The 57,449-nt window shown below is 54.5% G+C and carries 50 protein-coding genes and 8 pseudogenes; 16 read left to right on the plus strand and 42 right to left on the minus strand.

The annotated features are described in order from the left end of the window. Positions 1–364 precede the first annotated feature (364 nt). The 4 genes from PVZ80_RS31995 to PVZ80_RS32010 form a co-directional block, all read right to left on the minus strand. Entirely contained in the window at positions 365–1,717 is a 1,353-nt protein-coding gene (locus PVZ80_RS31995; protein ID WP_202338795.1) for a site-specific integrase, read from the minus strand. Beyond that, on the minus strand, positions 1,714–3,594 hold the full coding sequence (gene mobH, locus PVZ80_RS32000) for a MobH family relaxase (protein ID WP_273865012.1): 1,881 nt from the start codon (positions 3,592–3,594) through the stop codon (positions 1,714–1,716). Before mobH ends, PVZ80_RS31995 begins: the two co-directional genes overlap by 4 nt. Before the next feature lie 506 nt (positions 3,595–4,100). Next, positions 4,101–4,457 carry a type II toxin-antitoxin system RelE/ParE family toxin gene (locus PVZ80_RS32005; protein ID WP_124374139.1) on the minus strand — a complete coding sequence of 119 codons (357 nt, stop codon included), beginning with the start codon at positions 4,455–4,457 and terminating at the stop codon, positions 4,101–4,103. 2 nt (positions 4,458–4,459) lie between these two features. Beyond that, positions 4,460–4,753: a type II toxin-antitoxin system ParD family antitoxin gene (locus PVZ80_RS32010; RefSeq protein ID WP_124374138.1), complete on the minus strand. Its 294-nt coding sequence runs from the start codon at positions 4,751–4,753 to the stop codon at positions 4,460–4,462. Between the two features lie 134 nt (positions 4,754–4,887). Here PVZ80_RS32010 and PVZ80_RS32015 point away from each other — a divergent pair, with 134 nt between their 5' ends. After that, the gene (locus PVZ80_RS32015) at positions 4,888–5,238 is read left to right on the plus strand and encodes a hypothetical protein (protein WP_124374137.1); all 351 of its coding nucleotides are present in this window, start codon (positions 4,888–4,890) and stop codon (positions 5,236–5,238) included. Between the two features lie 54 nt (positions 5,239–5,292). On the opposite strand, the gene PVZ80_RS32020 is transcribed toward PVZ80_RS32015, so the two are convergent. The 25 genes from PVZ80_RS32020 to PVZ80_RS32140 all read right to left on the minus strand — a co-directional run bounded on the left by PVZ80_RS32020 (position 5,293) and on the right by PVZ80_RS32140 (position 26,880). Continuing rightward, positions 5,293–6,813, minus strand: a complete 1,521-nt coding sequence (locus PVZ80_RS32020; RefSeq protein ID WP_273865013.1) for a conjugal transfer protein TraG N-terminal domain-containing protein — start codon at positions 6,811–6,813, stop codon at positions 5,293–5,295. Beyond that, complete coding sequence (locus PVZ80_RS32025; protein WP_124374134.1) at positions 6,810–7,190, minus strand: DUF4153 domain-containing protein; 381 nt, start codon at positions 7,188–7,190, stop codon at positions 6,810–6,812. The genes PVZ80_RS32020 and PVZ80_RS32025 overlap by 4 nt, the downstream gene beginning before the upstream one ends. A gap of 10 nt (positions 7,191–7,200) precedes the next feature. After that, positions 7,201–8,559, minus strand: coding sequence for an integrating conjugative element protein (locus PVZ80_RS32030; RefSeq protein WP_124374133.1), 1,359 nt, complete (start codon positions 8,557–8,559; stop codon positions 7,201–7,203). A 22-nt stretch (positions 8,560–8,581) separates the two neighbouring features. Continuing rightward, on the minus strand, positions 8,582–9,523 hold the full coding sequence (locus PVZ80_RS32035) for a TIGR03756 family integrating conjugative element protein (protein WP_273865014.1): 942 nt from the start codon (positions 9,521–9,523) through the stop codon (positions 8,582–8,584). After that, positions 9,520–9,951 carry a TIGR03757 family integrating conjugative element protein gene (locus PVZ80_RS32040; protein ID WP_124374131.1) on the minus strand — a complete coding sequence of 144 codons (432 nt, stop codon included), beginning with the start codon at positions 9,949–9,951 and terminating at the stop codon, positions 9,520–9,522. The genes PVZ80_RS32035 and PVZ80_RS32040 overlap by 4 nt, the downstream gene beginning before the upstream one ends. Positions 9,952–10,043: 92 nt before the next feature. Further along, complete coding sequence (locus tag PVZ80_RS32045) at positions 10,044–10,268, minus strand: hypothetical protein (protein ID WP_273865015.1); 225 nt, start codon at positions 10,266–10,268, stop codon at positions 10,044–10,046. A gap of 88 nt (positions 10,269–10,356) precedes the next feature. Next, positions 10,357–11,010 (minus strand): DsbA family protein, encoded by a 654-nt coding sequence (locus PVZ80_RS32050; RefSeq protein ID WP_273865016.1) that lies wholly within the window; start codon positions 11,008–11,010, stop codon positions 10,357–10,359. Continuing rightward, positions 11,007–11,303, minus strand: coding sequence for a hypothetical protein (locus tag PVZ80_RS32055; RefSeq protein WP_124302063.1), 297 nt, complete (start codon positions 11,301–11,303; stop codon positions 11,007–11,009). Before PVZ80_RS32055 ends, PVZ80_RS32050 begins: the two co-directional genes overlap by 4 nt. Continuing rightward, positions 11,300–14,287, minus strand: a complete 2,988-nt coding sequence (locus tag PVZ80_RS32060; protein ID WP_435307274.1) for a conjugative transfer ATPase — start codon at positions 14,285–14,287, stop codon at positions 11,300–11,302. Before PVZ80_RS32060 ends, PVZ80_RS32055 begins: the two co-directional genes overlap by 4 nt. Next, positions 14,287–14,739 (minus strand): TIGR03751 family conjugal transfer lipoprotein, encoded by a 453-nt coding sequence (locus PVZ80_RS32065; protein WP_273865017.1) that lies wholly within the window; start codon positions 14,737–14,739, stop codon positions 14,287–14,289. Before PVZ80_RS32065 ends, PVZ80_RS32060 begins: the two co-directional genes overlap by 1 nt. After that, positions 14,717–16,201, minus strand: coding sequence for a TIGR03752 family integrating conjugative element protein (locus PVZ80_RS32070; RefSeq protein WP_273865018.1), 1,485 nt, complete (start codon positions 16,199–16,201; stop codon positions 14,717–14,719). Before PVZ80_RS32070 ends, PVZ80_RS32065 begins: the two co-directional genes overlap by 23 nt. Continuing rightward, entirely contained in the window at positions 16,191–17,054 is an 864-nt protein-coding gene (locus tag PVZ80_RS32075; RefSeq protein WP_273865019.1) for a TIGR03749 family integrating conjugative element protein, read from the minus strand. The genes PVZ80_RS32070 and PVZ80_RS32075 overlap by 11 nt, the downstream gene beginning before the upstream one ends. 32 nt (positions 17,055–17,086) lie before the next feature. Beyond that, entirely contained in the window at positions 17,087–17,740 is a 654-nt protein-coding gene (locus tag PVZ80_RS32080) for a PFL_4703 family integrating conjugative element protein (RefSeq protein ID WP_124303503.1), read from the minus strand. Continuing rightward, positions 17,737–18,117 carry a TIGR03750 family conjugal transfer protein gene (locus tag PVZ80_RS32085; protein WP_273865020.1) on the minus strand — a complete coding sequence of 127 codons (381 nt, stop codon included), beginning with the start codon at positions 18,115–18,117 and terminating at the stop codon, positions 17,737–17,739. Before PVZ80_RS32085 ends, PVZ80_RS32080 begins: the two co-directional genes overlap by 4 nt. Before the next feature lie 12 nt (positions 18,118–18,129). Next, the gene (locus PVZ80_RS32090; protein ID WP_435307302.1) at positions 18,130–18,453 is read right to left on the minus strand and encodes a TIGR03745 family integrating conjugative element membrane protein; all 324 of its coding nucleotides are present in this window, start codon (positions 18,451–18,453) and stop codon (positions 18,130–18,132) included. Positions 18,454–18,491: 38 nt separating this feature from the next. Next, a complete protein-coding gene (locus PVZ80_RS32095) occupies positions 18,492–18,731 on the minus strand; it encodes a TIGR03758 family integrating conjugative element protein (RefSeq protein WP_273865022.1) in 240 nt (79 codons plus the stop codon). Continuing rightward, positions 18,728–19,030 carry an integrative conjugative element protein, RAQPRD family gene (locus PVZ80_RS32100; protein ID WP_273865047.1) on the minus strand — a complete coding sequence of 101 codons (303 nt, stop codon included), beginning with the start codon at positions 19,028–19,030 and terminating at the stop codon, positions 18,728–18,730. Before PVZ80_RS32100 ends, PVZ80_RS32095 begins: the two co-directional genes overlap by 4 nt. Positions 19,031–19,198: 168 nt before the next feature. Continuing rightward, on the minus strand, positions 19,199–19,510 hold the full coding sequence (locus PVZ80_RS32105) for a hypothetical protein (protein WP_273865023.1): 312 nt from the start codon (positions 19,508–19,510) through the stop codon (positions 19,199–19,201). 74 nt (positions 19,511–19,584) lie between these two features. After that, on the minus strand, positions 19,585–21,060 hold the full coding sequence (locus tag PVZ80_RS32110; RefSeq protein ID WP_273865024.1) for a UvrD-helicase domain-containing protein: 1,476 nt from the start codon (positions 21,058–21,060) through the stop codon (positions 19,585–19,587). 9 nt (positions 21,061–21,069) lie between these two features. Continuing rightward, positions 21,070–21,822 carry a TIGR03747 family integrating conjugative element membrane protein gene (locus PVZ80_RS32115; RefSeq protein ID WP_202338776.1) on the minus strand — a complete coding sequence of 251 codons (753 nt, stop codon included), beginning with the start codon at positions 21,820–21,822 and terminating at the stop codon, positions 21,070–21,072. Positions 21,823–21,846: 24 nt separating this feature from the next. Continuing rightward, complete coding sequence (gene traD / locus PVZ80_RS32120; RefSeq protein WP_124374117.1) at positions 21,847–24,075, minus strand: type IV conjugative transfer system coupling protein TraD; 2,229 nt, start codon at positions 24,073–24,075, stop codon at positions 21,847–21,849. 260 nt (positions 24,076–24,335) lie between these two features. Beyond that, positions 24,336–24,839, minus strand: a complete 504-nt coding sequence (locus tag PVZ80_RS32125) for an integrating conjugative element protein (protein WP_202338774.1) — start codon at positions 24,837–24,839, stop codon at positions 24,336–24,338. After that, positions 24,836–25,393 (minus strand): transglycosylase SLT domain-containing protein, encoded by a 558-nt coding sequence (locus PVZ80_RS32130; protein ID WP_202338773.1) that lies wholly within the window; start codon positions 25,391–25,393, stop codon positions 24,836–24,838. The genes PVZ80_RS32125 and PVZ80_RS32130 overlap by 4 nt, the downstream gene beginning before the upstream one ends. After that, positions 25,378–26,163 (minus strand): TIGR03759 family integrating conjugative element protein, encoded by a 786-nt coding sequence (locus PVZ80_RS32135; protein WP_273865025.1) that lies wholly within the window; start codon positions 26,161–26,163, stop codon positions 25,378–25,380. Before PVZ80_RS32135 ends, PVZ80_RS32130 begins: the two co-directional genes overlap by 16 nt. 9 nt (positions 26,164–26,172) lie before the next feature. Continuing rightward, a complete protein-coding gene (locus PVZ80_RS32140; RefSeq protein WP_273865026.1) occupies positions 26,173–26,880 on the minus strand; it encodes a methyl-accepting chemotaxis protein in 708 nt (235 codons plus the stop codon). 662 nt (positions 26,881–27,542) lie between these two features. Here PVZ80_RS32140 and PVZ80_RS32145 point away from each other — a divergent pair. Beyond that, a complete protein-coding gene (locus tag PVZ80_RS32145) occupies positions 27,543–28,814 on the plus strand; it encodes a PAAR domain-containing protein (protein WP_202338770.1) in 1,272 nt (423 codons plus the stop codon). After that, positions 28,795–29,373 (plus strand): hypothetical protein, encoded by a 579-nt coding sequence (locus PVZ80_RS32150; RefSeq protein WP_273865027.1) that lies wholly within the window; start codon positions 28,795–28,797, stop codon positions 29,371–29,373. Before PVZ80_RS32145 ends, PVZ80_RS32150 begins: the two co-directional genes overlap by 20 nt. Positions 29,374–29,395: 22 nt before the next feature. Here PVZ80_RS32150 and PVZ80_RS32155 read toward each other — a convergent pair. Further along, positions 29,396–29,914 (minus strand): annotated as a pseudogene (locus PVZ80_RS32155) (DUF4113 domain-containing protein); the annotation flags it as partial. Between PVZ80_RS32155 and PVZ80_RS32160 the strand changes: the two are divergent. Next, positions 29,915–30,061, plus strand: a pseudogene (locus PVZ80_RS32160) (NADP oxidoreductase); the annotation flags it as partial. 298 nt (positions 30,062–30,359) lie between these two features. On the opposite strand, the gene PVZ80_RS32165 reads toward PVZ80_RS32160, so the two are convergent. From PVZ80_RS32165 to PVZ80_RS32175, 3 genes and pseudogenes are all read right to left on the minus strand, one after another. Then, positions 30,360–31,391, minus strand: coding sequence for an IS110 family transposase (locus PVZ80_RS32165; RefSeq protein WP_273865028.1), 1,032 nt, complete (start codon positions 31,389–31,391; stop codon positions 30,360–30,362). Between the two features lie 217 nt (positions 31,392–31,608). Next, positions 31,609–31,776 (minus strand): annotated as a pseudogene (locus PVZ80_RS32170) (IS5/IS1182 family transposase); the annotation flags it as partial. 62 nt (positions 31,777–31,838) lie between these two features. Next, positions 31,839–33,917: a putative bifunctional diguanylate cyclase/phosphodiesterase gene (locus PVZ80_RS32175; protein ID WP_273865029.1), complete on the minus strand. Its 2,079-nt coding sequence runs from the start codon at positions 33,915–33,917 to the stop codon at positions 31,839–31,841. A 516-nt stretch (positions 33,918–34,433) separates the two neighbouring features. Here PVZ80_RS32175 and PVZ80_RS32180 point away from each other — a divergent pair. Together PVZ80_RS32180 and PVZ80_RS32185 are read left to right on the plus strand one after the other, a co-directional pair. Next, positions 34,434–35,692, plus strand: a pseudogene (locus PVZ80_RS32180) (IS256 family transposase). 340 nt (positions 35,693–36,032) lie between these two features. Continuing rightward, positions 36,033–36,212, plus strand: a pseudogene (locus PVZ80_RS32185) (integrating conjugative element protein); the annotation flags it as partial. Between the two features lie 216 nt (positions 36,213–36,428). Here the strand turns inward: PVZ80_RS32185 and PVZ80_RS32190 are convergent. The 3 genes from PVZ80_RS32190 to PVZ80_RS32200 form a co-directional block, all read right to left on the minus strand. Next, on the minus strand, positions 36,429–37,628 hold the full coding sequence (locus PVZ80_RS32190) for an amino acid aminotransferase (RefSeq protein ID WP_273865030.1): 1,200 nt from the start codon (positions 37,626–37,628) through the stop codon (positions 36,429–36,431). 26 nt (positions 37,629–37,654) lie between these two features. Next, positions 37,655–38,263, minus strand: coding sequence for a YitT family protein (locus PVZ80_RS32195; RefSeq protein ID WP_273865031.1), 609 nt, complete (start codon positions 38,261–38,263; stop codon positions 37,655–37,657). Positions 38,264–38,455: 192 nt separating this feature from the next. Next, positions 38,456–38,929, minus strand: a complete 474-nt coding sequence (locus PVZ80_RS32200; protein WP_273865032.1) for an Lrp/AsnC family transcriptional regulator — start codon at positions 38,927–38,929, stop codon at positions 38,456–38,458. Between the two features lie 144 nt (positions 38,930–39,073). Here PVZ80_RS32200 and PVZ80_RS32205 point away from each other — a divergent pair, with 144 nt between their 5' ends. Continuing rightward, entirely contained in the window at positions 39,074–40,471 is a 1,398-nt protein-coding gene (locus PVZ80_RS32205) for an amino acid permease (protein ID WP_273865033.1), read from the plus strand. A gap of 277 nt (positions 40,472–40,748) precedes the next feature. Here PVZ80_RS32205 and PVZ80_RS32210 read toward each other — a convergent pair whose 3' ends face one another. After that, the gene (locus PVZ80_RS32210) at positions 40,749–41,222 is read right to left on the minus strand and encodes a helix-turn-helix transcriptional regulator (protein ID WP_273865034.1); all 474 of its coding nucleotides are present in this window, start codon (positions 41,220–41,222) and stop codon (positions 40,749–40,751) included. A gap of 742 nt (positions 41,223–41,964) precedes the next feature. On the opposite strand from PVZ80_RS32210, the gene PVZ80_RS32215 reads away from it, so the two are divergent. The 6 genes from PVZ80_RS32215 to PVZ80_RS32240 all read left to right on the plus strand — a co-directional run bounded on the left by PVZ80_RS32215 (position 41,965) and on the right by PVZ80_RS32240 (position 48,841). Further along, positions 41,965–42,426 (plus strand): hypothetical protein, encoded by a 462-nt coding sequence (locus PVZ80_RS32215; RefSeq protein WP_273865035.1) that lies wholly within the window; start codon positions 41,965–41,967, stop codon positions 42,424–42,426. 286 nt (positions 42,427–42,712) lie between these two features. Next, positions 42,713–44,140 (plus strand): fimbrial protein, encoded by a 1,428-nt coding sequence (locus PVZ80_RS32220; RefSeq protein ID WP_273865036.1) that lies wholly within the window; start codon positions 42,713–42,715, stop codon positions 44,138–44,140. 71 nt (positions 44,141–44,211) lie between these two features. Continuing rightward, on the plus strand, positions 44,212–44,745 hold the full coding sequence (locus PVZ80_RS32225) for a fimbrial protein (protein ID WP_273865037.1): 534 nt from the start codon (positions 44,212–44,214) through the stop codon (positions 44,743–44,745). A gap of 21 nt (positions 44,746–44,766) precedes the next feature. Beyond that, entirely contained in the window at positions 44,767–45,540 is a 774-nt protein-coding gene (locus PVZ80_RS32230) for a fimbrial biogenesis chaperone (protein WP_273865038.1), read from the plus strand. Positions 45,541–45,581: 41 nt separating this feature from the next. Continuing rightward, on the plus strand, positions 45,582–48,101 hold the full coding sequence (locus PVZ80_RS32235; RefSeq protein WP_273865039.1) for a fimbria/pilus outer membrane usher protein: 2,520 nt from the start codon (positions 45,582–45,584) through the stop codon (positions 48,099–48,101). Further along, complete coding sequence (locus tag PVZ80_RS32240) at positions 48,098–48,841, plus strand: fimbrial biogenesis chaperone (protein WP_273865040.1); 744 nt, start codon at positions 48,098–48,100, stop codon at positions 48,839–48,841. Before PVZ80_RS32235 ends, PVZ80_RS32240 begins: the two co-directional genes overlap by 4 nt. Positions 48,842–48,996: 155 nt before the next feature. On the opposite strand, the gene PVZ80_RS34145 is transcribed toward PVZ80_RS32240, so the two are convergent. From PVZ80_RS34145 to PVZ80_RS32250, 3 genes and pseudogenes are all read right to left on the minus strand, one after another. Continuing rightward, positions 48,997–49,869 carry a methyl-accepting chemotaxis protein gene (locus PVZ80_RS34145; RefSeq protein WP_435307303.1) on the minus strand — a complete coding sequence of 291 codons (873 nt, stop codon included), beginning with the start codon at positions 49,867–49,869 and terminating at the stop codon, positions 48,997–48,999. Further along, positions 49,861–50,586, minus strand: a pseudogene (locus PVZ80_RS34150) (HAMP domain-containing protein); the annotation flags it as partial. The pseudogene PVZ80_RS34150 and the gene PVZ80_RS34145, both read right to left, overlap by 9 nt. A 111-nt stretch (positions 50,587–50,697) precedes the next feature. Further along, a complete protein-coding gene (locus PVZ80_RS32250) occupies positions 50,698–52,311 on the minus strand; it encodes a carbohydrate porin (RefSeq protein ID WP_273865042.1) in 1,614 nt (537 codons plus the stop codon). Positions 52,312–52,473: 162 nt separating this feature from the next. Here PVZ80_RS32250 and PVZ80_RS32255 point away from each other — a divergent pair, with 162 nt between their 5' ends. From PVZ80_RS32255 to PVZ80_RS32265, 3 genes are all read left to right on the plus strand, one after another. After that, entirely contained in the window at positions 52,474–53,775 is a 1,302-nt protein-coding gene (locus PVZ80_RS32255; protein ID WP_273865043.1) for an MFS transporter, read from the plus strand. Between the two features lie 3 nt (positions 53,776–53,778). Then, positions 53,779–55,254, plus strand: a complete 1,476-nt coding sequence (locus PVZ80_RS32260) for a glycoside hydrolase family 32 protein (RefSeq protein WP_273865044.1) — start codon at positions 53,779–53,781, stop codon at positions 55,252–55,254. An 85-nt stretch (positions 55,255–55,339) separates the two neighbouring features. Next, the gene (locus PVZ80_RS32265) at positions 55,340–56,338 is read left to right on the plus strand and encodes a LacI family DNA-binding transcriptional regulator (RefSeq protein WP_273865045.1); all 999 of its coding nucleotides are present in this window, start codon (positions 55,340–55,342) and stop codon (positions 56,336–56,338) included. 81 nt (positions 56,339–56,419) lie between these two features. Here PVZ80_RS32265 and PVZ80_RS32270 read toward each other — a convergent pair. Together PVZ80_RS32270 and PVZ80_RS32275 are read right to left on the minus strand one after the other, a co-directional pair. After that, positions 56,420–56,804, minus strand: a pseudogene (locus tag PVZ80_RS32270) (MFS transporter); the annotation flags it as partial. Between the two features lie 409 nt (positions 56,805–57,213). Beyond that, a pseudogene (locus PVZ80_RS32275) lies at positions 57,214–57,330 on the minus strand (integrase core domain-containing protein); the annotation flags it as partial. Positions 57,331–57,449 lie beyond the last annotated feature (119 nt).

The following is a 57,449-nucleotide window of genomic DNA, read 5'->3' on the forward strand; positions in this document are numbered from 1 at the left end:
TTTAAAATCCGAAAGGCCCACGAAAGTGAGGATTTTCGGGTTTTTTTTTGCCTGCAGAAACGTGTGGGTGCTGAGCTGGAAGGTGTTTAAGGCACAAAACATACTTACAGACATGCAGCCGTCTGTGGCGAACCATAGTTTCGAGCAGACGTGATGTCAATATGGAATATTGCATGGCTCAGGAGCGAGCCTGGGCGATTTTGTCAACGGGGGCCTGCTTAGAATGCGTGAACCTGTAGGCATCTAGCGGAATTTAGGTTGAGAGAACCCCTCCAGATCTGGGTCTGTAAATCCCAATCCAGATAGTGTTTTGCTCTGCGCATTCGGTGACCTGTCTCAGCGCCAAGGTCTTAGTAGAACTGGTTCAGCTCCAGTTATACGACTTGATGCCGACCCTATTGATCATCAGTGTGAACAGGACTGAGGTCTCGGATACCTCGTCCAACATTGACGCTGGTGGAATTCCTAACTCTTCCCACCAGGTTCCTGGTCCATCCCATGTCAGTTCGTGGCTTAAGCCGGTCCCCACTGGAAGTATTGCCTGTTCCAGAGTGAAGCGTTCAGAGCTGATGCTAGCGACATGAGTCAGCAGCTTTGATGCCCCAGAATCAATATCTGGTGGAGGCAGTAGCGGCATGGTTTCTGAATCAGCTGGGCAGGCCGGGGCTGCCGCAACCTCTGGTTCTTCAAGGGCGGGGAGAGGTTCAGGCAGAGCTGGAGGCATATGAGCCACCGGAGTCGGCACATGTTCATCCACCCGCCTTTCAAACGCGATTGCACCCTGCGACAGGCTTCGTTCGTGCAGCACTGCCCGCATGTGATCGTAGTCGACCTCGATGTAGCTGAGCGTCGTCGCAATGTTTGAATGGTTCAGCAAGCTTTTTGTGAGGTGGATATTTCGCTCCGGCTGCCTCATGAGATCCGTTGCCAAGGTATGCCGGAAGCGGTGCGGTGTCATACGTGTTCCAATCTCACGGGTCAATTTGCGGTACATCCCCTCCACCTGGTCGATATTCATCTCCCTCGAGCGGTAGTACCTGGAAAACCGATTTACGTTGAACAACTGATCATCTGGCCGGAAGCCAATCTCGTCCGCTGCCTCCAGAAGGCCCAATATGTGAGGCTCCAGACCCGGCATGATCGGGATTGAGAACTCACGATGGGTCTTCTCTGTGTCAGCTTGAACCCTGATCAGCCTATTTTCCCAATCGACGTCTTGGTGCCGTAAAGTCAACAGAGCATTCAATCGAATGCCTGTGTAGTAGAACATTTCGAATACGGTAAGCCAGAACCATGCTGGCGTTATCTGGCTGCGTTTTTTTGTGTAGCGCTCCTCGGCCACAAGGGATTTGAGCCACTCACGAGCTTGCTTGATGGCATCACGGGCTACGGTCTTACTTGCACGTTTTGGTGGGATGACCGTGGTCTTCCTGAACGGGTTTACGCTGGTATGAAGCAGTGTTCCCTGCTCAAGAGCGTAACCCCATACAGTCCGGAGATGGTTTGAGTAGGTGTTCCAGCTTTGTTTGGACAATCCTCGGTCAAGCTCTTTACGTCGCCATCCCAGAATTGAGCGATGGTCGATCGCATCGAGTGAGCTGTCTTCCCCAAAGTGCCGTATCAATGCTCTGGTGGCTGCAAGATAAATCTTTGCGCTGGCGTGTCTCAGGTCGTGGGTGAAAATGTAGTCTTGTGTTAGCTCAAGGGGCGTGTTCATTCCGCTCCCTCCGCTTTTCCCGTCATCAAGCTTATGCTCGCGTTGTCGAAGGGAACCTCAGTAAAAACCGTCAGGGGTTCTTTCAGCAGATATCCCCTCAGCTGTTTGGTGGTTCTAGGGCCAGTGACGTTGAAGGTCCAGATGTTCAGGCTCTTCGCAGTTTTCTGGTGCAACTTCTGTTTCTCGAAGCTTCTCTGGACAAGTTGCCAGGCACTCACATTCTGAGCTTTTGCCTGCGCCTCAATCTCAGGAAACTCCTGCACGTAACGCTTGAAAATTCCAGGTGTGACAAGCATCGCGGTCCCCGATACGGTATGCACCAGTGCTTTGGTGTCATTGATAATGATTCGGCGGGAGACGAGGCCTTTCCTAAGCCATTCAACAAATCCTTTACCCAGCTCGCTGTTGTTGCCCGGTATTGGTGCAACGCCATCGGCAATAGCTACCGCTTCACTTTCAGTCTCGGAAGGTATTACTGGCTGGACGTCTTCCAGGCCAGAAGGCACGGTCTTTGCCGCAGAGGAGTGTTCTAAGTCACTTTCTGGCTGTAGTGGCGAAGTGATGTTATCAAGCAGATTCAGCAAAGCGGCAATCTCGGTTGCATCGCTTTGAGTTTTCTGTGGAAGTGAGCCTTTCAATGGCGCTGGACTGGTTACATGGTGAGGCGTGGTTACCGGTTGCTGGCGAGGCTCGATAGTTGATTGATCGTCCTCTGGAATGTCGATATTTCCGGTCTCAACTTCTACGGTGCCGGCATACACGGGAGGTCGATCGTTTGGGTCATTCCAGATCAGCGCAGGAGATAACTTGAGAAGAGTGAATGTCTTTCTCCAGCCTCGCCCATTGTCGATCGTAGCTTTCCAGATTGCTCTGTCCTGGGCGTTCGTTTGGATCACGCCTTGATCTTGCAGCATATTGAAAAATGGGGCGTTCGAACTGGGGATACCTTCAATGCCTTGACTCAGGAGATAGGCCCTCAGTTCATCAGCTGTCGGTTTGCTCACCAGCCATAGCGCACCCTGATCCAACCATCCATCAGACGGGCCGTCGGGTTGGTTCAGTTTGAATTTGTCGCGTACCAGGTAGCGCAAGCCATCCGCCAGCTTCCGCTGCAGGGATTGTTTTGGTGCGGTGAGTGCTCGTGCAGGATTGCCACCAAGCTCTTGTGCAACAGAAGCCTGATCGGCCTGGACTACGATTTCACCAAGAGTGCCGGCATTCTCGTATTGGCCTGCCAGGATGAAAACTAATTCAGCCCACACCTCAGGGAAACCACTGAGCCAGTCCAAAATATCTGGGTTCAGGATCTGGGCGTAGGTGAGAGCTGCTGCAGCGCCGTGGAGTTTGTAGTTGCGCCCCTTCACATACCGGAAGCGGTATGGGTATTTGATGGGGCCGTGCCATGGGTGCCAGGTTTTACCGCTCTGCAGCTCCACATGCACGTCTACTGCGATTTTGCCGATATCGTGAAGCAGAGCCCCATAAGCGGCTGCCGCTGTCCAGGCTTCGGCCTGGGCTGACTGGGACTCTGGTGGTGCGCCAATTGGCAGTAGATAGGACTGGCGAATTTTCAGTGCATAGGCAACGATTTCCAGGCCGTGATCGAGCATTCCCCCGGAGTGTGCATGGTGGTGGTTCTCCGAAGCAGGGAGCAACTGAACCAGCTCAGCGTAGCGTTCGAGAGGCTTTCGATAGAGATCTGAAAACTGTTGCCGGGACAGCGAAGCACGCTGCCATATGTTCTCCAGCAGTTTTTGCCTGCGCGGTGAATCGAGAAGCTCCGTAGCCGAGCCTGGGCGGATGAAGCCCTGGGGGGATTGCTCTGGTGAAGATAGTGATTTTCCGCGACGGAAGAGAGAGAACATTTCCTGCTCCATGAAAGATCCATGGGGCGGGCTTTTCCACCATCTGATGAGTCCTGTTCAATGGAAAAACAACATCAGAGGCTGAACGCATTTCAAAGGCGATATGACATCATTCAGTTCCTGAGTGATACCTTTGCCCGGAAAATGCATCGTGTTGTGGATTTGCTTTTCTTTGAGGCGGCTCGATGACAGTTAGGCGAGAATGTCTCGCAGGTGTTGATTTATGGGGATAACCCACCAGCGGAGAAAGCATGAGACCAACCAAGATTGAGCTTTTCATATTAGGGGCTATAGCGATCCCGCTAATTGGATTTGTGCTGTACATAGCAGCGCAAATTTTGATCCCCGGGTTGTTCATTCCTACCGGCCAAGAGTGACGTATAGCTCAGTTCTACCCAGGAGAGGGTAACCATGGCCATTTCACCGGCCATAGCCGGCCCTTTCAGGTAGGGCTTTTACCCTTGTGAACCATTCCATTCGCTTTCAGGAGCCATTTTCCTTTTGGGCCATTTGCAGGCTCAGTCCTGGGGGAGATGCAACCTGGCCTCCATGGCGTCGTGCAGTATCCTGACGATCTCGATGACTTGGTCCTCGGCAAGCCGATAGAAGACGATATGACGAGGGCTCTGGACCATGCCATTTGCAGTGGCAGCTCTCTTTCTGGAGTGGACCAGGTGAAAGCTTCTTAATCCGAACGCAACTTCGTCCCTCATGCTGCTGCCAATCCGCGTTGGTACGAGGGCCAGATCCTCGATCGCGGTGCGGATCAGTTCCTGATACCTAACCCTGGCGCCGGTACCGAACTGTACTTGTGTGTGTTTGAGAATGTCCGCGATATCAGAAAGGGCTGTGTTAGTTATCCGGTATTGCGTCATGCTCAGTGTTTCTCGGCAGCTGATTGGGCGGCCTGCTCACCGATGTTTGCCAATAGCTGGCCCAGATCGCCGGAACCCGCGACTTCGATGAAACGACCTTGCTCCAGGTCCATCAGGCCAATAGAGGTGGCGTTTCGCAGAGCTTCAAGTTTCGCCGCCTCCTCGGATTCTCGCTGCTCCAAGAGACGCAGCGCTTCGCGCATGACTTCACTGGCATTCTGGTAGCGACCAGACTTAACCAGGTCCTTGATGACATCCTCGTGATGGGGAGTCAGTACAACATTTCGAGTGGCCATGTTCTTCTCCAGATGGTTGGGAAGGGTGGTGATGGATATGGCATATTATGCCAACGCACTTGCGAAAGCATAATTTTCAGTTTATATCTGATAGCAAGGTGCCTCATCTTTGAGGCTCAACAGGGGCGCGTACAATGACCGCACATACATCCTCAGGACTTGCACATCGCATTGGCTTTGGTCTTGGTCGAGCTGTATCCGTCCTATTTGCCAGTGGTGCCTCGCCCGTGCTCTGGCTTGCGAGAGCAGTGTTGGTTGTAGCAGCAGTGATCTTCATGTTTGCTATGGGTAGCTGGCTGGCTGCTGCTGGCATGACGATTGCCTCTATTGCCACCGTCTTGTGGGCACTGTCCCGGGTGGATTTGACTGCCAACAATCCTGCGGCCAACCAAACAGAGCTGTTCGGAACAGACGTATTCGGACGCAAACTGAACTGGCTGGGCGAGCTGGAGGTCCCTGATCAGTCTCACCATGATCAGAATTGACCAACACCTAGTTTAAGAAGAGGGGGCCATTGGCCCCCTTATTCGTTCCAGCGGTCATTTACCTTTCAGAGCACCAGTTGCAACACCGGCAGCACTTCCTCCGGCTTGTTGCACTGGCTGGGATCCGCGGCTCAGTCCTCCAAGCACGTCTCCTGTTTTGATGCCAGCCCAGCCCAAGGCTCCCACCCAGAAAAGCGGCAATATCACAAACATAGCCCCCATTACGAAGTTGAGGATTGCGTCTTGGGTAGCGGTGTTCAACCCCATAACCGGGTCGAAGCTGAGATGGGGAGAGCCCGAACCATACAAGGCATCGAGAATGGTGCTGTCTACCCATCTGGCTAGTTGAAACCAGAAGTCCACGAAGATCAGAGCGAAGAACACGATGGACATCGTCATTGCTGTGCTCAACTGATATGCGCCGACTACTAGGACCATTGGTATGCTGATCACCATCGCCATCTTCAAAAAGGCCATGATCATAGGGAGTGCCTGTCGAACCATATCCATTGCCGGGAAGTAAGCCAAAGATCCTAAAGCAATCCCAAATGTCCCTCCCGTGCGCGCCATACCATTCCACACAGTTCCCCCGATCTGTCCTCCGTAGTCGGAGTAGACGTCTCCCTGGACCTGGCTGGAAGGAGAAACGAGCTGCCTGATAACAGCCTCATTCACCTCGTTCGGCGACAGCCACTTAGCCCAGCCGAGGAACTTGGTCATCAGGTCCGGATCCACCTGAGCTTGCAGGCGGTCTTTCAACCCGATGCCACCGTCTGACCACCATTGTTTGCATGTCGGATAACCACCGCCTCCAGACACCTCGGGAAGGCCTGCATCACGACTGGCGTTGTATGGCCATGAGGTACGGGGAGTCTTTGAGTAGTCGGTGTTGTAGTAGCCCGAAGTGTTCAGAAAGAAGTGGGAACCAATCCAGTTCAGGTCCTTGAGTGTTTCAGATGTACTTGCAGACGATCCCAAGTCTGGTTGTCGCATGAACAATCGCGCTCGGGATGGCCCGTAGCAGTCATGAGTAAAGTCCGCCACTTCCTGGGCGAGCAGAGGGTTGCTGATGCGGGCATTGTCGACGTCCATTCGCATCTGCCTGAGATCCGTGCCGCACGGAATTGCAGCGACAGCCCCACTGGTTAAACCTTTAGATAGCGCATGCATAAATGCCCACCAGACAGGCATCTGGGCGCTCTTGCCCGCCAAGGTACTGAACGATGTATTCCAGCCCGTATCTGCCGGCGCCGGTAGAGCGTACTGGCACTGCTGTGCTCGGGATTGATCGAACTGCAGAGTGTCAAAGCTGACGTTAACTGCTGGAACGCCGCACAACGCAACGACCACATATCCCACGTAGATACTTGTCTCGATCCGCGCCAGGGATAACACGCCTTTGTTTCCCTCATCGGCACCTTCACCTCGGACTTTTAGCCACTCTTTGATCACGATAATGCAGAAGGGAAGTGCGAAAAGTCCGGTGTCCTGGATCATCGCCCAGATGCCGTTGTTGATCAGCCAACCGACAAGTGTCAGGTAGTACTCCAGGTAGTCATTCGTGTAGAGGGTCACAATCCACCTCCGGGCTGAAACACCAGTTTGCTGAGCTCAATGAGCAACACCAAAAGCACTACCAGGACCTCAATTCTGCGGAGCCGTTTGTACTTCTCCTTAGCTTCTTGTCCAGGGAGGCGTGACTTGAGTTTGAACCAGGCAACCGCTAAGCCTGTGTATAGCGTCAATCGCCACGCCAGCAGGTGCCAGTAGTGGTCGATTCGCCATGTCTGCCAAGCTTCTACACCGCCAAAAACACGGAACAGCACTGCGTTAAGTAAGATCAGCAAAGTGCTGAGTACAATAAGGCAGAGCACGGTTACGACCGTTGCTCGTACAACTCTGCGAGAGATTGAACGGCGAGGATTAATGCCGGCGTTTTGACTATCGGTCATGGCCAGTTCCTCATTGATTGGTCTTTGGCGACTGCAGCTGATTCAGGCGCCCTGTTTCTGGGTCGCCATGGAAAACCCCACGAGAGTTCTCTGCTCGCGCTTTCTCTCGTTCAATGATTGCCATTGGTGAGTTTTTAGCGAGCTGCTGTCGCATCTCCAGGTCGAGCTTCAAGTTCTGAATTTCTTGCTGCAGATCTGTGCTTTGTTGGTTGATGGTCTGAACCGCCAGGTTATTGGCCGCGACATTCGGTTCCTTGCTGCCTGCTAACATCGTCCGCTGCAGTAAAAGCGACTTTTCCAGGACATCCGCAAGAGCCACTTCGGAGGCCAGCCGTTTCGCCAGAAGATCCTGATCTCGCTCATCTTGTAGCGCCTTGACCACCCCGCGGGTAACCGGCATGGAGGTGCTACTTGCCGCGTTCAGGTTTTCAGCTGTCATCGGTTTTGTGCCGTTAAGTAGTCCCTGCAGCGCTTCAAGCTTTTTGTCATACGCCTCCTGAATAAGAGGGGTGAGGCCGACGCCAGCCGCTGTAACCGTTTTTGGGCAGTCGTTGCAAGTTTGTTGCTGTTTCTCTCCAAGCACCCGGGTCGCGAATGCACTTGCCTCGGCAGGTGTGGACCAAACGTTGCACACCAGGCCATTTTTGCAGGTGTCCTTGTTGATCGCAGATGGGTCTCCTGCAGGGCGATTGTTGAGGAGGTTATACCCAGCCTTGGTTACGTCCCCCACTATCTGAATTGGCTTCTGCCCGGAGCCCCCGGCTTGATTGCCGCCGACCCAAGTAACGCCTCCGTTACCTCCCTGGGCCTCTACCTGCTGGACCGCTGCAACTGCGTCGGGGGTTGTGGTGAGTGTTTTTCCCATGGCCTGGCCTTCAGCCAGTTGGCCCCAGCCCATCTGTTCGCCTGCGATATCGGCCATGCGATTCGCCATTGCTCTGCAGGTGCCTTTCGATCGGTCGAAATCGAGACGCGCTTGCAAAATACCGTTGGTGATCAAGTTATAGAGCGCGGGGTTCGATCGTTGAAGAATCAAGGCTGGTAAGGAGGCAACGGCGCCGGTGGCATTTTGAACAACTGAGGTCATGATGTTCTGAAAGCCAGCTGTGGCTCCATTCAACTGGTTTTCCAAGGTGTTGCTCATATTCATGTTTCCGCAGACGAGGTTGTTGCTCCAGCCACCCCCCACAGAGATGCTGTCCATGTTGCCGGCGCTTCCCATCGTGACTGCGCTCCCACCACCGACGCTGTAGAGCACGTCGTCGCCAATCACGCTGCCCGAGGATGAGACGTTGATAGGGTCAGCGGACAAGGCCGACGCACTGGCGAGACTGCAGAGGAGTCCGATCGCGCAAGTTGTGAGTTTCATATCGTGCTCCGTTCGCTGATGTTCATTGGAAGTCTGTGCTGCCTAGAAATGTCTGGCCGCGACGCTGGCAGCAGGAATAAGGGCGCCAAAGGGCCCAGGCGTATCCACCTTCTGCCGCTTGAACCTGGGGGCTGCTATTTGGGAATACCGCGCAGGATTGGCTGAGCGTTGGCGTCAGCTCCTGCCACTTGCCGGTCGTGCTATCGCCTTCTTTCAATTCACCGGCCGGCCAATAGCCGTCCTGAGGTTTTGCGAGCATTGGGAGGTAAACGTGGACCTGGCCGTTACGGGTTGTAAGGTCGCCCGCTCGTTGCGCCATGACTGCGCCTGTCTTGTAGTCATTCGACTGATGGAGGAAGCCGCTGCGCGGATAGATGTTCCCCCAAAGGTCGGCGCTGGCCATGCTTCCCACTTCTCTAAGGCCGGGCGTGAGCGCCTCTGGGTAAACGGCTTCAGGAACGCCGTATCGCCAGGCAATAGGATCAAGCGAGCTAAGGAAATATGGGACGAGTGGAAGCGTGGCGCCTTTGCATGCGTATCCGGATCCACTAGCGAACTGGCTGAAGGTCGCTCCTCCGGGGTGGCCAATTACGTCTGTTTCCTTGAACTTGGCCATGTTGTTTTCGGCGACATGATTGGTCGTACCGTCGTTTCCTCCTTGAGCCATTCCATTCGGAGACCCGAGGCTCGACATCTCACTCCATGGATTCATTCCAGTGTCGGAGTAGGCCGACACCACAGCGTCCGGGACGTAGTGTCGAACCTTGGTCGACGTCCTGACTTTGCAGCCGAAGTTTGTGCAGAACAGCCAGTAGCAGATTCCGACAACCTTGTATTCCAGGCATGTAGGAGAAAGGGTTGAGGAGATGATCGCTGCCGAGGTGATTGCTGCAGATGCCGAAGCTGAGAGGCTCAGGGTGGCGACCATTGACACTGTGCGCAGTAGTCGAGGAGCGAGCTTCATCGATGAGTACTCCGGGCCCTGTCGATAATGCCTACGGCTTTGCTCACATCTGGTTCGCCGTAGACGACGTAACGCCGGTCAATGACCACGGCAGGAATCTTCTCGACCCCAACGCTCCATGCGTCAGTTACACCCTGTTGAGCCGTTACAAGCTCGTTCTGGAGGCGTTTTCCTTCTGGGCTGGCCAGATAGCGCTGCATGCTTGCCGCTGCTTGTCTGGGGTCCGCTGGCAGGCTTCTGGTCAGTTGCTCCTCGAGGCGTTGTTGATCATCGAGGAGGATAAGTCGGACGCCAGCAGGCTTTGTCACTGGGTGTGCTTGATCGGTGATCACCCAGGTTTCGCCATGGGCAAATGCTGAAATACTCAGCAATGCGATCGGCACCAGTCGCAGCAGCGAAAGGCTGGGCTTGTGAAGGATGTTGGTCATGACGCCGTACCTGAAGAGGATTCAGGTACAGCAAACCGGAAGGGGGGGGCTGGTGCAGTAGAAAATAGGATTTCGGGGGGAGGTAGTATTTCTCAGCTGCCAGCAGCTACTGCAGCGGCCTCAGCTCGAGCTTCCTTGATATCCCAGTCATCAAGGCGCTCTTCGAATTTTTCAGCCAGAGTCATTTCGTCTTCAGCTGACTGACCTGTGATGATACCCCCGTTGCGCTCCACTAGCGCCTGGATACCACTATTGATAACAGCCTTCATTTCATTGGAGTCAGGCAGTTTAATGACGTAAGTGACAAACTTGCTCATATCGTTTTTTCCTCAATTGTGAACGTTAACTTGGATAACCTTCCTTTGATTCAATCCCACATAGACAAGGAGTTCTAAGTGGCGAGGACTACTTCGAGTTGTGCGATTTGGCCTGCTGTGCCAGCCAGTCGATGGCTGATAGCAGAGTCACGCCATCCGCTGGGCCTTCAAGCTTGATCGTCCTACCTGTCTCATTGTCCCGGACTACCATACTTGGAGTGGCATTGATGTCGGCGGCAGTAGCTTCCTGACGCTGACGATCAATGTGTATGGCGACCTTTATGTCCTCCTTGGTGCAGGTCTCCAGATCCTGCTGATCGATGCCGGCGAGCTCGAGCTGGCCTTCGAAGCCTTGGCCATTGCTGTGGGTGCGTGCGAAGGCTTGATCAACGGCCTGCCAGAATGCATCCGCTCCCCCCAACTTGCCTGCGCATTCGACCTGCCGGGCTTCTCGTCTCGCCGCGGGACCGTGAATCTCAAGTGGGAGGTGACTCCATTGAAGATTCACGTCTTTCTGTTCTTTCACCCATGTTTTCAGTAACGGGGTATAGGTTTTACAGAAAGGGCACTCCAGGTCTGCGTACTCGGTGATGGTCCAACGAGCTTTTGTCGGGCCATACACCCATGGCCCTTCAAAATATTGTGGCCTCAGTATTACTCCCCTCATGAAGAGAGCACCGATTACTACCAAACCTACAAGGATGGTGATTGAGATCGATCGGCGGTCGGACAACCATCTCATGCTGATGCCTTGGTGGACTTCGATGAAATAAGTGCCTGTCTGCGCAGGGCCTCAAGCAGGGCGTGCTGGGCTGTATCAGGCAGAGGGTGCTGCTGCAGCCAATCATCGAGCACAGTGCGGAGTTGGGACTCGATATCGCGGCGATCTACAGCTCGTATCAACACCTGCTGCAGTTGCTCAATGAGGACCGGGGCACAGACTTTCAGTGCCTCCAAAGCGTCCTCGCCGGGTTTTTGAAGCAGCTGGGTCAGGCTTTCAATCAGATTCTGGGTCAGGGTATTCAGTGTTCTCATGCCTGGCGCTCCAAGGCCGTAGATTGCTCGGGAAAGGTGATGATGTGCGGTTCGATGCCACGCAGACGGTCCAGATCTGCAGCGATCTGTATGGCAGCACCGAGCTCGTCGACGCCAGTTGCCTGCATCACGTCGTAGCGTTGTTTTTTCTCTTCGGGTTCGGTCATTGCCAAGGCGAGATAAAGACTCGGAGGGACCGCACGGAACAGGACCTCCATGCTCTTCGAGAGAATGACCCCTTCGGTGTATTTGCCGCTCTCTTTGCGCGCGGACAACATCAGTGCCTTCTGAGAGGGTGTTAGCTCTCGAAACCTGGCGATTTTTTCCACTTCATCCGGTGGCATATTCAAGCAGATCCACCACTCGATCATGTTCAGCATCGGAGCAGCTGCCGGAGGCAAGTCGTCGACGTTCTGTGTGGCGAGCCAGAACCAGGCGCCGAGCTTTCGCCACATTTTGGTGATCTTGACGGCGTAGGGCGAAAGCAGTGGGTTCTTGGTAATGATGTGCCCTTCGTCAGTCAGCTTGACGATAGGGCGGCCCTTGAACTGGTCGCGTTCAGCGATGTTGTTCACGGTGTTGAGCAGCGAGATGTAGGCGATCGACAACTGAGCGTTATAGCCCTCGCGGGAGTAGGTGGCCAAGTCAACGATCGTCAAATCCGCCTCAGGCCAGGGCGTACCTTCGCGGTTGAACATCTCGCCGTCGGCGCCCATGCAGAACATGTCCATGGCCTCGGCCATCTCCAGCATTCGGTTGCGCCGTGGCTCTGGCATGCCTTCCTGCATGCCGGCTGCACGTAGCGAGTCGCGGACGTCCTGAGTCAACACGGTCCGATTGTCAGTCACACAGTTTTTTGCAGCATCGAGTATGCAATGGCGAATGGCACTGCGGTCGGCGCGAGTCAAACGTGCGTCCTCTTTCTCCTCGCCACCGGTGATCATCAGCCGAGCGACGATCTCCAGCTCGCCGAGGATGTCCCGTTGATCGTCTTCTTGGCTGTCCAGGTGCGCGTCGGATGACTCCAGGTCCTCGGCATCGAGGATTTTCACCTGGTCTGGAGCTTCTACCAACCGAGCGGCATCAGCAAAAGGGGCGAGGCTGACACCAGACCCCGGGGAGAGCTTGATGCGGTTGACGGTCAACCCCAGACGTTGGGCGAAGTCACCTGTCAGCCCAAAGCTGTTACCAGCTTCAACGATAAAGAGGCGCGGGCGGTAGACCGCTATCAGCTGATTAACCAGGTTGTTGAGGGTCGCGGACTTACCAGCCCCGGTAGGACCGAACACGAACAGGTGCGCGTTCATCTGTCGGTCGAGCTTGTTCAGTGGGTCAATCGTCAGCGGCGCGCCACCTCGATTGAACAGCGTCAGGCCAGGATGCCCAGTTCCGGTTGACCGACCCCAGACTGGAGCCAGGTTGGCAATATGCTGGGCAAACATGAGTTGGGTGTACCAGTCGAGTGCTCGCCGCTGGTTCGGGTCGAAGTTACCGGGTAGCCAGCGAAGGTAGCTATTCAACGGCGCAACCTCATCCCGTGGTTCTACCGGTGCCATGCCTGCTCCCAGCAACGCGTTGCTGAGCTGGAGGCTGCGTTCTTGCAGCTGAGCGTGGTCATGTCCTCGCAGAAAGAACGCGACGCTGCCCCTGTACAGTTTGTGTTTTCGACCCAGTAATTGACGTGCGGTCGAAACGTCTTCACGGGTGAGGATCGATGCTTGAGTGTCGCCAACTGCTTTGCGGGACAGTTGCTCTAAATGACCCTCCAACGTGTCTTGGGGGGTAATGACCAGGGTGATGCATAGGATGGTGTCTTCCGGCATTTTGTCGAACAGCGCATTCAGCGCGTCGCCGCCTTTACGGGTCTCACCAGTCAGGTGCCCTGTCTTGGGTGGCTCGCGCAAGCGATCGAGCATGACCACCCGGTGGGGCATGCCATCGAAGTACCACAAACCTTTTTCCACATCGGACAGCGGCTCGCGATAGCAGATGTTTTGCGAAAAGTCGGTGCCGCTGGCGAGCGGCAGTTCGCCGTCCTCAGTGGTTGGAGCTTCGTCGCAGACCAGGTCGTAGAAGCGGCGGATATCTGCATCAGTAGGCCCGAGATGATCGGGGCGTGGGTTGAACCAGTGGACGAGCCAATGACGGATAGCTTGTCCGTCCATTCGCTTGGCCTTGATGCCGGCGTTCGCCAGCCCACCCACCAGGCGATCACAAATAACCTTCAAATATGGAGCCGGTTCTTGGCCACGAACGTCGCTTCCACTTTTGGCACGGCGATAGACTACGATACGAACGCGGCGCTGTTGGCCCCGCCATGGAAGTTGGCTGACTTTAGTGTCTTCGAAGAGGCCGCCCGGTTTGGAAATGGCTTCGAGATGTTGCTTGAATAGCTTCAGGTACAGCTCGGTAAACGCAGTGCCTTTGGCTCGGGGCTGAATGTAGTCGTGCAGCTGCTGAAGGTATCCATCCCAACTGGTTTCGTCCTGGGCGTACATTTGAACGACCCACGGGGAGGTCTCCAGTTCGTCAAACGAATCTTGTAGCGCGTTCTCCAAGGCGTCCCGGGCTTTGCGAAGCCACTCAGGGTCACGTCCTTCGGTGCCGATAGGTGTCAGCTCAAAAAATGCAGCGCGAGAAACCCCGTCCTCGAGGAGCATGGTCTTTTCGCCGGGCAGATAGTCCACCCAGGGCAGCAAATCCACGAACGATGGATTGACGTTGTACAGCTTGGCCACGTCAGCGGTCGTGGCAGGTTTCTGCTTTGGATTTCTCCAGTCATCCGGGGAGGGAATCCCAAAGGCTGCAAGGCGTTCAAAGTATCGCTGCGAGGCTGCCTCAAACTGTTCGGCAGGGGAGGGTTCCGAACTTTTATCTCCATCCATGGTAGCTGCAGCCCCATCGATATCAACGTTGGTCGGCGGTACATCTGGTTCAACGCGTTCGCCATCTTTACGTGTTCTGAGTTTTTCAAACAGTCCCATCAATAATCCTCCGTCCGCTCGCCAGGCATCGCGTACTGCACGCGTTGGTAGAGTGGGAATACGGTGGTGTAGCCAGGCACCGGCGCGGGGTCAGACCCCGCGAGATGAGGGAATACGTACATAACCAGGTCAGGGTTTGGCAGACGTTTGAATTGGCTGTAGATCTCGTTTTGCGAAGTTCTTGTGAAGGTGCTGTTAGCCTCTAGCGACTTGCCAGGGTCCGAATCCAGCGACCTGCGCAATGTCAGACGTGCATCGAGGAGTTGCCGGCTGCCGGCACTCCCGATGGAGCCCGTGGTGCCCTGATCCCAGACATCCAGCATGGTGTTGTCGCCATGGGGCAGCATCTCATCCTTGCTCGTCGAGCAGCCCGGGAGACTTGGGAGGAGCACTGAAATGATCAGGCTGAAGCAAACCTTCGGCCCTAACTTAGTCGAGAGTGGTAGAGGCATGACCGGTTCCAGTGGTGTAGTCGACCTTGCGGCCCTTGAGCTCGTAATCGATGGCGAGCTGTTGATCCAGGTGCACCGCAACCTTCGCTCCTGGTTGCACGTATACGGCTGCAAATGCCTGGCCATAGAGTTTGTTGACCCAACTGGAGACATCGTTGACGCCTTGGCCAATGATCTTGCCCATCGCCTCATTGCCTGAAATCCCCGTTGAGCTGACCGTTCCGCTTGGGGTCGTGACAAAGGAACTACTGTTGCCATCCGATTTGATCAGCGAGGCAGCGCCGGCGCCGGCGGCGGTGATCAGCACCTGCGAACCGATGTATTGAGAGGCGTTGCTCTTGCGTTCACCGCTGATGCACGGAATACCGTAAGCGTCGCTGATCCAGCCCAGACCCCCCTGTATGGTTTGCTGATTTCCACTGTTCTGACTGGAGTTCTGATTACCATTCGCTTCGTCGGCTGGAGCGGGAAGTGTTCGCACGGTTCCGTCGTTGAAGACAAAGGTCAGGCTTCGAATCTGGCCTCGTACACACGACAAGGTCCAATCTCCGGACGCAGTCCCGCTGGCCACGGCCCCTGCTACGTCGGGTAAATCAATGCCATTGGCCGTCAGATTTTCGGGGCCTATCAGAACTTTAAAGGGGTATGGGTCGTTGACTGTTCCATCGATAGGAATTCGACCAATCAGTGCCGACATGGCAACGGACCCCATCAGTGTCGAGTTCTGTGGAAGTGTGTAAACCTTACGTACCTGCTTGCGCGTCTCCTGCGAAGACACTTCGCCGGCAACATTCTGAACACTGGTACTGAGAGCGTTTTGTCCGCGGTCCAGTGTTGCCCCAAAGGATGTCGGGAAGTTAAAACCGTTGGCTACCTGGTTCGAACCGTTCTGAATTGGTTTGCCGTTGGCATCAACTGGGGTGGCGTCCTGAGGTTCTATCCAGACCATATCCAGGCCAGGAGCTCCCTCAAAACCTTGCCCGTCCCCTGGTTGCACGCCGAACCCAATCGGGAGGTCTGCTCCTGCTGATGTACCAGCGATCTGCTTGTTGGCCAACGATTCGTACTGGTGCTTCAACGAATCAACGAGGCTTTGATTTTGTAGCTGGGCCTCCTGTTTGAATGTGTTCTGGACATTTTGTAGCCGGTTATCCACCGTCTGATCGATATTCTGCAGGCGCCTTTGCAGTTCCAGGTTCTGCTGCTTCAGCTCGTCGTTTCCCTTGAGCGCAGTGGTAATCTGGTCTTTGAGCTGTTTGCTTTCCGCGACCATTGTCCGAAGAGTGTCGCTGGCCGTGTCACCATCCACGCCGAGCTTCTTGGCTTGTCCTTCGGTGAGCTTTGGAGTTCCTTCGCCTTGTTGTTGCTGGGGAGTGGATGAACCGAACATCTTGAACATCAAGACAATCGCCAGGATAGCGAATGGAACGACCAGGAATTTCAGGAGAGGATTATTCTTCACGGCGCCCTCCCTTCGGATCGATTTGTCCGACCCTCGACGGCAACAGCGACTCAGCTAACCCGTGGCCGCGAGTTACGAGATAGGTGGTAGTGGTGTCGCTGGCATCTCCCTTCACCCCAAGATAGGGGTGCTGAAAAGTGGCAGCCACGAAGTCGCCCATCAATTCACGAGGATCCAGCGTCAGGTTTTGGGCGCTAGTGTTTCGAAGTTTCACAGCTGTGACCCAGTAGCCATCCATACGCCAAGCCCCCAATGCCGTAGCTTCGACAGGCAGGGTAGGGAGTAAGGTCGAAAGATCGAGGCGGCGGTTGAGATTGACCTGGGAAATTCCGGCAACTGGCTCAACGGTGCGAAGGGGGGCATACAGCATCTGGGCGGCATAGCGAGTGATGACTACCGGTACTGGGGTTTCACGCCTTACGGCAGGAGAGTCCTCGCTGGACTCCTGAACTACCGATTCTTCCTGGGAACGATTCTGTGTCGATTTCTGTGTTGCGTTGACCTGGCCATAACGGCTGCTTTGCTGCTCGCCGGCAACGATTCTTACGGGCTCGAGTGCCGCTTGATTCGCTTTGCCAATGCTGGCTGCAATATCGACCAACATGATCTCGCCTGAGGTCATGTTTTGCAGCTGCAGGCGGGTAGGCTCGATAGGTTCGTTGGCCAACAAGTAGATGGCACCGCCTGTGCTCTGAACCCGTAGCTTTCCTACCAAGGTGCGCGGATGTCCGACGCGCACGTTCTGGTCAACGAAGACAATGCGTTCTTGTCCCACAATCAAGGGTACTGCTAGAGGGATACGTTCCCAGCGTTGTATTTCAACGGCCTGAGCGTATCCAGTTAGGCTGGCCATCAGGATCAAGCCATATATGAGGGGCCGCACGATTACTTGCCTCCAGATTTCATGGGAGAGTCTGGGACCTCAATACGCTGGGGGTTACTGCTGTAGCAGTTCCATGTAAGGCCGAAGGGGTTTTTTTCCGGATCGGTGTCGGACCGAATGATGTGTAACGGATACCGCGCAAAAGCGCGCTTTACGCGCTCGCCGCCGTAATATTCGTCCGCGACAATGTCCAGGCTAACCGTCCAGTCGTTAATGCTGTGTTGTTCGATATGCTGTTCCGATGCGTCGTCGATACCTCGCCCGGGAATTTCGGAAACACCGCGTTCGCGTTTGCGGAGCTCTCCGCTGTTACGACGTAGTTCGAAGTCTTTCTCCAGGTACGTTCTGCAACTGGGTGTTAGGTAGCTGGCTAGTCGAGCAATGTTGTCCTCGTAGTCCGTCTCCCCATCTGATGTCCAGCGGTTCATCTGCTGAAAGATATAAAGACCAAACGAGTAAACGGACTCCGGCGGGATGTCCCACCATTTTCGCGTGCTGCCTGAACGAAGGTCAGGCGGAACATGAATGGTCAGATCGCGTGGCGCGCTTTGCCACCCGTAAGCCATGTACAACCCCAGGCAGATCAGTAGACCAATAACTAGACGTAGGCTGAAGATGTGAGCCTGCTGTGAATCAACTTTCTTGCGATAGCTCATGCACCCTCCGTGCGACGACAGGTCCACGCGCCTGTGCGTGTGATGAGATGAGATGAGTTCCAGGCCGGGAAGTGGAGGGCAACATTCAGTTGGACTTGGCGGTAGACCCAGGTATCGGGGCGGCCCCGTTTCATGCGCCGTAAGACGCGACTGGCGACGGTCAGTCCGAGCACTCCGCCAACCAGCGCGCCGGCGATGATAAGTGCCCACAAATGAGTGAGGATCGCGACAGGGATGCCCAATACGAGGCCGGACCCTGCGCTTATCAGGACCGTGCCCCACATTTCGTCGGCGGTCAGGCCACCCATCACCACTGGTTGGTTGTTGAGGCGCACGGGTAGGAAGCTCAGCGTACCGTCTTCAAGAACGTCAGCCATGGTCATTCCTCGTTACAGAATGCCGGTGGCTTTGGTAACCAGATAAATGCCGATGCCTAAGATGCCAACACCCACTGCTGCTGTAGATCCCAGGTCACGCCATTTTTTCTTACCATCATGGATCTCGTGGTACACACCGAAAGCGTGATAAGCGACACCCAAGAACATGACCCCTAGTACGATCAAACCGAGCAGCATGAAGCCGTCGTAGGCATAGTTCTGCATCGTTTGAGTCATGTTGGTCCCTTCACCGCGAGTAGGGGCCTGTGCTTGAGGCAGAGCGGCCGTAGCGATTTGGGAAAGGCTGATAGCAGAGCTGATGAAAGAGAACTTCATTAACTTTTTTAGAGCGGGCATGGCGTATCTCCGAAGGTTTAACTAAGAACAAAAAACATTAGGATCATGCAGAGCACCAGGATGCGGGTTACCGAAGTCGCAGCGATTGAGCGATCAAGGTTGCCCGTAGCCCAGCCTCGGTAGCAGCTGTAGATCGACCAGGCTGCCCATAAAAATGTGGCGGCCAGTGCAACTCCAACGAAGAGGGTGTAGCTGACAGATGGGCTGAATCCGGCAGCAGCCTGAAAGGCTGAAGACTGAGCACCGTTCATGCTCATGGTTTCCCACCCCCAGTTTTGGTGTAGTCACCAGAGATATCTGCAGGATCCCGTGGTTGCGCACGACTGGGCGTCATGTACCCCTCCAGACCATGCCGGATCCGCTCTATGTCCCCTGCAAGGCGTTGGTAGTCGAAGTAGTAACGTTTGCCTGGTTCATCGGCGACTTGTGCACTACGGCGTGCGGTGTCCTCCAGTGCATTCAACTGGCGGATCATTACTTCGAGATTGGCCTGTTCGGAGGCAGATGCAGCAGCGGCATGAGGAAGGTGCAAGCAGCATCCAAAGAGTGCGATCAGGCCCGCCCGGGCAAGGCGGTAAGTCAGGGCGGTGAGGGGCTGATACTGGTTCACGGCTGGGCTCTGGTGATTCCTGTTGGCCGTCAGCTTGCCGCGTATAACCAGGGCCCCGCCGCAAGAAATCCATTATCAGCACGTCTTGGATTTCTTCTTATTGATTCCCAGACTTTAAGCACCAGGGATTGGGCGCTTGAAGAACATCAGAAAACCTATCGGTAACGCCATGCCATACGCCCATCCTTGAGCGTTTTGGTTGCCGAGCTTGACCTCACCTTTGACCACGGGTTGGACGCAGACCAATTCCCACCCCTCGCGGCCCAGCTTTGAGAGACGTTCCTTATGGTCAGGGTCCTGCATAAATGCGTTGATATCTGGCTCATGGGTGGGCTCTTGAGTCTTAAACAGCAGGAAGCCCTTGGTCTGAGCCCGGTACAGCAGCGGGGTGTATTCGTTGCGGTACTCGAATGCTTGATAGCTCATTTCACATCCTCGATGACGGGAGGTGTGAGGCTTCCAGTGCGGGGCCATGTCGGGCAACCGTAAATGCTTGCTCGCTAGCCTCTGTATTTCTGCTTGGAGACTTGAGGAGTACGAGCGTCGACATACGCCTGCATGATCGATAGGACCATTGAGTTCAGAGCCAGGATCTTCATTCCTCGAGTGACAGCCACATAGAGCAAGTTCAGCTCGTCGTTCTTCCGTCCCTGATCAATGTCAGGGGAGAGCGGGTCCGCGGTGAAGTCGTCGTAAAGGCTGACAAAGTCCCACTCCAAACCTTTTGCTTTGTGCCCGGTGGTGAGGGTAATTGTGGCGTCCAGCTCGTTTTCGACCGTTCGAGACCGCAGTGACAGGATCCTCTGAGGCAGATCCGGGTAGGCAGCGATGATTTTGATCGATCGGAGCATTTCACTGTCTTGACTGACCTCGGCAATTTCGACGTATTGATTGAAGTCCCGGTAGTCGCGCAGCAGTTTCTTGTTCTGCACCTCCTGATTACGACCGCGGCTGAACAGGTACAGGTCTTCGAGGTCGCGTAATGAGTAGCTGTCAATGCCACCTACCCAGAAGATCTTGGGTTCACTCGTCACCAAGCGCAGTGCGTTCTCGATGACCCCGGTTACGGTGCGGTGGATGAAGGTGCGGTGCGGAAGGTTTTCAGGTAAAGCTCGTTTGACCTGGGTATTAGGTCCCAGACCTTGGAGTTTTCGAGTTTCTCCCTTGTAGAAGAGAATGATGTTGGCCACATGGGCGACAGCTGGGCCGAAGCGAAAGCTCTGGGTCAGATAATGTCGCTCAGCGTCTGCCATCCAGTCGCTGTCCAGCGCGTCCTCTGCGCCTCGGAATCGATAGATCTGCTGATGTGGATCGCCAACGGCCACTCTGCGTATTCGCTGAATTTTCACCAGGTCTGCGATCACCGGGTTCACGTCCTGACCTTCGTCAAGGAGGATGCCTTCGAAGCGCTGGCTTAGATCTGGCTTGCTCATCTGATACAGCTTCAGGTAGCCGTCGTGGGTGATGGGCATACCGGTGTCCTGTAGATCAACCATCCTGTTCCAGATGGATTTGGCCACGGCCAGGGTATTGTTCAGGAAGCGCTCCTGAGCACTGGTCAGCATTTGTCTACCCTGGAAGCGAGGGAGGTGCGGCCGTCCCAGCTCCATATCAGCGCTGGCCATGAAGTTGTTCAATGTACTCAACACGTCGCGGACCAACTCCCAGTCTTGAGTGTTGATCGCCCTTGCGATGTCGGTGAGTCGAAGGTTGTTGGTTTGTTTGGCGGCGTACTGGCTGCCGTAGACCGCATAGGCGAGGCCATGTGCAGTTTTGCAGACGACATTGCGCGGGAATTTACCCTTGGCTGCCAGCTCTACAGACTTGTTGTAGCAGAGGTACAGCATCCTCACTGATGCATGGTGCTTTGCATAGCCCACCAGGGTGGTTGTTTTCCCGGTTCCGGCGAATGCCTGAACCAGCAGCTTGCCGGCCGTCGATTCAATGATGGGCTGTTGCTCGTAAGTCCACTCCATGTCCAACTCCTACAGGTATTTTTTGAAGCTTGAGACCGTGATGCAAACCGAGATGCCCAGAAGAAAGGCGCAAGGCAGTAGGATCAATAACGGGCTGATGCTGATGGGGATGGCCAAGTAGATCGTCCAGGGAACGATGGTGAGCGGGATAATGGTTCCTCTTGCTTTGTGATAGAGGTAACTCGACTCACGACCTGACCCGAACTTTCGCAGATCTCTTCTGACCAGGCCGTCTACCAGGCCGGTGAAGGCTGCCAACAGAAACAATGGAATGGTGAGCGTCAGAATCACCATGCGAACGCAGAAGGTGAGCACGGTGTACAGCGCAGCGAGGCCGTAATCCTGAAACTTGATCATCACCCAACCGATTTGGTAACGCAGATCGAAGTTTCCAGTCTGTTGACGTGCTGTGCGGGCATATTGAGTCAGTGCATTGATGCTGTCCTGCAGGCCAGATTTCACCATCACCCAGTCGTACACCAGGTGGGCAAGCCAGGTTGCAGTTCGACCAGGTTCTTTGATGATGACGCTCTGCAGTAGATCCTGGGACAACCAGCTCAATTCGTATTCGAACATCTCCTGGGCGTGTTTCCACCCGGCGTCCGGCCAGAAGATATACATGCACAACCACTCGACGACGATTGCTCCCAGTAACGAGCCGAACATGACGCCGAAGAAGTGAAAGGGCGTTGAAAACAGCATGCCCAGGAAGGTCTTCTGGCCCTCCTGCTGCTGTTGAGCTTTTTCTGCAATATCTGCCATGGCTTTGTCCTTGAAGGGCTCCCTTTACGCAGCCTGGTCGCCGGTGGCCATGTTCCGGAAGTCATCCACCAGGTCATCGGGCAACGACTCGTTCAACGCTTGAAAGCCGGGTGCTTGCCACCAATCGCTATTGCTGCTTGACCCTTTGCGCATGCTTTCGGCCAGTGCCTGCAGATCCTTGGGCATGACTTCGTCAGGATCGCTCGCCGGCAACGGCATGCGGATCTTCCAAAGGTTGCCACCCTCGATCAGGGCAAAACACTGCCCCTTGGGCAGACCGACGACATGTGCGGGCTCGATCATGGGCACACTGACGCTCTGGATCTGGTCATGGGTGTTCGATGTGAACGCGGCTTTGCCATTGATAGCGTCGTTGGCACTACTGGCTGGCATGCTGGTGAAGACCTGGACTTTGGGGAGCTGGTTAGTGAGGAGTTCCGCGGTCGCGGTCTCTCGAACCCGCAGCATGAAGAGATTGTTGAAGTTACCGATAACTTGGCCCGCTTTGGCGCGGCTACCGATCTTCGCCTCGATGTCACTCATGGTCTGGGTGTAAGCGGTCACTTGCATGCCGGCACCGCCGCCTTTGTTGATCATCGGGATGAACTCCTCGCCCATGAGCTCGTTGAACTCATCAGCATGGACGTTGATCGCCACCTTACCGCCGGTGCCGCCCGGAAGGCCGTCATCGATGCCGAACTTGTAGATGTGCCCCGCGACCGATACCAGGTCACTGAACATCGAGTTGCCCACGGCAGCGGCTACCTCTGTGTCGGACAATGCATCCAGGCCGACGTAGACCACAGCCCTTTTGCGAATCACCTGCATCCAATCGAAGATCGGTCGTGGATCCTCAAGATCCATGTAGTCCGGAGACAGCAGCTCTGCGATACGGCCGGTGGTAAGTTTCTCCAGCAGTGGAAGCAGGCTGGCCACGATCTTGTCGAAGTATGTTTTGTCGTATCGGACTGCCGATCGCAAACCGTCCATAACTGGGTCGGAGATGCGTTTTTGGGTGAGGTATTGATCGATGGCCACCACGCGCATCGGTCGATCCTTCATTGCAAAACTGAGGTTCTTCCGATCGATTTTGTTCTCGATCGCGATGATGGTTTCCCAGGCTTGGGAGTCATGTTCAGCGAAGTATTTCTGGGCATATTCGACAAACAGCGCATCGATGTTGATGACGTGCTGCAGGATCTGCTCATAGTCAGGACGCCGGCCAAGGGCAACCAGGGCTCGCGCAATGATGTTGACGAATCGCCATGCGAACTCGCGGAATGCTGCGGAATTACCCTCACCTGAGAGCTGACCGGCGATCCGTGTTGCCACTTCGGATATACGACCAAAACGACCCACCGCGTTGTAGCGTGCTGAATGATCTGGCCACCCCAAGTGAAAGACGTAGAACTCATCCAGTCTGCCGGCCCGTTCGCACTCGATGTACATGCGTTTCAGCAGGTCAGCGTCACCCTTGGGGTCGAAGACAATCACGACCTCGCGGTCGAGGTTCGCCTCTTCGTCCTGTTTGACGCTGCGCTGGCTTCGATGCACGGGTTGAACACGTCGACCCATTTGAACGCGGCGTCTGGATCGTCGATGAGTGCGTCTAATGTCCTGGGTAATGAACAGCTCTGCCAGCCGAGTTTTGCCTACGCGTGTCGTGCCCAGTACCAGCGTGTGGCCCACGCGCTCGCCTAACGGCAAGCTGACATCGCCTTCGTATGGCTCGATACCGTGGAGTCGAGGAAGGCCGCCCACCGGGGGGAGTGGCCGCACCGGGTTGAGCGCGACGTTCCAGGCTGTCGCGCGGGTAATGAGTTTGAGGGGGAAGGGGGCGAACTCCAGTCGCTCCTCGAGGCGCCGTGCCTGCTGGTACAGCGCAGTGGGTTCTACATACTCAGCGTATTTGGGCAGATAGGTGTCCATGAGCCGCTGGGTGTGTTTTTGAGTCCAACGAAAGCCCTTACCAATGAACAGACGCTCATTGCTGACCGGCATTTCCTTGCTTGTCATCGTGTAGTGAGGGAGTCGGCGGATGTTGCGCCGGTACCGGAGTACCACCAGTGCCTGTCTCAGTCGGACGTATCCCAGGCCGAGATATGCGCATGCGGTCACCACGCCGAACAGTGGTGATAAGGCAAAGACCCAGGGGGCGAATACACACAGCAGTGCTGCGGTGATGCAGACAAATACTGTGTAAAGCTCTACAGCTGGGCGAAGTAATGATTCGATGGTGTAGGCACTGGCCACGATTTGCGTCCTTACGCTTGTCGAAGCCGTTCAGGAAACTGGGTGGCCAGCTCCTGTCTCGCCGCTTCGACCTCATGAGTGGGAAGCCGATCGGCCAACTTCATGCTTAGAGATATTTCGTCTCCATGCGCCGTCGAGGTCACCCGACCGCCGTACAGCTTGACGACATGCCTTACCTGTTCCAGGAGAAGCTCGCGTGCTCTGGGGTCCTTTGGTTGTCTGATCACCATCGTGAGATTCTCAGGCGACATCGCTGGCCTCTACTGTTGAATGGCTGTGGCAGTAATCAGAACTGGGTAGTGACGAATACTCAGTCGGCCTGCCAAATCGTTTGCAGGCGCGGGAACCAGTTTCAGATCTGCTGCCCAGCGACTTACCTCGGCGAAACGCTCTGCATTCGCTACGTTGATCACTATCCCAACTGCCTGGATCTGCTTCAGGTGCTCTCGGTGCTGTGAGAGCCAGGTCTTGGATAACTCGTCGTCACCCACGAGAAACATGGGCTGGAGGCCTGGCGCGTTGATCACTCGTCCTTGCACCGAGCCGGGAGTCAGCTGAGCTGATTGCACTGGAAAAGCACCGGCGCCATGTACCCCCATGTTCTGTTGCATAGCTTCCTGGTCGGTTGGCTCGGGCACCAGGTCCTGATAGTAGGGAAGTGCGGAGGTGCCCCCTTGATCCGCGACGACGATCAGTGGGCTGGCCATGGACGACAAAGGGAGTGCCAAGCACGCTGTAAGCAAAAGTTTGGGGTACCGATTCATTGGTTTTCCGCCATAAGTTTGATGCCGGTTACGCGGCTGAGATGTTTGGAAAAAGCACGGCGATAGCGTTCAGCAGGCTCTCCACCAGCTGGTCGGTGGTAACGCCCAGCTGCAGTAATCCAGTCACCACCTTTATTTTTTTGCTCGGCCAGGATTTGCGCAGTGACCTTCAGGTTCTTGTAGGGATCCAGCCCCTCGCACGGGCTGCTGTATCGGTGCCCGTTCGCTTTCATATTGGTTTGCCCCAGGCCTACATCAACTCGTGCTGGTCCGGCGGTGACCAGGGCGACCATCAGCGCCTGGCAAGCATCACTCCGGGTGGCAAAGCGATATCCAGCTCCAGCCACGTTCAGTGTCCAAGGCCAGGGCACGATTTGGCCGCGGAGTTTGGTACCGCTCTCCTGCAGAGCGACTGAGTAGAGGACCTCAGAAGGCACACCTTCCGGAATCGCAATCAGCTGGTATGCGGGAGGCGGTATCTCTGCAGCGCGGGACATTACTGCTGTGAGAAGCAGCGAGCAGGCAAGTGCTGGACGGATTATTGGCGCTGCCATTTGCCATTGACCTCCCGCACGACAGCAGGCAGATCACCGCCCAGACCGATGCCTAACCAGCGACCACTATCGTGGTTGAGGGTTATCTGCCGGTTTCGAACTGCAGCGGGATCAATGCGAGCGATGGCTGCCCAACGACGTATGTGTTCGTCATCTCCTTGGCTTCCGACAAAATACAGATCAAACGCCTGCTTCTGTGCCTGGAGCTCTTTCACCTGGGTAAAGCAGGACAGGCAATTGTCCCGGACAAAGATGGCCAGGCGACCATCGGATTTTAGGGCTGATTGGCCAGTTGAAGCTGACGATGGGGCTGATGAGATCTGTATGACTTTCTCGTTTGGGTGCAGGCGGGAAAAGGCCTGATCGTATGCCCGCTGATATGCCAGCTCTTTTTCGATGCGTTGGCGTTCGGCTTGGACCTGCAGCTCGGCGTAACGCCGGCGTTCGTCTGCCGATCTAGCCTCAATTCCGAGCGCCGTAAGAGGATCCAGGCCAGGTGAATAGGTCCCGCGTGGACCTTCCATCAGGGTTTGATAGCGACTCCACTCTTGCGGGCTGAGCCCCCACTCACGGGCCAGTTCCATTTGACCTGCGTTTTGAGTCGAGGCCTGACTCTGTGTCTCAACGCTATCCTGAATGTTGGTCCTCGGGGCAAGGTTGGTTGCTGCGAGCAGATTCTGGGAGAAGAGGAGCAGGCCGATCAGGCTCCCAATTGCGATGATGGCTTTCAGTGGTTGCGGTGTTGGGGTGTCATCGTTCGTAAAAGGCATACTGAGGTCCTAAGGCGCAAGGGTTACGGTTTGTGGGCTGCCAGCCACATCAAATGCCGCTCTACCGTCAGTGAGGGATCTGAGGCGCCATGAGGTCCCTGCGACTGCGTCACCTGGTCTGATCAAGTAGATTTCGCTGAGCTGAGTGCTTCCAGGTGGTGCTACTGATAGGAAGCGCTCACCGCCCCGATACTCGATGCCGAGCACGTTGAACGGAGGGGCTGGAGGAGGGGCGGCGGTTACCGGCTTCGGGACGGGCGCTGTTTTGCGGGCGGCAGGTTTGGGTTTCGAAGGCGAGGTTGTGGCTGGCTTAACTTGGGCCTTACTGAGGTCTTTTAGCCGGCTATCTATTGTTTCGACGCTTGCCTTGAGCATCACCAGCTCAGCTGTCGATGCCGCATCTCGAGAGAGCTCCTGGACGGTCTCTGTCGCCTGCTTTGCATATGCCTGAACGGCATCCAGACGATTCGACAGCGCCTGCTGTCCTGCTCTGAAATCCTCATTGGTGACCAGATGTTTGCCGTCGACGGTGTCCAGTCGCTCGTCGACCTTGGTCAGTCGCGTTAATAGGGCATCCAGAGATTCCTTGTCGGCTGTTGCAGCAAGGCCGCTGGTCAACTTTGATAGCTGATAGTGCTCATAGCCCAGCGTCCCCGCCAGGGCGAGGAGGCATAAACTGAGGGCCAGTGTTGTACGAGTGGGGCGTGGTAGGTTCATGGGAGTCCTCGCGCGAAACCGAGGACACCCTCTCAAACCGGGAGGGGCTGTCGCAGTAGGAAATAGATTTCCCAGAGTGGCTTGAATTTATTCGCTCTGCCTACCCAAGCGATGCTGGTCACTTTTGTAGTGGCAATTTGCGATGTCAGTGAGGTAGCCTTTCTGTAACGACCCCCAGATGATGGCAGATGTTCCGTCGTCATCGAGTCAGTGGATAAGCACAACTGGGCAACTCTGAAGGGAACAGAACCATTGGGCACTCATAGACAACGACTGATCGCGATCAGGACAATTTCAACGCTTCTAATACTCATGCCGATCTTGGTTGTAATCGGAGCGGCAGCCGTCTCCAAACCAATATCGTTTGGGTGGTTGGGACTATCTGTGGCTGGTTTCGTAATTCGGCTATTAATTCGAAAAGTCATCGCAGATCGGGTAGAGAGGATCCTCTCCATACATGGTCGTGATCTTGTCTGATGCAGTTTTGAAGGACGTGGGACTGTAGAACCGAGAGGTCTAGAAACGGCCAGAGTTGTTTATAATTATTCAGAAAATTCCTACAGACCGCATATCAATAATTGTTGTAACGTCCCCTTGCCAACTGCAAACGCTATTCGCCCCCACTGATGGGGGCTTTTTTATGCATGGAACAAGGACGACGCATGATTTCTTCAGCGCGCTTGGGCGACAAACATGTCTGCCCGTTGCCGGGCCACGGCACAACTCCAATTGCGTCAGCTTCTGGTGACATCAACATCAACTTCATGGGCGCTGCTCGTGTTGGTGACACTTGCGGTTGTGGAGCGGTCATCACCACCGGCTTTCCCTCCATCATCCTGAACGGTCGCCCCATGGCCCACTTAGGGAGCCCTACCAGTCACGGCGGGACAATCATCACGGGGTCGAGTGACACCTTCGGCGGCTTTGTCATGGGCCCCACTCCTGGGGCTGCCATCATCAACTTCGCGGCGCTCGGGGCATTCCGGCCTGACGGCTCGGTGGACGATGCGAAGATGGCCACCTTACTGGCCGATCCTCAACTGGAGCAGCGCGCATCGCTCGCGGGCGCCCTTGTACAACCTGGCAGTTCATCCTCTACAGTTCCCGAGGAACCGCTGACCCCTGAGCTAATCGCAGTCGCCGGCAGTCAGCACGACACCAGGTCGGGCAACCAAATGATGTTCATCGGCCAGGCGGTGCGCGAGCTAGCCGAGTTCAAACGCAGCAAGCCTGACATGACGCGCACGCTGGTGGTATTCGCCCCGTCGTACAGCAATGCAATGCTCAGCGCTGCACGCGGATCCGCCGATGCCTATGGAGCTGGTGTTATCACTGTGACGAACGTCAAGGAGCTGATCGACTACCTGAACCAGGGCAAGGACCGCAAGCAATCACCCATCGAACACCTATCGCTGTTCAGCCACGGCGTGCCGCATCGGATCGCCTTCGGCTATCAGCTTTCTGGGGACTTCCAAATGTCCCTGGACGTACTGAGCTACGACAAGATTTCACCCTCAGCGTTTTCAAGTTCTGCGCAAATCGACAGCTACGCTTGCCGGACCGGCATGGGCAATCGGTCGGACTTCCCTGTTGAGGATGGCATCCAGTTCTTCCCGCAGACCAACGAGAGTCTGGCGCAGTTGCTGGCCAACCACCTTCGGATCAAGGTGCATGCCTTTGTTCGCCGCTCGGATTACAAGAACACTTGGGGTTCATTTGAGGAGCGTCAGCTGGGTAAGCTGTGCGGCATCAGCAATAACGCAGCACCTGGCGAAGAGTGGTGCAGGAAGTGGGGGGCACTTGATAAGGAACGAAAGGGCAGTAACGACATGTTTGATTTCACCTACCAGTCCATGGGCGCAATCAATCCAGTGATCTCAGGCGACACGCCCATTGGCGTTCCGGGGGGGCATTTTGAATTTCTACCGAAGTAAAGGCTTCTGGATAGCCTTCACCATTATTTTTCCTTTACTGCTGATAGCGGCCAACTACGGATTCAAGGTGATGACGAGTATATACAAGACAGACTTGGGCAACGGTGTAGTGATCTATGCCGATGACTATGTGAAGACCGGCCGTTGGGTTTTTCAGTGCGGCCGATCACGCCTGGTCAGCCGAGAGCCATTACCCGCCCCAGTAGCAGAACTGGAACATGCGGCAAAGCTTACTATCGGTAATATGTACGCCTTGAGTGCTGCTGATGAAAAACTCGCGAAAGAGGCTATAAGGGCCATCACTGCGATGCCCTACTGGTACAAGAGCCTAAGTTATCGCTATTCCGTTCTAGGCGAAAACAGTGATCTAAGTAGCCACGTCTTTGGTTTGCTGGCAATGCATGGCGGGCAGCAGTGGGCCTTGAGAGTATGGCAAGAGATCAATTATGGCGGCGAGTCGAGCTTTGATATAACCGCTGAGCCCTACGATCCAAAAACCTATGTGGATCATGCAAAGGCGCTCCATGCCGCCGCCAAGAGTTGTCCTGGTCCACAGTAAATGGCGAGCTATAAGGAGCCGATTACGAGCAGTTGACTCGCCACAGCTGATCGAGCCTTGTGGTGTAACTCTGGCTCATCAGCTCCCGGCGCATGCCCCATGAGGGACTCGCCGGCACGCTGGCCGATCGCAGGGTGCCTCGACCCCAGCGCTGGTTAATCTGGTCCAGGACATTCATCACCCGTGAGGCGTCGGCCGGCTGCGACACGGCAAACAGATCGTCTGTGTACTCGCCGGGTCGGCACAGGTCCAACAGCAGTACCTCGGCTTTGCTGTACCGGAACCCTGGGCGAAATACCCGACCCAGGGCATCCACTGCGCTGCGCGTCAGAAGTCTCACGTCGTCAGTAGGGTAGGGCAGCTCCACCAGGACGCCGTTTGCGTATTTCGCTTCCTCGGGATTGAACATGCCAGTGCGGATGCTGACGCGGATCTTCTTGCACAGCGAACCTTGGGCGCGGAGCTTTTCCGCGGCACGCATGATGTACGTGGCCACCGCTTCCTTGATCGCCGGCAGCTCCTGCAGGCGTTGACCGAACATGAGGATGTCGAGGCTAAGGTCAATGTGGGGGCGTTAATTGAGCAACTGGGCTTCGCAGGCATCGATCTGGGAGGCCTAAGCGAAGGGCGCCTGGCGCAGTTCCCTGGAGGGTCATTACCGGTACTTAACCTGGTAAAGCACGGCTAATCCCCAATCGGCGGGCGCTCCAAGCGTCCGTATATGGACTCCTCCTCATTGCAAGCCCCTTCGCTTTGGCCCCCGTGTCGACTGCACACGTATATTCGGCCTCTGACTTTGGCATCGATTCGATGCAGGGCCATGATGGGCTATTCGCGCGTCGGCTCCCAATCGCTTCTACGTGCTTTACGCACCTGGACATTTGAGGGTTTTGCCGACGCCGGTTCGACCGGTTTGCCATCGTTCGGGTTGCTTAGCAATCTGGGTAGACGGTTTGTTTACTCGTTGGACGTGACGGTTTGGTAGATCAGGCCGCAGCCCGATCCGGTTGGTAATCGGTCCCGTTGCGCAGCATCGCCCAAGCCATGCGTGCGGTTTTGTTGGCCAGCGCGATAGCGGCCACATTGGGATGTGATCGCTCGGCCAAACGAACAGCCCACTGGCTGAGCCGATCGTCTTTGGATTTGGCTGTACGCAGGGCCGAGCGCGCACCGTGGATCATCAGTGTTCGCAGATAAGCATCGCCACGTTTGCTGATGCCAAGTAGCCGATCTTTACCACCAGAGCTGTGTTGCTTCGGCGTCAGCCCCAACGAGGCGGCTAACTGTCGGCCATTGGCAAACTGTCGGGCATCACCGATGGCAGCAATAAGTGCGGTGGCGATCATCGGGCCAACCCCGCGCAGCTGCTGCAAACGGACGGCACTCGGCTCGCTTGCCGCGATTGCAGATATCTCGCTGTCGAGTTCGCCAACACGTTCATCCAGTGCGCGAAGGTCGCCCCACAAGCCATTCAGTAGCCGACGCAAGCGAACCGTCAAACCGTTATCCGCATCTTCTAGCCAGCACGGTATCGCACGACGCAGCATCAGTAACTCCTTCGGGGCGACTAGACCGTACTCGGCGACCAGTCCACGAATCTGATTGGCTTTGGCCGTTCGCTGTTCGATTAAGCCGGCCCGGATGCGATGCGTCGCCTGGATATCCTGTTGCTCGATGGTCTTGATGGCGACGAAGCGCATGCTGGGACGGCTCATCGCTTCACAGATTGCTTCGGCATCGTTGGCGTCGTTCTTGTTGCTCTTGACGTACGGTTTGACGAACTGCGGCGCGATCAGCCTCACCTGAAAACCGCGTGCCTGTAGCTGCCGCGCCCAATGGTGTGCACCGCCACAACTTTCCATGCCGATCTCACCGCCGGGTTCGATCTTCTCCAGCACCGTTTGCAGCCAGCGATCACGAGGTAAACGTTGCCGCCAGACTGGCCGCTCATGACAATCCACGCCGTGGATCTGAAACACGTTCTTGGCCAGGTCGACCCCAATGCGCATAAGCTTCATGTGTGGACTCCTTCTCACTGTTGACTGTGGTTCGCACTTTCAGTCTGGCACTCAAGATGCCGAGGTGAGGAGGAGTCCATCCCATTGCTTCTGGCCGTTCTCTGCCTATCATGGTTACTTGGTCAAATCCGATGCAGTCAGTGGTCAGGACGAATGCAAATGACTGGTCAGGTCGAATGCAAATGGGTGGTTAAGTAGAGTGCAATTTCGAAGTTTCCAGCGGATAGGGTTTTCGACCACCGCTGGCCTTCGGATCATACGGTTCGATCAGCTTCAGCAAACCGTTCCAGGGCACCACCTGATCCGTCTCGGCGAGAAACCGTTCGCGGCGAGTTTGCTTACGTTTGCCGGCATATTCGAAGTCGGAAAAGTTCATCTGGCTCATGAAGGGCTTGGGTCTGGTGGGGAGGCTGTATTTCATCACGATTGAGGGGGGGCGAAGTGTCCTTAGGTGGTCGTTGTAGTCTCAGCCATAGCTGCTGTGGCCAAGCTATTGATCAATGATTCTGCCGGTAAGGGTCTGCCGAGCAAATATCCCTGCAACGTATTGCAGCCTAGCCGCGTGAGCAACTCTTGCTGCTCTACGGTCTCCACACCCTCGGCCACAATCTTCAGGCCCAGTGTATGGCCAAGCGCAATGATCGCCGAAACTATCGCCGCATCGTCATTATTCTGAGCCAGCTCGGTGACAAAACCTTGGTCGATCTTCAACTCATCGGCGGGTAAGTGCTTGAGGTAGAGCAGGCTGGAGTAACCTGTACCGAAATCGTCGATGGAAATACTCAGTCCCAGTTCCGACAACTGTTTGAGAATCGCTAGGCTGGCTTCAGCATCACGCATAGCTGTTGACTCAGTGACCTCAAGAGTGAGGTGGCGGGCGTCCAGCGAGTGACGCTCTAGCGCTGCGCGTACAACATTCGCCAGACTGGCGTGCCTCAGTTGAATGCTGGAGATATTGACCGCGATGCTCCAGTCCTGATGTCCTTCGTCATGCCACTGACGCAGTTGCCGACAGGCTTCGTTGATTACCCAATTGCCGATGGGGATGATCAGACCAGTCCTTTCTGCGAGGGGCAAAAAACGATCAGGAGGGACTAGACCTAGCTCAGGGTTTTGCCAGCGCAACAATGCTTCGACCCCGATCATCGGGCCATTGGGAGCGAGCATTTTGGGTTGGTAATGCAGAAGAAATTCATCGCGGTCCAGCGCCTGGTGCAGATGCTGTTGCAACAGCATCTGTTGATGGGCATTGGTGTTCATCGTCCTTTCAAAGAAGCAGTAACCATTACGCCCCTGTTCCTTGGCGTTGTACATCGCGGTATCGGCGTTGACCATCAGTTCGTGCGCAGTCAGACCATCTGTGGGGAATAGCGCAATGCCGATACTGGCCGAAACATGCAGGCTCCTGCCGGCGATAGTGTAGGCCTGACCAATGCGCTCGATTAGCCTTTGCGCGAGTATCGCTGCATCTTCGGGGGCACTCGGATAAATCAACAAAACAAATTCGTCCCCCCCCAAGCGCGCTGAGGTATCCTCGCTGCGCTTGGTGTTGTGGATACGCTGCGAAACCTCAATCAGCAACAAATCACCCGCGTGGTGCCCATGGATGTCATTGACGGTCTTGAAACCATCCAGGTCCATGAACAGCAACGCAAAATGGCGTTTTTCCCGGGTGGACTTTTGAATCGCCTGTTCAAGCCGATCATTCAGCAGGAAACGATTGGGCAGTTTGGTAAGGTTATCGTGCAAGGCCAACTGCACCAGTTCGCTGTTGGCCTGATCGAGTGAGGCCGCCAGCAGATTGGTACGTACATCCAGCATGGATACGATCAAGGCAATGGCGAATACCGCCAAACTTACCACGATGACTAACACGGCTAACCATTTGGTATCGATGCCAATGTGGGCCGCTCCGCAGAAGCTGCCAATCGGAAACTGTGCGGCCGCCATCCCGGTGTAATGCATCCCGACGATGGCACAGCCCATGACTAGCGATGCCCCGATCCGGGCATATGTAGTCCTGGCTGAGTCGCTACGTAGACGGAAGGCAATCCACAGGGCAGCGCCCGAGGCCAGTACTGCAATGACAATGGACAGGGCAAATATCCAGGGAATATAGATCACACTTGGCGTCATCAACATGGCGGCCATGCCGGTGTAGTGCATGGCGGCAATGCCAGTGCCCATCAGCAGGCCGCCCAGCCCCAGGCGTCCCCAAGGCAGATCCTTCTGGCAAACCAGCCAAAGCGCAAAGACCGATGAGACGATGGCAATCAGTAGTGAGAGCAACGTCAGAGGGATGTCATAGCCCAAAGAAATGGGAAGACTGAAGGCAAGCATACCGATAAAGTGCATCGACCAGATACCGAACCCCATGGCGAAAGAGCCACCTATCAGCCATAACACCGAGGCTCTGCCCGTGGAGCTGGATACACGACTGGCCATGTTGAGTGCTGTGTAAGAGGCGAGGATGGCGACGATCAGAGAAAAAGTGACGAAGATATTGTTGTAACTGCTAAGAAGCATGAAGTTCCCATCCTTGAACGTAGAGTGTGCGCACACATAGAAGTCAAAAGATTAAAGCTCCTCAATAAAGTAAGCAGCCAATTGGTGCTTGCTTTCTATTTTGGCTTTTGCATATATATTGACTGCATGCTGTCTCACGGTCTTTGAGCTGGTTTTACGAATCATTCTGATCAGAATGCAACTGTGCGTAGGGCCCCTTGTACTTAGGGCGGTAGAGATGGCACCGCACTGAAAATGTGCTTGAACCAACATTGCGAGGACATCAGTGCCGGCAACAAAACCCATCATCACAGCAACCAGGCATAATTGCGACAAGGCAAATGCCCATGAACACAAGATACAGGGCATCCGCCCCGCATGACTCATCCAAACCAATTAGTGTCCCCAAAAAATACGCGCTGGCCGGGTGATGCCGATAGCAGGGCTGCTGCGACAATGATTGTTGAGGCATATCGACATTACTGGGACTGTCATAAATTTTGTGTTCGGGCATAACATTGCTGAAGAGGTGCATGTATGCCGACCAAAAAGAAACCGGCCCGTGAGGCCCCGCGAGACCTTCCATCCATCCCAAAGAGCTGATCGACCAATTCGTCAGCGGCCCGATGAGCGCCGAAGCCATTCAGGATGCGTCGATGGCGTTCAAAAAAGCGCTGATCGAGCGAGCCCTTGGTGCCGAGTTGGGTCACCATCTTGGCTACCCTCAGGGCGCGGAGCGTCCTGAGGAGTCGAGCAATCAGCGCAACGGCAAGAGCGGCAAAACGGTGCTGACCGATGACGGCCCACTTCGCCTGGACATTCCTAGAGACCGCGATGGAAGCTTTGCACCGATCCTGATCCCCAAGCACGAGCGCCGTTTTACAGGTTTTGATGACAAGATCATCGCAATGTATGCCCGCGGTATGACAGTTCGCGAGATCCGTGCGTTTCTCTCAGAACAGTACGCAACAGACGTTTCTCACGACTTCATCAGTTCGGTTACCGATGCTGTTTTGGAGGAAGTCACCGCTTGGCAACAACGACCGCTTGAGCCGATGTACCCGGTGATTTTCTTCGATGCGTTGCGAGTCAAAATCCGTGACGAAGGCTTGGTTCGTAACAAAGCCATCTACCTAGCGTTGGGCGTCTTACCGGACGGTACGCGGGATATTTTGGGCATTTGGATTGAAACCACTGAAGGTGCCAAGTTTTGGATGAAGGTCTTCAATGACCTGAAAACCCGAGGTGTCGAAGACGTCCTGATCGCGGTAACTGACGGGCTCAAAGGCATGCCGGAAGCACTGAATGCGGTGTTTCCTGAGGCAACGTTACAGACCTGCATTGTCCATCTGATTCGCAACAGTCTTGATTACGCGGCTTGGGACAAACGCCGCGAGCTGGCTAAAGCGTTGAAGCCGATCTACCAGGCGCTCAATGCTGACGCTGCTGAGCAAGCACTGTTGGCCTTCGAAGCCGGCCCTTGGGGCAAGCAATATCCAACGGTCGTGGCAGCCTGGAAACGTGCCTGGGATTGAGTTATCCCGTTTTTCGTGTTTCCCCCGGCCATACGAAAAGTGATCTACACAACGAACGCGATCGAGAGCATCAACGCTCAGTTACGCAAGATCATCAAGACCCGGGGCCACTTCCCAACGGACGATGCTGCGACGAAGTTGATCTGGCTGGGGCTGCGAAACATCACCGCTAATTGGGGCAGTGCCGCTCATGACTGGAAGAGCGCAATGAATCAATTTGCGATCCTGTACGGAGATCGATTTATCAGGTCGACCTGGTAAAACTAAGGCCTGCACACAAAAAATCTGACACTCTCACATTACTCACCACAGTCGTCGATAACCTTGCTCAACGATCTGCGGATTCAAATATAGCTAGTACGGTCACAGCTACGCATCCAGCTCGAAAATGCCCCCAGCAGATTGAAGTCAAAAAATAGCCCCCCTTCAACCCATGAACTGACAACCATACAGAGCCCGCCTCTTGAGATTATTTCCGCTCAGAAATTCTGGCCATTAACTCGCACATACAATCTAACTCTTTTAAAATCGAACTAAACACTCCCTCCCGCCTCACATCGATGCAGTGCTTATCATCAAATCTATGTTGAGCAACAACAACAACAACAACCTCATCTGCGGAAACATGAATTTGAGCAACACCTTGGAAAACCAGTTGAATGGAGCCACAGCTGGCTTTCAGAACATCATGACCTCTTGTAGTGGTCAAAATGCCACCGGCGCCGTTGCCTCCTTGCCAGCCTTGCTTCTTCAACGATCGAACCCTGCACTCTATAACTTGGCGGTTCAGGCCGATCAAACATGCCTTGGTAAGCCGGGCTTGGGTTTGTGCTTCATCGAGCGCAGCGAGGCCTTGCAGCATAGATGAAACAGTAGCGTGGGCTTTTTGCAGAACCCAGGCATCTACTCAGCAATTCAGAACTATTGCCATCCGTGGCGGCTTTGGCAGGCGATAGACGTCACAAGCATCTTGTTCGCGATCAGATCTCAGCCAGCCTTATGGATAGTCCAGCGCAGCGATCGCTTGAGCGACTCTTTCCACGTTGGCCAAGTTCAATCCTGCCAGACAAATCCGTCCGCTATCGATCAGGTAGATTGCATGTTCCTCTCGTAACTGCAAGACCTGGGCAGGGCTCAGCCCAGTGTAACTAAACATGCCTTTCTGCCGCAGCAGATAGTTGTGGCGTCCGTCCGGGAAGCGGTCGTGCAGTAACCCCGCCAATTGTTCACGCATCGCGAGGATCCGGAGCCGCATCTCCTCGACTTCATGAAGCCACTGCTGGCGCAGCGCACTGTCACCCAACACGCCTGCCACCAGCTGAGCGCCATGACATGGGGGGCTTGAGTAATTCCGACGCACCGTTGCCTTCAACTGCCCATGAACCTGTGACGCTTCAGTCGCGTCAGTGCACACGACCGACAGACCGCCGACGCGCTCGCCGTAGAGCGAGAAGATTTTCGAAAATGAGTTGCTCACCAGCATCGGCACGCCTGACTGAGCCATCGAGCGTATAGCGTAGGAATCCTGCTCCATGCCATCTCCAAAGCCCTGATAAGCCGTGTCCAGGAATGCAACAAGTTCACGCTTGAGCAAAATGGTCGTCAGCACATCCCACTGAGCAGGAGAAATATCTGCACCCGTAGGGTTGTGGCAGCACGGATGCAGCAATACGACACTACGTGACGGCAAGGCTTCAAAGGCTTGGCACAGAGCATCAAAGCGCACACCACCGGTGTTGGCGTCGTACCAAGGATAACGATTGACTGTAAAGCCGGCGCCAGCGAATAGGGCGTGGTGGTTTTCCCAGGTTGGATCGCTCACCCACACCTGCGCCTCTGGCAGCCACTGACGCAGGAAGTCGGCCCCCACCTTGATTGCACCACTACCACCGACGGTCTGGATAGTTGCGACCCGACTTGCAGCCAGTACCGGTGACTCATCCCCGAAAAGCAATGACTGCACTGTCCGGCAATAGTCCCGATGTCCTTCCATGGGCAGGTACATCGGCGCTTGAGCGGGAGCCTGTAACAACCGGCTGTGGGCCTCAGCAACGGAGTCCAAGAGCGGAATTTTCCCTTTTTCATCGTAGTACAAGCCGATACTCAAGTTGACCTTGTGCGGGCGAGGGTCAGCCTGAAAGCTGGCCATCAATGAGAGGATCGGGTCGCCGGCATATGGCGCGATATGCTTGAACATGATGAACTCCAACGGATTGCGAAGACTCAGGCCTGGTAACGGCCGGAACGATGATTCAGAGCGATGATCAGATTGAGTACCAATGTGCCCACAATGGACATGAACCAGATTGGCAGGGCTACTACCGTCAGCGACAGACAAAGGATAAGTACGTCTGCGCCCATCTGCAGCCAGCCTGCACGCCAGCCAAAACGGTCTTGGAGAAAGAGCATCAAGATGTTCAATCCCCCAAGGCTGGCCCGGTGCCGAAAAAGCACTATAAAACCGACCCCCAGAATCACGTTACCCATCAGTGCCGCGTACAACGGTTCGATGTGCGACAGGGTGATGAAACCTTGCGTGTGGTCAGAAATGATCGAGACCAAGGCGATCGCAGCGAACGTCTTGAGGGTGAATCCCCACCCCATGCGCCGAACCGCCAGGTAATAGAACGGCAGATTCAGCAGAAAGAATGTGATGCCGAATGCGTACCCCAACACGTAGTGGAGATACAGGGCAATCCCGGCGGTACCGCCGGTAACGATCCCCCCTTGGCGAACTAACAGCAGGCCGAAGGCAATCAGTACGGTACCGATGATCAGCGCAAGGCCGTCCTCGGTGCGAGAGTGAGGGAAAGCGGAAGTGACTGTGGTCATGTAAATACGTTCTGGTAGGCGCGAGCATTGAGGCGACGATAAGTCGCCTGTTCAATTCGTGCAAAATCTACCACAAAAAAGCACTGATCATGCAATAAGCAATCAAGCAACTCATGAAAAATGTATTCTTATGCAAATATATGCACTAATCTAGCTCTGGCCTGCGTCTCGGCGCATCAACATGGTGCGCGCTTACCTTAATGTGGGTAACCCAGCTTCCTTGAGTCGCTCCAGGACTACCGCCGTTTTCAGGTGTCCAATGGTTTCGCCAGCCGTCAGCCTTGTCATCAGTGCGTTCAGCTCCACCAGTCCCGCGATCGCGACTTTCAGGCTGTAGTCGGCATCTCCGGTGGTCTTATACACATCGACGACTGCAGGCTCCTCCTGCACAAATGTTTCGAATGCGCGAGCAGTGGTATGACGGTGGTCGACCAGTCGCACCTCGATCATGGCCACGACCTCCGTATTCATGGCCTGGGGCGCAAGCCTTGCGTGATAGCCAAGGATCAATCCAGCCTGTTCCAGGGAGATGCGTCGACGCGAACACTGTGATGCCGACAAACCAATCAGCTCACTCAGCTCCTGGTTGGTGAGGCGCCCATTGCCTTGCAGTAGCGACAACATCTTCAGGTCAAAATCATCTGTACCACTCATTGCTTCAGTCACTCCGATCAGTCATTGGGCCCGGGAGAGTAACAGTTGTGCGGAGGGCTGATAAGAAAGATGGCACTCGTATTGCAGAGGGCCCAGCAAGACGTCGTCGGGCAGCGGTCACTGCCCCTCTCTTACTTGCGACAAGGATTTTTCTGAATGCCAAACACCACTCTCCCTTCGCTTCATCGGGGCCTGAAGAACCGGCACATACAACTGATAGCACTGGGTGGCTCAATCGGTACCGGGTTGTTCTTAGGCATTGCGCAAACTATTAGTATGGCGGGTCCATCGGTGATCCTGGGTTATGCGATCGCTGGCTTCATCGCTTTCCTCATCATGCGTCAGCTCGGCGAGATGGTTGTGGAAGAACCTGTAGCTGGAACCTTCAGCCACTTTGCTCATCGCTATGTGGGGCCCTTCGCTGGCTTTATGAGCGGTTGGAACTATTGGGTTTTGTACGTGCTGGTCGGTATGGCCGAGTTGACCGCTGTGGGCGTCTATGTGCAGTACTGGTGGCCGGATATCCCGACTTGGGTGTCGGCTGCCGGGTTCTTCGTTCTGATCAACCTGCTCAATTTGTGCAATGTCCGTATGTATGGCGAGATGGAATTCTGGTTCGCCCTGGTGAAGGTGATCGCCATCATCAGCATGATCCTCTTCGGCGGATGGTTGCTGACCAGCGGACATGGTGGCCAGCAAGCCTCAATCGCCAACCTTTGGCAACACGGCGGTTTTTTTGCCCATGGACTTGGCGGTCTGGCGATGGCTATGGCAGTGATCATGTTCTCCTTCGGTGGCCTTGAACTGATCGGCATTACCGCCGCTGAATCCGAAGATCCTCAACGCAGCATTCCCAAAGCTACCAACCAAGTGATTTGGCGCATCCTCATCTTTTATGTCGGTGCGCTGACCGTGCTGCTAGCGCTGTACCCTTGGCAGAACGTAGCCAGCGGCGGCAGCCCCTTTGTGATGATCTTTCATGCCCTAGACAGCGAATGGGTGGCCACCTTGCTCAATGCCGTGGTGCTGACAGCGGCGCTCTCGGTCTACAACAGTTGCGTATTCAGCAATAGCCGCATGCTCTTCGGGTTGGCGCGTCAGGGTAATGCACCGGCAGCAGTGACCCGTGTTAACCGTCGAGGCGTACCGGTTGTAGCGCTCGCCATATCCTCGATGGCAACCGGCTTGTGCGTGATTCTGAATTACTGCCTGCCAGGAGATGCCTTCAGTTTGCTGATGGCACTGGTGGTTTCTGCCCTGGTATTGAACTGGGTGGTCATCAGCCTGACCCACCTGCGCTTCCGCAGTCACCCCTCCCGCAAAGCACAGTCGGGACTTTTCCCCTGCTGGGGATACCCATTCACCAACTATCTGTGCCTGGCGTTCCTGGCCGGAATCCTAGTGGTGATGTTCCTGACCCCGGGCATGCGTCTATCGGTCTACTTGATACCTGCCTGGTTAGGCCTCCTCTCCTTGGCCTATTGCATGCGCCGTAAGTCGAGTCTCGCCACGCTAGGCTCTGTACGAAAAGAGATGTCGCAGACACCACCATAGAGGCGTAGCTTTTCGCGAGCTTGTCGAAGCGAGTTACGATGAGACGGTTCTTTCAGCCATCTGACCAATTAGACCGCCCGCCTCTTTAGTCGCGCGATGGAGCGCAAGCTCAAGGCACCTGGCGAACAGGCTCAGTCTGTTGATGTTGTCGATCATGCTGCGTTGTTTATATAGTGACTCGAAGTCCCTTCTTCGCCAAACTTATTATCTACTCTATTGGAGAGCGTTTGTTGGGGGGGGCAGGAGAAGGGCTCAAAGGTGAGAGAGCTGAAGATGGTTATTTTTTAGGGGGGGTCAAAAGGTCTTCAATAAAATAGGCGGCTAATTGGTGTCTGCCTTCTATTTCGGCCTTTGCATATATATTGACTGCATGTTGCCTTACGGTCTTTGAGCTGGTTTTGCGGACTGTTGCAATTTCCTCAAGCGAAAGGCCTTTTATTAAAAGTAATGCAATTTCTTTTTCTGATGGAGTTAGTCTCCATGATTCAAACTGATTTTGTATATGGGTTGAGAGATCTGTGGAGGGGGGATTTAATGCAATATCTGAAATCTCTAAGCGTTGCTCGTGATTGTCCAGGTTTTGCAAGAGGTTGTGCTGCTTTCTTATAATTGCAGTAAGCATGAATATTAATACTGAAAGAGAAATGGCTTCTGTGAAAAGTCTTTGATCGTCCATGAGGTATAGTTGTAGTAGGTCCCAGGTCTTATAAGTGGAGAATGGTATTAATAAAATAATAGCCTTTGATGTCATGCTTAATAGCTCCAGAGTAAGATCTTTCCTGGTTACATGTTTGGTTACAGCTTAAGCTCTTAAGGTCAGCGGCGCTCATTAGTGTTGAAGTTTGTTTTTTATTGTTGCTATATCATTTTATTCTATATCAGATAAAACGTTTCAGCAAAGCCGCGTGCCGATGCGAACAGGGGAAAATATTCCCCAATGGCGGTGTCATTCTCACTTTGGCAGGGGGGGGTAACGTGAGCGGGGCAAATGACCTGGGGCTTTTTTGGCTGTTCGGGACAAAAGCCGGGCTCCAGATTTCTGGTGATGCGAGCATAATTGCAAAAGCTTTCTCTTTGCTTTCATTGTTTCATTCAGGCTGGTCCACTGAGTATGTGTGTGAGGGAGGCGGGATGAGTTCTTCAATATTTCTGCACGACAACAATCATGCGTTACGCGCCTTAGTTGCTCGCCCTAGATTCAGTCGGGTTTTTTCGGGTCTAGCGAGGGGGGAGCATGTCGATTGGGAGGGGCTTCGTCGAGTGATAAAGGAACGTTATCCTGCAGAGTTGTTTACTGAGGCCGAGCTAGATGTATTGTATAGCGTAATGAAAGAGGGGGCGTCCGATAGCTAGAAAGCTAAAGCCAATGTATCTCTTGGGGGGGGGCATGCTACTCCAGCAGTTTGATGTCTCTGCTATTCGTGTTGTGGAGAATAATTGCTGGATGTTAATGTGAGTATGCTTTAATCGAAATGCAATGGGTTGCGTCAAAGATGGCTAAGCGCAGGGTGGTGGCTAAAAAGGAGGGAGAAGGGGCAGATTTTTTATTATTTGCCGTGAAAGTCCAATATGATCTTGCGGTCATATGTAGTTGTATTGAGCGTGGGGTGGCTTATCTCTCGGAAAGTGACAGGTTGCACATGATTGTTCGGGGGCGCGTAAAGTGCCTTAACAATATTTATAGTGGCGCAGCGGATCTCTCGGGGGTATCTCTGCTCAAGGATTTGTTAGTGTTGGAGAGGGAGTTAAATGTGCTGGTTGATGTAAGGGTTAGTAGGTTTTTGGGGCGGGCTGGAGTAATGCTGGATGAAGTAAGAAGTGAGGTTGTTGTTGCTCAAGATAGATTTTATGATAAGCGCTGCATCGATGTGAGGCGGGAGGGGGTGTTTAGTTCGATTTTAAAAGAGTTAGATTGTATGTGCGAGTTAATGGCCAGAATTTCTGAGCGGAAATAATCTCAAGAGGCGGGCTCGGTATGGTTGTCAGTTCATGGGCTGAAGGGGGGGGACTTCAATCTGCTGGGGGCATTTTCGAACTGGATGCGTAGCTGTGACCGTACTAGTTATATTTGAATCCGCAGATCGTTGAGCAAGGTTATCGACGACTGTGGTGAGTAATGTCGATATGCCTCAACAATCATTGTCGCAGCTTTGTCTAGGTGTTTCTGTGCGTATAGTTATCTTGTGGCCTTGAATGAGGCTGATTTCAGGGTCGCTGTGCTGCAGTTCTAGGTATCATTTGATGCTGTTTAGTTTGGATGAGTCATGCGGGGCGGATGCCCTGTATCTTGTGTTCATGGGCATTTGCCTTGTCGCAATTATGCCTGGTTGCTGTGATGATGGGTTTTATTGTGTAGCTGAGATAGTAAGAATGTTTGTTCAGGGGTTGAGTGCAACTGTTAAAATTCTTTTTATTCTGTTCTTGCTTATGCTTTCTATTGATGTTCGAGCTGGTTGTGAGAGCGCTTTGGGTAATGGGAGGTATGACGGTGGATTTGGGGTTTCAGACCAATATCGCAATATTGGTCCCACGCAAATAGATGTTTCGAGTTTGCGATTTACGCCGAGAGGGGCAATATTATTTGATCAAGTTATCGCTTGGTCGAATATATGGGCTTCGCTGCCGCGAGGAGAGGAAACGGTAATGATGCGTTGCAGTAGTGCCGCAGATGCCGAATCTGCGTATGCCATGATTGCAGGTGATAGCTCATATTCGCTGGATTCTCAGATTATTCAATTGCCGGGTGTCGGTCAGGTCTGGCCGTTCAGCTATCCCAGCAAAAGTCCTACCTCAACGGCGTATCGCTTGCTCGGTAGTCGACCTGATGGTGGTTGGCAGCCGGCGCTTGGTTATAGCCAGCGGAGCGATCCCTCTAATCGCTTCGCAGTTACCGGCTATGACTACGAGCCGGTTGATGATCAAGATAGCCGGCCTTATAAAGTCAAAGCGAAGCATATGCCCAAGATTCGTATGCAGATTTATCGCGATGACGGTAGTGGTCCATATGACATTAAAGGTGATATGGGGGGAGGGGCGTACCTTGGGATTCTTTCCTGGGGATGTTGTAACGGAAATGATGGTTATACCGGTGTGCACTATGGTTATGTTGCGATGGGCGGTGACGGTGTTGATGTCAATCCTGTCGAGCGAGCTGCTTGTGGCGTGCTGAGGGTGCCTCGTACTGTAAATCTTCCTCCTGTTACAACTAATGAAGTGGCAAGAGGTGACACACCATGGACGCCGTTCTCGGTGAGTTTTGAGTGTGAAAATGGAGCGCTAACAAATTCCATTCTCAAGGTTGGCCTCCAGCCTAAGGGAGTGTTAGCTAGTGTTGGTGATCAGCAATACCTTCTTCCGGATAACCGTGCTTCACTCGGTGCCGCGCAAGGAGTCGGCTTGGTGTACAACGTGCCAGTGGAGGGGGGCTCTGCTCGCCGCTGGGTAAGAGACTCAAGCTGTATAAATCCGGATCAGTATTCTTACTGCCCGACTGCCAGTGCTTTGGAGTCCGAGCAAGGGTGGTATCGAGCTGGCGGAGTCCATGGCAATGAGTTGGAGTTTAGTGAGAACTTTCAGGTGCGCTTGATGCCCCTTCCAGGCGTTAACAGTGGGGACATTTCGGCGGGAGAATTTACAGCAACTGTAAATGTAATAGTGACTCTGAAGTAGTGTGGGTGAAATTGTACTTCGCTCAGATTGACTTTTGTAAGTGATTTTATTGAGCTGTTTGAGGAGTGGTTATGAGGTCTAATTTTGTGGTTAAAATGCTGTTTGGGGTTGTAGTTTCTTGTGCGGCAGCGTCGGTAGCACTTGCTGATAACACAATTACTTTTAATGGCCAGGTGGTTGAGCAGACATGTGATCCAATTAGTGCTGGTGGAAACTATACAGTCAATCTCGATCAAGTTGTGGCGAGCGATTTTCAGGGGCTCAGCAATGCAACGCTTGAGAGCATTAGCACGCCTTTTAATCTGGAGCTCCAGAACTGCCCTGCTAGTGCCAGTTCTGTCACTGCTGAGCTATACTCAAATTCTGTGGATTCCAAGACGGGGAATTTACTCAGTTCAACCTACGGCAGTAATGTTCAAGTTCAGGTTCAAGATTCAAAAGGTATTAAGATGGGGGTAGGCGATAACAGCACAACGCCTGCTGCAAGCATAACTAATGGTCGCGCTTCAATTCCGCTTCAGGCGAAATACTATGTTGTTGACAGCACCCAGGTAGCTCCAGGTGCAATCACTGTCGAGGCAACTTACGTATTGCGAACCCAGTAAATTTTGACTAAGGGCTCTTCGATGAAGGGCTCTATTTTTTTGTTTGAAACCTGCGGGCGCTTGTTAATGTCTAGTTTGTGTCGACTCTTGGCTGCACTCTGTTTTTTTTATACTACATTTGCTTGGTCTGGGGTGGTAATGCTTGGCAATCGGATTATATATCCGGAGTCTGCATCATCGACAATGATCAATTTGCGTAACACTGAGGACATCCCCTATGTTGTCCAAGCATGGATTGATGACGGCAGCGCCAATCCAATATTGGCAGTAGATGTCATCCCTTTCGAACTGACTCCGCCGCTTTTTCGTCTGCCTCCCAAAAATCAGCAAGTATTGCGTGTCAGATTGCTGCCAAATAATTTACCTAGTGATCGAGAGTCATTGTTCTGGTTCAACTTTCAGCAAATTGCCCCAGCAGTTGAACCTGCAAAACAGGCGAGACTCGACCTTTCGTTGATTCAGCAAGTCAAATTGTTATTTCGCCCTCGTGCACTAGAGGGAGGGATTGCTGCTTTGCCATCAAATCTAAAAGTGCGCTTGCCTGAAAAAAGAGGGGGGGTAGAGTTTTATAATCATAGCCCCTATTTTGCCAACCTGACTGAGCGTGTAATGGTGGTTGATGATCTTGGTCAACAGTGGCCTTTGAGAGTAAGTGCTCTTATCACTATCGCACCTTTTTCAATGGTTAAGTGGCCCCTTCCTTCTGCTACCAATTCTAAGCGATTACGTAGTGTGCGCGTCGAACTGATCGGTGATCAAGGTGCTATTCAACCACTTGAGTATTCTCTCCAGTGATGTAGTGAAGCTAAAAGTTTTGATGTTTAGGGTTCTTCCTGATGTATATGAGGAAAATCAGTTTTTTTGCCATTAGCTTCCTTCTAGGTCTGGTAAATACTGTTGTAGTAGCTTCTGAAAATGATAACTATCACTTCAACTCAAGCTTTCTGCTCGGAGCGAAAACCTCTACGGTCAATCTGGATGAAGTGGTTGAAGGTCAGGTACTGCCGGGCTTCAATAATGTTGATCTTTATATTAATGAACGATTCTCAGGTAATCGGCGTCTAGAATTCGCACGCCGTGGCAAAAGTGTCCAAGCGTGTTTACCATTATCATTGTTGCTTGAGATTGGTGTCCGTGAGCAAGCCTTGCGTGATGCGCGTCATGGTTTATCTCTAGATATAGAGAGTTCCGAGTGTCGAACTATCAACGAATGGTTGCCTTTGGGGAAGGCTGACTTTGATGCTCGCGGGCAGCGACTGGTATTAAGCATCCCTCAGGCGCAACTCAATCAGGTCGCCCACGATTTGGTTCCTCAATCACTTTGGCAGCATGGCGAGAATGCTTTATTTTCTAGTTACAACCTTAGCTATTTTGGGGTTACCAGTGCTAACAACAAGAGTACAGATTCGAGTTTCTTGAGTTTGCGCAACGGTCTGAATCTAGGCTCGTGGCAGTTGCGTAATCAATCCAGTATCAGCTGGTTCGATGGTGGTGGGCGTTGGCAAAGTGACTCTACTTACCTTCGACGGGTGTTACCTGATTGGCGTGCGGATTTGACCGTAGGTGATAGTTATACCCAAGGTAGGATCCTTGACGGGGTAGCCTATAGGGGGGCAGCTATTTTTTCTGATGAACGTATGTTGCCACAAAGCCAACGAGGTTATGCGCCGGTGGTGCAAGGTAATGTTAGCAGCAACTCTCGGGTCGTGATCTGGCAGTCAGGACGCCAGATATACGAGACTACAGTACCTGCAGGCCCTTTCAAAATCACCGATCTATACCCTGCCAGCTATAGCGGTGATCTTGTAGTTGTGATTACTGAGGCTGATGGTCATCAATACAGCTATAATGTGCCTTTTTCTTCGGTAGCTGGTTCCTTGCGACCGGGGCTTGCTCGTTATAGTGCTACCGCGGGTCAAACCCGGTTTGATATGCAAGGTATTGGTGAAGCAGACTTCGTTGACTGGACGCTCGAACAAGGGATAAGTAACTCTTTGACGCTTAATGGTGGAATGAGGCTCAGTGATATCGATTACAGCTCACAGAGTTTCGGTGGGGTGATGTCTTCCCGGCTTGGCGCATTTGGTCTTGATGTTACACATTCATCAAGTCAGCAGGGCGGAGGTAACAAGCAGGGGTGGATGTTTCGTCAGAGTTTCAGTCGTACATTACCATGGACAGATACCTACCTATCTTTGATTGGTTATCGTTATTCGACCGCCGGATATACCTCATTGCGCCAAGCAATGGTCGAACGCAAGCAGCAGCAGGAGGAGTTCTCGGATCGTTTTCGACGTTATTATGGTTTTGGTCAGCGTCAGCGTATGGAGCTGACTCTGAGTCAGCCCCTAGGAGACTATGGCTCTTTTTTTGTTAGTGGCAGTCGTACTGATTACCATCAGGGCGGGGCTGATTCGCAGTTTCAGCTTACTCATCAGCGTAATTTCGGAAAGATCAATACGTCGTTGTCATTCAGTCGTCAGTTTCAACGCGATGGTCAGGCAGATAATGTCATCGCTGTTTCCATTTCAGCGCCACTGGACTTTGGTAAAAAATCAGCATCCCTCAATCTTTCAGCTCAACAGCGTGATGGCAAAAGCTCAATGCAAAGTGGCGTCAATGGATTGCTGGATGAAGAGGGGAGATGGGCTTATAGCTTGCATGGCAGTCGTGCGTTTGGGAAAGATAATTGGAATAACAGTATAGGTACTAGCCTTGATTATCAGTCGCCCTATGCCCGCTTAGGGGCAGGTCTCAGTGAGTCGGTAGATAGCACTCAAGTCTCTGCCTTGGCTGCTGGTGCGCTGGTGGTACATTCTGGAGGGATAACCTTAGGACAGTATCTCGGCGACACTTTTGCGCTAGTCGAAGCTCCTGGAGCTAAAGGTGCCAAGCTGGGGTCTATGTCCGCACCGACTATCGATAGTCATGGTTTTGCACTGCTTCCATCGCTAACACCTTATGCTTTCAATCGTATCAGTTTGGACCCATTGGGCATGGATGAGAATGTCGAATTGCTCCAGTCCTCAAAGCAGGCTGTGCCATATTCTGGAGCAGTTCTGAAGGTTAAGTTTGCAACACATCAAGGCCGTGCATTGATGTTGCGGTTGATTCAGGCTGGGGGGCAAGTGGTTCCATTTGGGGCTACTGCTGTTGATATTGATGGAAAGGAAGTTGGGTTGGTTGGCCAGTCGGGGCTACTCTATCTTCGGGAGGAAAAGGCGCAAGCGATCTATCAAGTAAAGTGGGGTATTGAAAGCTGCAAAGCGTTAGTAGACTTTAGCGATAAACCTCAAAAGACTCCAATATTAAGGTTTGATGTGCTCTGCGCTTCAACTGGGGAGCAAAATCAGTGATCGTTGCAATTCGTGTGCTGATGAGTTGCTTTGTCCTTGGTCTTGGGTTTACTTTTTCGGTTGCCTGGGGGGATTTGGTAGTGGACAGAACCCGAATTATTATTCAATCACCTGCGCGGGAGGTGAGCTTGCAGATCCTCAATGCAGGGGAGTATCCGGTAGTAGTTCAAAGTTGGCTTGATCTTGGGGATACGACAATTGATCCAAACCTGCTAAACCTTTCTTTAACTTCGCTTCCACCTTTGGTGCGTCTATCCCCTCAAGAGGTGCGCGCAATCCGCATAGTCGGGATTCCTCCGGCTGAGAAAAAAAATGAGGAAAATGAGAGTCTGTATTGGCTAAACCTTCAAGAAATCCCACTGAGCGATCGTCGAGAGGCCATGGGGGCAATGATTGCCGTTTCGACTCGTTTACGGTTGAAGGTATTCAATCGTACTGCCGCGCTAGTGGAAGGCAGTGAGGAAGCTATTTTCAGGCTTTCTTGTGTTGCTGAGCAGCGTAGAGGTGGTGTCAATGTTAGTTGTCGCAATCCTTCATATTTTCACATCACGATAGACTCTCTAGTTCTCCAGAGTAGAGGGGGGGAGAAAAAAATCGACGGTACGATGCTTTATCCAGGTAGCCAGACTAACTTTTATTTTGGTGATGTTTTATCTGGTGTTGACTCTGTTTTGATAAAAGTTATTGATGATCATGGTCTATTGCGCTTTCGGCGCTTTAAAGTGGAAAAAATTAATTAGTTTATGAGCAGTCAGTCATGTGTGCATCTGGTTTAAAGATTCGCTCAACGCCGCATTCGAACAGTGATCGAAGCCCTGAGCGGTCGCCAATCGTCGAACCTTCGCCAAGGTTGGCGGCAGGCAGTGAGGCGGGTCGGTGGAGTGTCGTGCTCGTCTCACACCTTGAATCGTTTGACCAAGCCTTGCAGATCGCCCCCGAGCTGGGCCAGCTCGACACTGGAGGTGGTGATCTCTGCACTGGCTTGTGCTGATTGGTCGGCTGTTTCACGCACATTCAAGATGCTGCGGTTGATCTCCTCAGCCACAGCGCTCTGTTCCTCCGCTGCGGTGGCAATTAACAGGCTCATCTGCTGGATGTCAGAGACCTGTTGGGTGATGGTTGCCAGAGCGTCCCTGGTGTTGCGCACGCCGGTGACCGCCGATTGAGTCTGTTGCACGCTGGCTTGTATCATCTGTGAGCTTTGCTCGGCAATACGCTGCAGTCCCTCGATCAGGGTTTCTATTTCCTCCGATGATTGTTGCGTCCGCTGCGCCAGGCTGCGTACCTCGTCAGCGACCACGGCAAGACCATGTCCCGCTTCACCGGCGCGCGCCGCCTCGATGGCAGCATTGAGCGCCAGCAGCTTGGTTTGTCCGGCGACCATCTTGGTGGCATCGAGCACACCACCGATACGACTGCTTTCCTGATGCAGGCGGATCATTGAGTCGGTTGACAGGCTGACCTTGTGCGCGAGTGTTTCTATTTGCGCCACTGCCCGCTGCGACACCGTCAATGCATGGCTGGCCTCAAGGTCCGCTCTTTTCGCGGCGCCGGCTGCCTCTTTCGAGTTGCGCGCTACTTCTAGTACCGTTGCAGTCATTTCAGTCATTTCAGTCATTGCTGTTGCGACCAGATCGGTTTCGCTTTTTTGACTGTCGATACCCGCCCGGGTATGCGCGGTGATTGTCGCAAACTGGCTGGCAGCGGCGGCCAGTCGATGGGAGCCAAAACCAATCTGCGAGATAACATCGCGTATGCGATGACTCATACCGTTGATCGAACTCAAAAGCTGGCCCAGTTCGTCGGCCCGTTCGCTGTGTAATTCCGCTGTCAGATCGCCATTAGCAATGCGTTCGGCAACCTGCAAGGTTTGTTGCAGCGGAATGACAATCTGGCGGCTGATGACCCAGGCAATCAGCCCCCCGAGTACCAGGGCAAATAATGTGCCCCCTGCAAGGATCATGGCCACAAGATCCACGCTGCTCTTGGCGCGGCTCTCTTCGGCGATATACAACTCGTTGATTGCGTTTTGTAAGGGGAACAGGGAGTCATTCAGCTTGAGCGCGGTTTGCGTGACATTCGCCTCGGCCTGCTGCTGATTGCGTGTGTCGATATAGGCACGCAGCTTTTTGTTCAGGCGCTTTACTGTCCCCAGGTCCTCCTGTGGCCAGCGACCGGCGTGAATGTCGTCCAATATGCTGGAAAGCATCTGTTGCATGATTTCCAGGTGGGAATCGTGCCGGTCAAGCTGTCCTGAATCCAGGGTCAGGGCATAAGCAAAATTGGCATCGCGAGAGAAGGCTGTCTGGTCGAACAGGCTGCCGATCCGGTTGATTCGCTTCAAGGACTGCCCGTCGCTTTGCAAGCCATAAAAACCTGCCAGGGCCAGTAGCACGACCAAGGCCAATAACGATCCGAATCCCAATCCCAGCTTTCTGGTGATGGTCAGATCTTCCAATACGAATCCACGTGACATAGATAACATCCTTATGAGTGATTTATTCTGGGCGTGTTGGTGATGCCTAGTTTTTTGAATTGTTCGAGGCGTTTTAGTGCTGGGCGGGGAGGGCGGAGAACGATGCGTTAAGGAAGGCGTCTAGAACCAGACTTCCATCTGCATGCCGGATTGCCAGTTGCCGCCGGACTTGAAGCCCTTCTGGCCGAAATCGTCTGTTGCGCTGAAGTCGTCGAGGTCCCTGGACCAGTTCATATAGGTGGCGAACAGGCGCAATTCAGGGCGAGCGAAGAAGTCTCCGGTTTGCATCTTGAACGTGGGCGCGAACGTGAGCTTCCAGTAGTTGCCATCGGCTGTTTGTCTATTCGCATAGCCGCGCGCATCCAGCGCCATCCTTTGCCAGCTCAGTTCATATTGCATTTCGAAATTGCTGGTCAGTTCATTGGCCAAGCGCAGGTTGAATGTCCAATAGCGATAGTCGTCTCCGGGCACGTAGCGGTCTTTGCTGTGCTCGGCAATCAGGGCGGGGGCGATGCGCCAGGCCTGGTCCAGGTGGGTATGGCCATAGAGCGCCAGGCGTAATGTCCGGGCCTCGTCCAGCAGATCGCCATCGGCACCGATGTTGTTGACCTCGGCGCCCAGGCCCTTGCCGTACAACAGCGCGGCCTTGAGGTAGCCCTCACGACCGAAAAAGTCCGGTCGGTGGTAGGCGAACATGCCATGGGCGCCGCTTTCGGCAGGGCGCAAGCCCGCTTTGTTGGCCCGGGTATCGCTGTCGAAGGCCTGCCGACTCTCATCGTTCAGGTTGGCATCGTTCTGGCTAGAGGAAATGCCGTTGAGCATGAATTGCCAGCGTCCTCCATCGAAAAACTGATTGAGGGTCGCGATATAGCTGCGGATATCCTTGTTTTCCTCGGTGCCGAAGTCGCCGTAGGAGCGGCTCATCAGCGACGCATTGAGGCGCCAGTCTTCGCTCGAACGCAGGTCGTAGATACCGCCCCCGGTTCCGGCCAGGAACACAATGTCCCTGTCCATCCAGTGGATGCCGTAGTTGTCCCGATCGAAGCGCTTGCCAGCCCAGAGCTTGGCATCGCGCAGCAGTTCGCTGTCTTGAAAGGACGCCAGATGGTCCAGTTCGACATAGGCCTGTCGCACGTTGAGCGAGCTTTCTGCCGCGGTCCAGTCGTTGGGCGTTTCCAGGCCGTCGGCGAGCATCAAGGTGTATTTCGAATGCGTACCGTTGTTGGCCTGGTTCTCCTTCGAAAATTTCGCCTCCACGTAGGTATCGACTTCATTGCCAAGCCTGCCAACGGCCCCGCCCACGGCACCTGCGGGGGTTACGTAGGGGCCACCATGACCGGCCCCCGATCCGTTGGCCATGATCCCGGAGCGGGCATATCCACCGAAGGTGAAGCCGTCGCTCAGAGGTTCGGTCGAACGGCTTGCAGACGAGGTCGTTGCAGGCGAGCGTTCAAGGGACTGCTGGCTCGCTTCTATCCGCGCAACGCGCTCGTCCAGGGAGGCGCGTGTGGTCGTCGGTAGGACGATCGCGATTTGCTTATGGAACTGCTCGACTTCCTTGCGCAATCGGGCTGCATCGGCTTCGGCCAACAAGGCACGGGCCTCGGCGGCGGAGGTCCTGGTCTCAAGTCTGGTCAGACGCTCTTCGACGCTTTGCGCTGGCGCGGCGAGCAGTTGAGTGGAGAGAAAAAGCAGGGAAAAACCAACCAAAGGCTGACAGACCACAGAACTCATAGGTAACCCCCTGGCTTTTGTATTCGGGCGCTGCAAAGACCTTCTATCCAGGTCCTTATCCATACCCCTGATGCTCGGCCCCACTTGACACGGATGTGGAGAGGGGGGCGTAATTGTCTTGCAATGTTAACGTTAACTTAAATAAAAACAAGAGATCGTCACATGCAGCTATCAATCAAGCGCGAGTACTGGCTCATCAGTGGTTTGTTGTTCTTTTTCTTTTTTTCGTGGTCGTCCAGCTATTCGCTGTTCTCGATATGGCTGCATCGAGTCATAGGTCTGAATGGAACCGAAACTGGGTTTATCTTTGCCGCCAACGCCATTGCGGCGCTGCTTATCCAACCCTTCTATGGCGCGTTGCAGGATCGGCTTGGCCTGTCCAGGAAACTGCTGGTATGGATTGGCATCCTGCTCTGTGCCTCAGCACCCTTTGTGATCTACCTGTATGCCAACCTGCTGGCCCAGAACCTGGTACTGGGGGCCATGGTCGGCGCGGCTTTCCTAGCGTTCTCCATGCTCGCGGGAGTGGGCGTCATCGAGTCGTATACGGAGCGGCTGTCGCGTCATGCAGGGTTCGAATTCGGTACCGCCCGCATGTGGGGGTCGTTGGGCTGGGCCAGTGCGACGGGGGGCGTCGGCGTGGTCTTCAACATCGATCCGGAGTTGGCGTTCTACATGAGTAGCACCGCTGGGATCGCATTCTTGCTGATCCTGTTTCGCCTGGACCTGAGCAAGTTCGACAAGCCAGGAACGCATGCGGCTGGTGAGGCGGCTATACCGGTGCGGCTGCATGATCTTTGGGCGTTGCTGGCACTGCCGCGCTTTTGGGCATTCAGCCTGTACCTGACCGGAGTGTGCGGCATCTACATAATCTACGAACAGCAATTCCCGGTGTATTTCTCCTCGTTTTTCCCTACTCCGGAGGAGGGCACCCGAACCTATGGCTACCTGAACTCATCCCAGGTTCTGATCGAAGCCGTCTTGATGCTGGTCGCGCCCCGGATGGTCGGGCGTACGGGCGCCAAGTATGGATTGATCCTCGCGGGCAGCATCATGTTCGTGCGCATCTTGGGCTCGGGATTGGCAACGGATGCCTGGACCATCGCCGCCTGCAAGATGTTGCACGCCCTTGAACTTCCGATCCTGCTGGTCTCGGTATTCAAATATATTTCCTTCAATTTCGATTCGCGGTTGTCGGCCTCGATCTATCTGGTGGGGTTCCAGTTTGCCCAGCAACTGACCGCGATGCTGCTGTCGCCACTGGTGGGATACGGCTACGACCATGTCGGCTTCTCCAGCGTTTACGTGCTGATGGCCGGATTGGTAGGCAGTTGTCTGTTGCTGTCATGGCCGTTGTTACGCGCGGACCCGTCTCGTACATCCTCCCAGGCCACAGCGGCCGATTCGATTGAACGGCTAACCCTGGCTCAAGAGGCTCCCGTCATGAACCTTGATAAGGATTGATCCATGCATGCTGCACGGCTGGACGAAGCGCATCGCGCGATCGCCAAGAAACTGCCCAAACGGGGCAACGACTATCGCCTCGGTTATCACCTTTCACCGCCGGTGGGATGGATGAACGACCCCAACGGCCTGGTCTTTTTTCAAGACCACTATCACGTGTTCTACCAGCATCATCCTTACTCGGCGCAGTGGGGGCTGATGTACTGGGGGCATGCCAGGAGCCGCGACTTGGTCCACTGGGAGCATCTGCCCATCGCGCTGGCGCCCGGCGACGCTTATGACCGCGACGGTTGTTTTTCAGGATCGGCAGTGGTCGTGGACGACAGGCTGTGCCTGATCTACACCGGGCATCGGTGGCTGGGAGAGGCGGGCGATGACAGGCTGATCCGCCAGGTCCAATGCCTGGCCAGCAGCACCGACGGCCTGAACTTCACCAAGCAGGGGCCGGTGATCGATACCACGCCGCATCCGGACATCATGCATTTTCGCGATCCGAAAGTCTGGATGTGTGAAGACCACTGGCGGATGGCGCTGGGCGCACGTCAGGGAGATGACCCGCAGCTTTTGCTCTATCGCTCCGAGGATCTGCATCAGTGGCAATACCTCGGCTGTGCCCTGCAAGGTCGGCGCGAGCCGGATGGCTATATGTGGGAGTGCCCGGACGTTTTCGAACTGGAGGGGCGCGACGTTTTCCTGTATTCGCCGCAAGGTCTGCTACCCAGTGGTTACGCTAACTGGAACAAATTCCAGAATAGCTATCGCCTGGGACACCTGGACAGTCGCGGCGTCTTCACTGACAGCGGCCCGCTTCACGAACTTGACCAGGGTCACGACTTCTATGCCGCGCAGACCCTGCTGGCGCCAGACGGGCGCCGCCTGCTCTGGGCCTGGATGGACATGTGGGACAGCCCCATGCCGAGCCAGGCGCATCACTGGTGTGGCGCGCTGTCCTTGCCTCGGGAACTGAGCCGCGACGGCGACCGGCTGCGCATGCGACCGGCCCGGGAGTTGACCGCGCTGCGACAGTCGCGACACGTCCAGCAGGTCGGTGCGATCGACTCCCGCACCCAGACGCTTGAAGTCGGCGGCGCGCTGCTGGAGCTTGAGCTCGAACTGGAGCTTGGCGCCAGCAGTGCCGAGCGCTTTGGCCTGGCGCTGCGCTGCAGTGATGACGGGCAGGAGCGGACCTTGCTGTATTTCGACGCCATGGCCCGGCGCCTGGTGCTGGATCGTCAATACTCGGGGGCTGGCGTCAGTGGGGTGCGCAGCGTACCGGTGGCCTTGGAGCAGCGGCGGATCGCCCTGCGAATCTACCTGGATCGTTCCTCCATCGAGGTGTTTGTCGACGACGGCGCCTACAGCCTGAGCAGCCGCATCTATCCGCGGCCCGACAGCCTGGGTATCGAGGCTTTCGCGGTCAACGGAACAGGGGCGTTCGGGGATATCCTGGCCTGGAAACTGGCCGATCTTGGGCTTTAAGTCAGCCTGAGGTGGCCGGGCCTCGTATTGTCATGCTTTTGCCTGGCATGACATGATGCCCGGCCAGTCAATCAAGGCACCCCGAATGGCTTCAGTTAAAGATGTCGCACGGCTGGCGGGGGTTTCCTTCATGACCGTATCCAGGGCGCTCAACACCCCGGAAAAGGTCAATCAGGAAACCCTGGCGAAAGTTCGTCAAGCAGTCGAGACCCTGGGTTACGTGCCGAGCCTTTCGGCTCGCAAGATCCGTGGCGGTCATTCCAGTGGTAAAACCATCGGCGTTTTCGCACTCGACACCGCGACCACTCCCTTCGCGGTGGAAATGCTGCTCTCGCTGGAGCGCACGGCCCGGGAAAACGGCTGGAACCTGTTCATCCTCAACCTGTTCGAGACGCCGCCGAGCCAGCAGACCATCGACCTGATGCTCTCCCATCAGCCTGACGGCATTATCTTCAGCGCCATGCAGTTGCGCACTGTGGAAATTCCCCAGGCGCTGCTCGGCCTGCCGCTGGTCCTGAGCAACTGCGTGAGTGCGCAACCGGGTGTGGCCTGTTACGTGCCCGATGACGAAGAGGGACAGTATCAGGCCGTGCGCCAGGCGCTCCAGCGCGGTTACCGCAAGCCGCTGTGCATCAACCTGCCGCAAAGCAGTCTCGCCTGGGAGCTGCGCCAGCAGGGACTGGTTCGCGCCTTCGCAGAGTCCGATGTGCTGCTGGGCAGCGTTCCCCAATACAACCTGTCGACTGACGACGCCTATGAAGAAACGGTTGTAGCGCTGGAGCATCAACTGCAGGGGGCGGATGGAAAGCCTCCCTTCGATTTGCTTATTTGCGGCAACGACCGCATTGCCCTGGTCGCCTATCAATACCTGCTCAGTCGTGGCCTGCGCATTCCCGCCGAGGTGTCGGTACTTGGCTACGACAATATGGTCGGCGTTGCCGAGTTGTTCTATCCACCGCTGAGCACGGTGCAACTCCCGTATTACGAAATGGGCCGCCGTGCCGCTCAGCATTTGATAGAAGGCCTGGGCGAGCCGTTCATTCACCGGGTTTCATGCCCCATCGTGGGTCGTGAATCCTGGTAATGACCGCGGCACATATTCTCCCGGTCCAGGCCAAAGAGCACTGGGTCATAATCGTCCGGGCAACCCACTTGCTGACACCTTCGCTTGAGGCGATGATCTGACCCCGACGATCAGGTTGTCCCCCATGGCGAGGGTTATGATCTTTTTCAGTTCCGCCAGTTCGCGGATATGCCTGAAGGCAATGCGCAGGGCCTGGATCCAGATGCCCTGATGCTATTCGAGTACTTCCAGGGTGATGCGGCTCAGGCGTTACGATCCACAGCACCATCCCCCAGGTCCAGACTTTCAGCAGCGTGCCACCATCGGCCAGAGCCAGCCCGGTCTAGATCGGCGATCTGTGAGTAGGGCAGGGTCTTGGTGTAGCTGTAATGCTGGAAGATGCGGGCCATGATGCCCTGGGTGTCAGCACCCAGCAGAGCACCACCGCCAGCGCGCAGAGCAGTGCACGGTAGACCTGGCTGATGTGACTTGCTGTACGGCCGAGGGAAGTAACAGATCGGGTCACTATCTGCCCGACTTCGAAAACTTCTACCTCCTCAGTTGCTGTATAGGCAGACCGTCTATCAGTCTGGAAAATGGCTTGTGCTGGACTGTGTGCACACTGATGGTAAAGGGCATGATTAGGGGCTAGATATCATCAATCTGGCATGCAGCAAGGCCAGCAATGGGATTGACGTGCACCTACCGAGTCCTGCCCTCATTCCACTCCTGCCGGGGCGTAGCGGAATTCATTTTTCGAAGGTGCTCTCCCCATTTCCACGGATGGTTTAAAAAGAGCTGAAAACTTCAAATCTTGCTGGGCGACTCTACGACGCATTCGTGGGTTATGAAACCGCTCTGGACTTGCCCCTACCAAACCGGACACCAACTCCCCGTTAAATTGATGCTGCCGCCAAGCGCCTGAACTCTCTCGGTGAGCGATAGTTCAAAGCACTGTGCGGATGCAGTTCGTTGTAATGCTCGAAGGCAATGGCCAGGTTGCGCAGTGCCGTTAGCCGACGACACCACGGCGCAATCGCGCCAGTTGAACCGTCGGGTCGAGGTAATCATTTCCAACGGTGCGGCGGCGGTCGATAGCCGCGGCTGACGGCACGAGGCTGTGAAGCTTTCA

It is taken from the genome of Pseudomonas sp. B3G-3 (genome assembly GCF_028640915.1).
Classification (GTDB): domain Bacteria; phylum Pseudomonadota; class Gammaproteobacteria; order Pseudomonadales; family Pseudomonadaceae; genus Aquipseudomonas; species Aquipseudomonas chlororaphis_I.

Coding starts and splice junctions, on each gene's coding strand:
- PVZ80_RS31995 (WP_202338795.1), bottom strand. CDS start 1,717: ATGAACACGCCCCTTGAGCTAACACAAGACTACATTTTCACCCACGAC.
- mobH (WP_273865012.1), bottom strand. CDS start 3,594: ATGGAGCAGGAAATGTTCTCTCTCTTCCGTCGCGGAAAATCACTATCT.
- PVZ80_RS32005 (WP_124374139.1), bottom strand. CDS start 4,457: ATGACGCAATACCGGATAACTAACACAGCCCTTTCTGATATCGCGGAC.
- PVZ80_RS32010 (WP_124374138.1), bottom strand. CDS start 4,753: ATGGCCACTCGAAATGTTGTACTGACTCCCCATCACGAGGATGTCATC.
- PVZ80_RS32015 (WP_124374137.1), top strand. CDS start 4,888: ATGACCGCACATACATCCTCAGGACTTGCACATCGCATTGGCTTTGGT.
- PVZ80_RS32025 (WP_124374134.1), bottom strand. CDS start 7,190: ATGACCGATAGTCAAAACGCCGGCATTAATCCTCGCCGTTCAATCTCT.
- PVZ80_RS32030 (WP_124374133.1), bottom strand. CDS start 8,559: ATGAAACTCACAACTTGCGCGATCGGACTCCTCTGCAGTCTCGCCAGT.
- PVZ80_RS32035 (WP_273865014.1), bottom strand. CDS start 9,523: ATGAAGCTCGCTCCTCGACTACTGCGCACAGTGTCAATGGTCGCCACC.
- PVZ80_RS32040 (WP_124374131.1), bottom strand. CDS start 9,951: ATGACCAACATCCTTCACAAGCCCAGCCTTTCGCTGCTGCGACTGGTG.
- PVZ80_RS32045 (WP_273865015.1), bottom strand. CDS start 10,268: ATGAGCAAGTTTGTCACTTACGTCATTAAACTGCCTGACTCCAATGAA.
- PVZ80_RS32050 (WP_273865016.1), bottom strand. CDS start 11,010: ATGAGATGGTTGTCCGACCGCCGATCGATCTCAATCACCATCCTTGTA.
- PVZ80_RS32055 (WP_124302063.1), bottom strand. CDS start 11,303: ATGAGAACACTGAATACCCTGACCCAGAATCTGATTGAAAGCCTGACC.
- PVZ80_RS32060 (WP_435307274.1), bottom strand. CDS start 14,287: ATGGGACTGTTTGAAAAACTCAGAACACGTAAAGATGGCGAACGCGTT.
- PVZ80_RS32065 (WP_273865017.1), bottom strand. CDS start 14,739: ATGCCTCTACCACTCTCGACTAAGTTAGGGCCGAAGGTTTGCTTCAGC.
- PVZ80_RS32075 (WP_273865019.1), bottom strand. CDS start 17,054: ATGGCCAGCCTAACTGGATACGCTCAGGCCGTTGAAATACAACGCTGG.
- PVZ80_RS32080 (WP_124303503.1), bottom strand. CDS start 17,740: ATGAGCTATCGCAAGAAAGTTGATTCACAGCAGGCTCACATCTTCAGC.
- PVZ80_RS32085 (WP_273865020.1), bottom strand. CDS start 18,117: ATGGCTGACGTTCTTGAAGACGGTACGCTGAGCTTCCTACCCGTGCGC.
- PVZ80_RS32090 (WP_435307302.1), bottom strand. CDS start 18,453: ATGAAGTTCTCTTTCATCAGCTCTGCTATCAGCCTTTCCCAAATCGCT.
- PVZ80_RS32095 (WP_273865022.1), bottom strand. CDS start 18,731: ATGAGCATGAACGGTGCTCAGTCTTCAGCCTTTCAGGCTGCTGCCGGA.
- PVZ80_RS32105 (WP_273865023.1), bottom strand. CDS start 19,510: ATGAGCTATCAAGCATTCGAGTACCGCAACGAATACACCCCGCTGCTG.
- PVZ80_RS32110 (WP_273865024.1), bottom strand. CDS start 21,060: ATGGAGTGGACTTACGAGCAACAGCCCATCATTGAATCGACGGCCGGC.
- PVZ80_RS32115 (WP_202338776.1), bottom strand. CDS start 21,822: ATGGCAGATATTGCAGAAAAAGCTCAACAGCAGCAGGAGGGCCAGAAG.
- PVZ80_RS32125 (WP_202338774.1), bottom strand. CDS start 24,839: ATGAATCGGTACCCCAAACTTTTGCTTACAGCGTGCTTGGCACTCCCT.
- PVZ80_RS32130 (WP_202338773.1), bottom strand. CDS start 25,393: ATGGCAGCGCCAATAATCCGTCCAGCACTTGCCTGCTCGCTGCTTCTC.
- PVZ80_RS32135 (WP_273865025.1), bottom strand. CDS start 26,163: ATGCCTTTTACGAACGATGACACCCCAACACCGCAACCACTGAAAGCC.
- PVZ80_RS32140 (WP_273865026.1), bottom strand. CDS start 26,880: ATGAACCTACCACGCCCCACTCGTACAACACTGGCCCTCAGTTTATGC.
- PVZ80_RS32145 (WP_202338770.1), top strand. CDS start 27,543: ATGATTTCTTCAGCGCGCTTGGGCGACAAACATGTCTGCCCGTTGCCG.
- PVZ80_RS32165 (WP_273865028.1), bottom strand. CDS start 31,391: ATGAAGCTTATGCGCATTGGGGTCGACCTGGCCAAGAACGTGTTTCAG.
- PVZ80_RS32175 (WP_273865029.1), bottom strand. CDS start 33,917: ATGCTTCTTAGCAGTTACAACAATATCTTCGTCACTTTTTCTCTGATC.
- PVZ80_RS32190 (WP_273865030.1), bottom strand. CDS start 37,628: ATGTTCAAGCATATCGCGCCATATGCCGGCGACCCGATCCTCTCATTG.
- PVZ80_RS32195 (WP_273865031.1), bottom strand. CDS start 38,263: ATGACCACAGTCACTTCCGCTTTCCCTCACTCTCGCACCGAGGACGGC.
- PVZ80_RS32205 (WP_273865033.1), top strand. CDS start 39,074: ATGCCAAACACCACTCTCCCTTCGCTTCATCGGGGCCTGAAGAACCGG.
- PVZ80_RS32210 (WP_273865034.1), bottom strand. CDS start 41,222: ATGACATCAAAGGCTATTATTTTATTAATACCATTCTCCACTTATAAG.
- PVZ80_RS32215 (WP_273865035.1), top strand. CDS start 41,965: ATGGCTAAGCGCAGGGTGGTGGCTAAAAAGGAGGGAGAAGGGGCAGAT.
- PVZ80_RS32220 (WP_273865036.1), top strand. CDS start 42,713: ATGCTGTTTAGTTTGGATGAGTCATGCGGGGCGGATGCCCTGTATCTT.
- PVZ80_RS32225 (WP_273865037.1), top strand. CDS start 44,212: ATGAGGTCTAATTTTGTGGTTAAAATGCTGTTTGGGGTTGTAGTTTCT.
- PVZ80_RS32230 (WP_273865038.1), top strand. CDS start 44,767: ATGAAGGGCTCTATTTTTTTGTTTGAAACCTGCGGGCGCTTGTTAATG.
- PVZ80_RS32235 (WP_273865039.1), top strand. CDS start 45,582: ATGTATATGAGGAAAATCAGTTTTTTTGCCATTAGCTTCCTTCTAGGT.
- PVZ80_RS34145 (WP_435307303.1), bottom strand. CDS start 49,869: ATGAGTCATCGCATACGCGATGTTATCTCGCAGATTGGTTTTGGCTCC.
- PVZ80_RS32250 (WP_273865042.1), bottom strand. CDS start 52,311: ATGAGTTCTGTGGTCTGTCAGCCTTTGGTTGGTTTTTCCCTGCTTTTT.
- PVZ80_RS32255 (WP_273865043.1), top strand. CDS start 52,474: ATGCAGCTATCAATCAAGCGCGAGTACTGGCTCATCAGTGGTTTGTTG.
- PVZ80_RS32260 (WP_273865044.1), top strand. CDS start 53,779: ATGCATGCTGCACGGCTGGACGAAGCGCATCGCGCGATCGCCAAGAAA.
- PVZ80_RS32265 (WP_273865045.1), top strand. CDS start 55,340: ATGGCTTCAGTTAAAGATGTCGCACGGCTGGCGGGGGTTTCCTTCATG.